39 protein-coding genes and 4 pseudogenes are annotated in these 44,732 nt (G+C 66.5%); 27 read left to right on the forward strand and 16 right to left on the reverse strand.

Annotation, left to right across the window (positions count from 1 at the left end):
- The 5 genes from DIE12_RS34960 to DIE12_RS34980 all read left to right on the forward strand — a co-directional run.
- The coding region (locus DIE12_RS34960; protein ID WP_148092731.1) for an amidohydrolase family protein at positions 1-642 on the forward strand (642 nt) is incomplete at its 5' end.
- A gap of 1 nt (position 643) precedes the next feature.
- The gene (locus tag DIE12_RS34965; protein WP_124523807.1) at positions 644-1,090 is read left to right on the forward strand and encodes a DoxX family protein; all 447 of its coding nucleotides are present in this window, start codon (positions 644-646) and stop codon (positions 1,088-1,090) included.
- Between the two features lie 383 nt (positions 1,091-1,473).
- On the forward strand, positions 1,474-2,493 hold the full coding sequence (locus DIE12_RS34970) for an aldo/keto reductase (protein WP_124523809.1): 1,020 nt from the start codon (positions 1,474-1,476) through the stop codon (positions 2,491-2,493).
- 17 nt (positions 2,494-2,510) lie between these two features.
- The gene (locus DIE12_RS34975; protein WP_044847134.1) at positions 2,511-2,924 is read left to right on the forward strand and encodes an SRPBCC family protein; all 414 of its coding nucleotides are present in this window, start codon (positions 2,511-2,513) and stop codon (positions 2,922-2,924) included.
- A 627-nt stretch (positions 2,925-3,551) separates the two neighbouring features.
- Complete coding sequence (locus DIE12_RS34980) at positions 3,552-5,135, forward strand: aldehyde dehydrogenase (NADP(+)) (protein ID WP_124523811.1); 1,584 nt, start codon at positions 3,552-3,554, stop codon at positions 5,133-5,135.
- A gap of 153 nt (positions 5,136-5,288) precedes the next feature.
- Here the strand turns inward: DIE12_RS34980 and DIE12_RS34985 are convergent, their stop codons facing one another.
- Entirely contained in the window at positions 5,289-6,197 is a 909-nt protein-coding gene (locus DIE12_RS34985) for a LysR family transcriptional regulator (RefSeq protein ID WP_044847137.1), read from the reverse strand.
- Positions 6,198-6,298: 101 nt separating this feature from the next.
- On the opposite strand from DIE12_RS34985, the gene DIE12_RS34990 reads away from it, so the two are divergent.
- Both DIE12_RS34990 and DIE12_RS38845 read left to right on the forward strand, forming a co-directional pair.
- A complete protein-coding gene (locus DIE12_RS34990) occupies positions 6,299-7,318 on the forward strand; it encodes an aldo/keto reductase (RefSeq protein WP_124523812.1) in 1,020 nt (339 codons plus the stop codon).
- A 242-nt stretch (positions 7,319-7,560) separates the two neighbouring features.
- Positions 7,561-7,756: pseudogene (locus tag DIE12_RS38845) on the forward strand (IS5/IS1182 family transposase); the annotation flags it as partial.
- Here the strand turns inward: DIE12_RS38845 and DIE12_RS34995 are convergent.
- Together DIE12_RS34995 and DIE12_RS35000 are read right to left on the reverse strand one after the other, a co-directional pair.
- Positions 7,743-8,189 (reverse strand): DUF6196 family protein, encoded by a 447-nt coding sequence (locus DIE12_RS34995; protein WP_124523814.1) that lies wholly within the window; start codon positions 8,187-8,189, stop codon positions 7,743-7,745. The pseudogene DIE12_RS38845 and the gene DIE12_RS34995 sit on opposite strands and share 14 nt — an antisense overlap.
- A 306-nt stretch (positions 8,190-8,495) precedes the next feature.
- Positions 8,496-9,284 carry a DMT family transporter gene (locus DIE12_RS35000; protein ID WP_260427905.1) on the reverse strand — a complete coding sequence of 263 codons (789 nt, stop codon included), beginning with the start codon at positions 9,282-9,284 and terminating at the stop codon, positions 8,496-8,498.
- Between the two features lie 244 nt (positions 9,285-9,528).
- Between DIE12_RS35000 and DIE12_RS35005 the strand changes: the two genes are divergently transcribed.
- On the forward strand, positions 9,529-10,428 hold the full coding sequence (locus DIE12_RS35005) for a LysR family transcriptional regulator (protein ID WP_124489418.1): 900 nt from the start codon (positions 9,529-9,531) through the stop codon (positions 10,426-10,428).
- Here the strand turns inward: DIE12_RS35005 and DIE12_RS39125 are convergent.
- From DIE12_RS39125 to DIE12_RS35025, 4 genes and pseudogenes are all read right to left on the reverse strand, one after another.
- A pseudogene (locus tag DIE12_RS39125) lies at positions 10,420-10,542 on the reverse strand (IS5/IS1182 family transposase); the annotation flags it as partial. The gene DIE12_RS35005 and the pseudogene DIE12_RS39125 sit on opposite strands and share 9 nt — an antisense overlap.
- Positions 10,536-10,640: pseudogene (locus DIE12_RS38850) on the reverse strand (IS5/IS1182 family transposase); the annotation flags it as partial. The pseudogenes DIE12_RS38850 and DIE12_RS39125, both read right to left, overlap by 7 nt.
- A 112-nt stretch (positions 10,641-10,752) precedes the next feature.
- Entirely contained in the window at positions 10,753-11,694 is a 942-nt protein-coding gene (locus tag DIE12_RS35015; RefSeq protein ID WP_124523820.1) for a LysR family transcriptional regulator, read from the reverse strand.
- 542 nt (positions 11,695-12,236) lie between these two features.
- Complete coding sequence (locus DIE12_RS35025) at positions 12,237-12,536, reverse strand: H-NS family nucleoid-associated regulatory protein (protein ID WP_124523822.1); 300 nt, start codon at positions 12,534-12,536, stop codon at positions 12,237-12,239.
- A 393-nt stretch (positions 12,537-12,929) separates the two neighbouring features.
- Between DIE12_RS35025 and DIE12_RS35030 the strand changes: the two genes are divergently transcribed.
- Complete coding sequence (locus DIE12_RS35030) at positions 12,930-13,325, forward strand: hypothetical protein (RefSeq protein ID WP_124523824.1); 396 nt, start codon at positions 12,930-12,932, stop codon at positions 13,323-13,325.
- 257 nt (positions 13,326-13,582) lie between these two features.
- Here DIE12_RS35030 and shc read toward each other — a convergent pair whose 3' ends face one another.
- A complete protein-coding gene (gene shc / locus DIE12_RS35035) occupies positions 13,583-15,643 on the reverse strand; it encodes a squalene--hopene cyclase (RefSeq protein WP_124523826.1) in 2,061 nt (686 codons plus the stop codon).
- Between the two features lie 52 nt (positions 15,644-15,695).
- Here shc and DIE12_RS35040 point away from each other — a divergent pair, with 52 nt between their 5' ends.
- From DIE12_RS35040 to DIE12_RS35055, 3 genes are all read left to right on the forward strand, one after another.
- Positions 15,696-16,430 (forward strand): TetR/AcrR family transcriptional regulator, encoded by a 735-nt coding sequence (locus DIE12_RS35040; protein ID WP_124523855.1) that lies wholly within the window; start codon positions 15,696-15,698, stop codon positions 16,428-16,430.
- Positions 16,431-17,142: 712 nt separating this feature from the next.
- Entirely contained in the window at positions 17,143-17,397 is a 255-nt protein-coding gene (locus DIE12_RS35050) for a hypothetical protein (RefSeq protein WP_124523828.1), read from the forward strand.
- 145 nt (positions 17,398-17,542) lie between these two features.
- Positions 17,543-18,715 (forward strand): 4-hydroxybenzoate 3-monooxygenase, encoded by a 1,173-nt coding sequence (locus tag DIE12_RS35055; RefSeq protein WP_124523830.1) that lies wholly within the window; start codon positions 17,543-17,545, stop codon positions 18,713-18,715.
- 78 nt (positions 18,716-18,793) lie between these two features.
- Here DIE12_RS35055 and DIE12_RS35060 read toward each other — a convergent pair whose 3' ends face one another.
- Positions 18,794-19,693, reverse strand: a complete 900-nt coding sequence (locus tag DIE12_RS35060; protein WP_124523832.1) for a helix-turn-helix domain-containing protein — start codon at positions 19,691-19,693, stop codon at positions 18,794-18,796.
- A gap of 183 nt (positions 19,694-19,876) precedes the next feature.
- On the opposite strand from DIE12_RS35060, the gene DIE12_RS35065 reads away from it, so the two are divergent.
- The 5 genes and pseudogenes from DIE12_RS35065 to DIE12_RS35080 all read left to right on the forward strand — a co-directional run bounded on the left by DIE12_RS35065 (position 19,877) and on the right by DIE12_RS35080 (position 24,578).
- Positions 19,877-20,713: an SDR family oxidoreductase gene (locus DIE12_RS35065; RefSeq protein WP_185641049.1), complete on the forward strand. Its 837-nt coding sequence runs from the start codon at positions 19,877-19,879 to the stop codon at positions 20,711-20,713.
- Positions 20,714-20,796: 83 nt separating this feature from the next.
- The gene (locus tag DIE12_RS35070) at positions 20,797-22,608 is read left to right on the forward strand and encodes an FAD-dependent oxidoreductase (RefSeq protein ID WP_260427906.1); all 1,812 of its coding nucleotides are present in this window, start codon (positions 20,797-20,799) and stop codon (positions 22,606-22,608) included.
- Between the two features lie 14 nt (positions 22,609-22,622).
- A complete protein-coding gene (locus DIE12_RS35075) occupies positions 22,623-22,964 on the forward strand; it encodes an NIPSNAP family protein (RefSeq protein WP_124523836.1) in 342 nt (113 codons plus the stop codon).
- A gap of 48 nt (positions 22,965-23,012) precedes the next feature.
- Positions 23,013-23,111: pseudogene (locus DIE12_RS39130) on the forward strand (SDR family NAD(P)-dependent oxidoreductase); the annotation flags it as partial.
- A gap of 93 nt (positions 23,112-23,204) precedes the next feature.
- Positions 23,205-24,578 (forward strand): MFS transporter, encoded by a 1,374-nt coding sequence (locus tag DIE12_RS35080; RefSeq protein WP_260427904.1) that lies wholly within the window; start codon positions 23,205-23,207, stop codon positions 24,576-24,578.
- Between the two features lie 125 nt (positions 24,579-24,703).
- Here the strand turns inward: DIE12_RS35080 and DIE12_RS35085 are convergent, their stop codons facing one another.
- On the reverse strand, positions 24,704-25,645 hold the full coding sequence (locus DIE12_RS35085; RefSeq protein ID WP_124523839.1) for a dihydrodipicolinate synthase family protein: 942 nt from the start codon (positions 25,643-25,645) through the stop codon (positions 24,704-24,706).
- A 589-nt stretch (positions 25,646-26,234) separates the two neighbouring features.
- On the opposite strand from DIE12_RS35085, the gene abaF reads away from it, so the two are divergent.
- Positions 26,235-27,614: a fosfomycin efflux MFS transporter AbaF gene (abaF, locus tag DIE12_RS35090; protein WP_124523841.1), complete on the forward strand. Its 1,380-nt coding sequence runs from the start codon at positions 26,235-26,237 to the stop codon at positions 27,612-27,614.
- A gap of 363 nt (positions 27,615-27,977) precedes the next feature.
- On the forward strand, positions 27,978-30,743 hold the full coding sequence (locus DIE12_RS35095) for a UPF0182 family protein (RefSeq protein ID WP_124523843.1): 2,766 nt from the start codon (positions 27,978-27,980) through the stop codon (positions 30,741-30,743).
- A gap of 157 nt (positions 30,744-30,900) precedes the next feature.
- On the opposite strand, the gene DIE12_RS35100 is transcribed toward DIE12_RS35095, so the two are convergent.
- Positions 30,901-32,271 (reverse strand): MFS transporter, encoded by a 1,371-nt coding sequence (locus DIE12_RS35100; RefSeq protein WP_124489394.1) that lies wholly within the window; start codon positions 32,269-32,271, stop codon positions 30,901-30,903.
- 460 nt (positions 32,272-32,731) lie between these two features.
- Here DIE12_RS35100 and DIE12_RS35110 point away from each other — a divergent pair, with 460 nt between their 5' ends.
- Complete coding sequence (locus DIE12_RS35110; protein ID WP_124489393.1) at positions 32,732-33,133, forward strand: hypothetical protein; 402 nt, start codon at positions 32,732-32,734, stop codon at positions 33,131-33,133.
- A gap of 191 nt (positions 33,134-33,324) precedes the next feature.
- Here the strand turns inward: DIE12_RS35110 and DIE12_RS35115 are convergent, their stop codons facing one another.
- Together DIE12_RS35115 and DIE12_RS35120 are read right to left on the reverse strand one after the other, a co-directional pair.
- The gene (locus DIE12_RS35115) at positions 33,325-34,248 is read right to left on the reverse strand and encodes a recombination-associated protein RdgC (protein ID WP_124523859.1); all 924 of its coding nucleotides are present in this window, start codon (positions 34,246-34,248) and stop codon (positions 33,325-33,327) included.
- A gap of 242 nt (positions 34,249-34,490) precedes the next feature.
- Positions 34,491-35,408 carry a LysR family transcriptional regulator gene (locus DIE12_RS35120; RefSeq protein ID WP_124523845.1) on the reverse strand — a complete coding sequence of 306 codons (918 nt, stop codon included), beginning with the start codon at positions 35,406-35,408 and terminating at the stop codon, positions 34,491-34,493.
- 138 nt (positions 35,409-35,546) lie between these two features.
- Here DIE12_RS35120 and DIE12_RS35125 point away from each other — a divergent pair, with 138 nt between their 5' ends.
- The 3 genes from DIE12_RS35125 to DIE12_RS35135 all read left to right on the forward strand — a co-directional run bounded on the left by DIE12_RS35125 (position 35,547) and on the right by DIE12_RS35135 (position 38,025).
- Positions 35,547-36,311, forward strand: coding sequence for an SDR family NAD(P)-dependent oxidoreductase (locus DIE12_RS35125; RefSeq protein ID WP_124489416.1), 765 nt, complete (start codon positions 35,547-35,549; stop codon positions 36,309-36,311).
- Between the two features lie 83 nt (positions 36,312-36,394).
- Complete coding sequence (locus tag DIE12_RS35130; RefSeq protein WP_124523847.1) at positions 36,395-37,102, forward strand: pirin family protein; 708 nt, start codon at positions 36,395-36,397, stop codon at positions 37,100-37,102.
- 242 nt (positions 37,103-37,344) lie between these two features.
- Positions 37,345-38,025, forward strand: a complete 681-nt coding sequence (locus DIE12_RS35135; RefSeq protein WP_044847167.1) for a GntR family transcriptional regulator — start codon at positions 37,345-37,347, stop codon at positions 38,023-38,025.
- A 142-nt stretch (positions 38,026-38,167) separates the two neighbouring features.
- On the opposite strand, the gene DIE12_RS35140 is transcribed toward DIE12_RS35135, so the two are convergent.
- Positions 38,168-38,362, reverse strand: a complete 195-nt coding sequence (locus tag DIE12_RS35140; RefSeq protein ID WP_124523848.1) for a hypothetical protein — start codon at positions 38,360-38,362, stop codon at positions 38,168-38,170.
- Positions 38,363-38,919: 557 nt separating this feature from the next.
- Here DIE12_RS35140 and DIE12_RS35145 point away from each other — a divergent pair.
- From DIE12_RS35145 to DIE12_RS35160, 4 genes are all read left to right on the forward strand, one after another.
- Positions 38,920-39,906 (forward strand): TRAP transporter substrate-binding protein, encoded by a 987-nt coding sequence (locus tag DIE12_RS35145; RefSeq protein WP_124523850.1) that lies wholly within the window; start codon positions 38,920-38,922, stop codon positions 39,904-39,906.
- The gene (locus tag DIE12_RS35150; protein ID WP_124523851.1) at positions 39,903-40,478 is read left to right on the forward strand and encodes a TRAP transporter small permease; all 576 of its coding nucleotides are present in this window, start codon (positions 39,903-39,905) and stop codon (positions 40,476-40,478) included. Before DIE12_RS35145 ends, DIE12_RS35150 begins: the two co-directional genes overlap by 4 nt.
- A 4-nt stretch (positions 40,479-40,482) precedes the next feature.
- A complete protein-coding gene (locus DIE12_RS35155; RefSeq protein ID WP_124523853.1) occupies positions 40,483-41,835 on the forward strand; it encodes a TRAP transporter large permease in 1,353 nt (450 codons plus the stop codon).
- 320 nt (positions 41,836-42,155) lie between these two features.
- The gene (locus DIE12_RS35160; RefSeq protein ID WP_124489385.1) at positions 42,156-42,980 is read left to right on the forward strand and encodes an alpha/beta fold hydrolase; all 825 of its coding nucleotides are present in this window, start codon (positions 42,156-42,158) and stop codon (positions 42,978-42,980) included.
- Positions 42,981-43,078: 98 nt separating this feature from the next.
- Here DIE12_RS35160 and DIE12_RS38855 read toward each other — a convergent pair whose 3' ends face one another.
- Together DIE12_RS38855 and DIE12_RS35165 are read right to left on the reverse strand one after the other, a co-directional pair.
- Complete coding sequence (locus tag DIE12_RS38855) at positions 43,079-43,207, reverse strand: hypothetical protein (protein WP_260427357.1); 129 nt, start codon at positions 43,205-43,207, stop codon at positions 43,079-43,081.
- Between the two features lie 140 nt (positions 43,208-43,347).
- Positions 43,348-44,415 (reverse strand): porin, encoded by a 1,068-nt coding sequence (locus tag DIE12_RS35165; RefSeq protein ID WP_124523854.1) that lies wholly within the window; start codon positions 44,413-44,415, stop codon positions 43,348-43,350.
- Positions 44,416-44,732 lie beyond the last annotated feature (317 nt).

Genomic DNA, 44,732 nt, shown 5'->3' on the forward strand with positions numbered 1-44,732 from the left:
CAGGCGGCCGAAGCGACGCCGCCCGTCGCGAAGATGCTGTCGAAGGGCCTCAAGGTGTCGGCCGGCACCGACGCGACACGCGTGGCGTCGTACAACCCGTGGGTGTCGTTGTCCTGGCTCGTGACAGGCAAGACGATCGGCGGCCTGCGCATGTACCCGCAGCGCAACCTGCTCGATCGCGAGACCGCGCTGCGCATGTGGACCGAATACGTGACGTGGTTCTCGAACGAGGTCGGCAAGAAAGGGCGCATCGCGGTCGGGCAACTGGCCGACGTGGTCGTCCCGGATCGCGATTTCTTCGCGTGCGCCGAGGACGACATCGCGGGCACGACCGCACTGCTGACCGTGGTGGGCGGCAAGATCGTGTGGGGCGCGGGCCCGTTCGCGTCGCACGATGCGCCGATTCCGCCCGCGATGCCGGACTGGTCGCCGGTGCGCGAGTACGGCGGCTACGGCGGTTGGGGCGCGACGCAGCGCAGCGGCGCACCGCTGCAACGCGCGGCGGCCGCGGCGATGTGCGGCTGCGCGAATGCATGCAACGTGCACCAGCATGCGCACGCGAGTGCGTGGGGCGGCGCATTGCCGACCTCGGACGCGAAGGGCTTCTGGGGCGCGTTCGGCTGTTCGTGCTGGGCGGTCTGACATGTCGACGACGATCGGCCGGTACAGCCCCGCGTGGATCCGTGTCCTGCTCGCGCAGCCGTGGGTTGGCGCGCTGGTCCGGCTTGCACTCGTTTCCGCCTTTCTGATCGGCGGCGTCGCGAAGGCGCTCGACTTCGACGGCGCGGTCGCGGAGCAGGCGCATTTCGGCCTGCATCCGCCTGCGCTATGGGCTGCACTGGCGATTGTCGTCGAGATCGGCGGTTCGCTGTGCGTGGTGTTTCGCCGCTTCACGTGGCTCGGCGCCGGCAGTCTCGGCATGCTGACGCTCGTCGCGATGCTGGTGGCGAACGACTTCTGGAACCAGACGGGCGCAGCGCGCTTCATGGCGCTCAACGGTTTCTTCGAGCACTTGGGCCTGATTGCAGCGCTCGTCCTCGTCACGATGCTGGGCGATGCCCGGGATACGCAAGGGGACGGTCGCGCCTGAGGGCATGAGCCGCGCATTGCGACGGAACGCAGATTCGATCACCAGGCGGCTTTTCCCCGTTGCGCCTTTGAAAGAGGCGCAACGGGGATTCCTTTGCGCGACGCGTTGCAGGCGTGCGGCAATTGGGGGCACGCGTGGCGTTGCCCATCGTGCTCACCGGCGAAATCACTTTTGATCTGAAATCACGAATCGGCGGCCGATTCCGTCGCCAGCCTTGTCGGGCGGGATCGCCGCGCGAACGGACCCTCCGGACGCGATATCCGCCCACCCCTTCAGACCACGTTTTAGACCTCCAGGGACTCAACTGTGTCGAATTCCGTCTTGGACAGACTTAACCCGTCTGCCTAGACTGAACTCGCTTTCCCTCACCCCTGGAGAAAATGATGAGTCTCAAAGACACGCTGCCCGGTAACAAGATCCTTGGTTTCGGTACTGCCCCGCTCGGCAACATGTTCCGCAACATCCCGGACGCGGAAGCGGCGGCCACCGTCGAAGCGGCATGGCAACACGGCATCCGTTATTTCGATTCGGCCCCGTTCTACGGCGCCGGCCTCGCGGAAATCCGCCTCGGCGACGCGCTGGCGAATCACCCGCGTGACGAATACGTACTGAGCACCAAGGTCGGCCGCGTGATCCTCGACGAAGTCGAGGACGTGTCGGCGCGCGATCTCGGCGAGAAGGGCGGCCTGTTCGAACACGGCCGGCCGAACCGCATCGTCAACGACTACACGGCCGATGCGACGCTGCGTTCGATCGAGGACAGCCTGAAGCGCCTGCGCACCGACCGCCTCGACATCGTCTGGGTGCACGACATCGCACAGGACTTCTACGGCGACGAATGGCTCGCGCAGTTCGAAGTCGCGCGCAAGGGCGCATTCCGCGTGCTGAGCAAGCTGCGTGAAGAAGGCGTGATCAAGGCGTGGGGCCTCGGCGTGAACCGCGTCGAGCCGATCGAGCTCGTGCTCGACCTGTCCGAGCCGCAACCGGACGGCATGCTGCTCGCCGGCCGCTACACGCTGCTCGATCACGAGCGCGCGCTGCAACGCGTGATGCCGGCGGCTGCCGCGCAGAACGTCGGGATCGTCGTCGGCGGCCCGTACAGCTCGGGCGTACTCGCGGGCGGCACGCACTTCGAATACCAGAAGGCTTCGCCGGAAATCCTCGCGAAGGTCGAGCGCATCAAGGCGATCGCCACACGCTACGACGTGCCGATCAAGGCCGCCGCGCTGCAGTTCTCGATGTCGCATCCTGCCACCGTCGCGGTGATTCCGGGCGCGAGCCGTCCGGAGCGGATCGCGGAAGACCAGGCTGCGCTGAACGTGGTGATTCCAGCCGACTTCTGGCGCGAAATGCGTGAACAAGGTCTGATTGCGGCCAATGCGCCGCTGCCGATCGATCGTTGATCCGCGAAGGTGATGACATGGCACAGGCCAATGCAAGCATCGAGATCGCGGCTTCGGCCGACACGGTCTGGACACTGATCGGCGGCTTCGGGTCGCTGCCCGACTGGCTGTCGTACATCCCGGCGAGCGAGCTGAGCGAAGGCGGTCGCGTGCGCAGCCTCGCGAACCCGGACGGCGACGCGATCGTCGAGCGGCTGGTCGCCTTCGACGACGCGGCACGCAGCTACACGTACGCGATCCTGGAAGCGCCGTTCCCGGTCGTGAACTATCGCTCCACGCTGCGCGTGCGCGAGAACGGCGCGAACGCCGCGACGGTCGAGTGGTCGGGCACGTTCACGCCGCACGGCGCGACCGACGACGAAGCGATCCGCCTCTTCCGCGGTATCTACGAGGACGGTCTTGCCGAGCTGGCGAAGCGGTTCGCGGCGTGACGGTGTCGTGGCGTAGCGGCGCGATCGCGTGACGGTGTGACGATGTCGCGCGCGGTGGCGCGGGTGCCGGTCGTGTCGGCACCCGCCGGCGCCGTGCGCCGTGGCGGGTTTTCATCCGTGACGACGCGCGGCACCCGCGCCACCGCGCGTGCATCGTCAATCGTCGTATGAACGTGCCGAGCCGTCGTCGGCGTTGCGGTCGCACCGTTCGTCGTCCGGCCGCCGCGGCGGCATGCGATGGACGCGGAACGCGCCCGCATGCGGCGGCGGGGCAACGACCGATAACGCGCGGTTATACCGGTATCACATCCTGTCAATTGTCGCGCGGGGGCGGACTCCGTATGCTGGCCCATTGCGCGGCTTTCCGGCGCATTTCGGACGTGCGCGTCAGTCGGTGCGCCGCCGGCACGCGCTGCGCGCACGGCAGCGCCGGCGCGCGAGCGTGCCGGCCGGCGCAGGCGGCGGCACCCGAGCCCGGCATCGAGCGCACCGCCGCACGGATTCGAACCGCCCGGCCCACTCACGGCGACGCGACAGGCGCGCCGGCACGACAAACAACACACAACACCTATGCGAGCCCGTGATCGCACGGCGTTCGCCCTCGATCCATCTACAGAGGAAACGAACATGACACTCGCAGGCAACCTGCTGATCGGCTCGCGCGCACGGCGCGGCACGAACGGCGACACATACGCGGTCAACGCATCCAGCGGCGAACGCATGGCGCCGGCCTTCGGCGGCGCGAGCAGCGTCGATCTCGAGGAAGCATGCGCGCTCGCCTGGGCCGCGTTCGACACGTATCGCGAAACGCAACCCGACGCGCGTGCGACGTTCCTCGAGACGATCGCGGCGAACATCCTCGCGCTCGGCGACGAGCTGGTCGAGCGCTGCGTCGCGGAAACGGGCCTGCCGCGCGCCCGCGTCGAAGGCGAGCGCGGCCGAACGGTCGGCCAGCTGCGGATGTTCGCCGACGTGGTGCGCGCGGGCGATTACCTCGACGCGCGCATCGATCCGGCGCAGCCGGCACGCCAACCGGCGCCGCGTCCCGACCTGCGCCTGCGTCATATCGGCCTGGGGCCGGTCGCGGTGTTCGGCGCGAGCAATTTCCCGCTGGCATTCTCGGTCGCGGGCGGCGATACGGCGTCCGCGCTCGCGGCCGGCTGCCCGGTGATCGTGAAGGCGCATCCGGCGCATCCGGGCACGTCGGAACTGGTCGGGATCGCCGTGCAGCGGGCGGTGAAGACCTGCGCGATGCCGGAAGGCACGTTCTCGCTGCTGTTCGACACCGGCCTCGAGATCGGGCAGGGGCTCGTGCGCGATCGGCGCATCAAGGCGGTCGGCTTCACCGGTTCGCGCCATGCCGGCACCGCGCTGATCGCGCTTGCGAACGCGCGGCCCGAGCCGATTCCCGTATACGCGGAGATGAGCAGCATCAATCCCGTGCTGCTGTTCCCGAACGCGCTCGACGCGCGCGGCGACGCGATCGCGCAGCAGTTCGTGCAGTCGCTGACGCTCGGCGCCGGGCAGTTCTGCACGAATCCGGGGTTGATCCTCGCCGTGGACGGGCCGGCGCTCGAGCGCTTTACCGCCGCGGCGGCGGAGCGGCTCGCCCAGGCCGCGGCGGCGACGATGCTCACGCCGGGCATTCATCAGGCCTTCGAGCGTTCGGTGGCCGCGCTCGCGCAGCATCCGCAGGTGCGCACCGTCGCGCGCGCGCATGCGCCGGCCGGCGCGAACCAGGGGCAGGGCGCGCTGTTCTCGACGAGCGCGGATGCGTTCCGCGAGTCGAAGGCGCTGCATGAGGAGATGTTCGGCGCGGCGTCGCTGATCGTCCGCTGTCCGGACCTCGAGACGATGCTCGATCTGATCGAGTCGCTGGAAGGGCAGCTGACGACGGCGCTCCATATCGACGAAGCCGACTACGCCGCCGCGCGCACGTTCCTGCCGGCGCTGGAGCGGCGCGCGGGCCGCGTGCTCGTCAACGGTTTCGGCACCGGCGTGGAAGTCGCGCATGCGATGGTGCACGGCGGCCCGTATCCGGCCACCGCGGACGGGCGTACGACGTCGGTCGGCAGTCTCGCGATCCGTCGTTTCCTGCGGCCGGTCTGCTATCAGGACATGCCGGAGGCGCTGCTGCCCGATGCGCTGAAGACCTCGAACCCGCTGGCGATCAACCGGCTGATGGACGGGAAGGTCACGCTCGCGAACTGACGCGCGAGCGGGGGGAAGCCGGCATCCGGTGTCGCGCATGCAATCGCATGCGGACCGCTGCCGGCGCGATCGATTTCAGCCGCATTCGTGTGCGGGGATGCGGACGGCACGATAGATTCTTTGTCTTTGCCGGCGATCGCGCCCCCCGTCACGTCACTTGACCGTCGCGACCACATCCTCGCCGGTCAGAATCTCGCGAAACACGCCGACCAGCGGCCGCAGGTTGACCTTGTGCCACGCGGCCCACAGCGGCGTGCGATAGCTGAACCACGGCAGCTCGCGCAGCACGACGCCTTCCGGCACCTGGTGACGCAGGCTCTGCTGGATCATCGTCACGCCGAGCCCGGCGGCGACGAGCCCGAGCGCCGCGAGCGGCTCGCTCGCCTCGACGGAAATATCCGGCGAGAAACCGGCCTTCGCGCACGCGGCGACGAACGCGCCGTGACGCGGCGCGCTTTCCTGCTGCGTGACCCCGATCCACGGCTGCGTCGCGAGATCGTCGGCCACAAGCGTCTTCTTCTTCGCGAGCGGATGGCCTTCGGGCAGCGCGAGCAGCATCGGGTCGTTCAGCACGCGCATCGATTCGAGTTCCGGATCGTCGGGCGCGGGCGGCTCGGTCACGAGCGCGATGTCGAGACTGCGCTCGCGCAGGCCTTCGAGCTGCGCGGCGGACGTGTAGTTGTACAGCGCGATGTGGACGGCCGGGCGGTCCGCGCGCAAAGTCTTCAGCGCGCGCGGCAGCACGCCCGAGTGCGTGGCCGTTTCCAGGTAGCCGATGCAGAGCCCGCCTTCGTCGCCGCGGCCGAGCCGGCGCGCGAGCGATTCCAGCCGGTGCGCATGGCGCAGGAACGCCTGCGTCTCGCTGAGGAACGTGCGGCCGTCGCGCGTCAGACGAATGCGCTGCTGGCTGCGTTCGAACAGCGTCAGCCCGAGCTTTTCCTCGAGCTGCGCGATCTGGCGACTGAGCGGCGACTGCGAAATGTGCAGCCGTTCGGCGGCGCGGCCGACGTGTTCTTCCTCCGCGACCGCGATGAAATATTGAAGCTGACGGATGTCGAGCATATAAGACCTCGGGGGACTCAACTTTGATGAATTATGTCTTGGACAGACATAACCATGCAACCTAGACTGGACGCACTTTTCCGTGACCTGTGGAGAAATGCATGCGTCTCAAAGCCACGCTGCCGGCCGACAACACGCTCGGTTTCGGCGCCGCCCCGCTCGGCAACATGTTCCGCGACATCCCCGACGACGAAGCCGCCGCGACCGTCGAAGCCGCGTGGGCGCGCGGGATCCGCTACTTCGACACCGCGCCGTCGTACGGCGCGGGGCTGGCCGAGTCGCGTCTGGGCGACGTGCTCGCAGGCCATCGGCGCGACGACTACGTGATCAGCACGAAGGTAGGCCGCGTCGTGCTCGACGAAATGGAAGGCGCGAGCGCGCGCGACTACGGCGAGAAGACCGGGATCTTCGCGCATGGCCGCGCGAACCGGCTCGTCAGCGACTACACGGCCGACGCGACGCTGCGCTCGATCGAGGGCAGCCTGAAGCGCTTGCGTACCGATCGCCTCGACATCGTATGGGTGCACGACATCGCGCAGGACATCTACGGCGACGAATGGCTCGCGCAGTTCGAAGTCGCGCGCAAGGGCGCGTTCCGCGTGCTGGGCAAGCTGCGTGAAGAAGGCGTGATCGGCGCGTGGGGGCTCGGCGTGAACCGCGTCGAGCCGATCGAGCTCGTGCTCGATCTCGACGAACCGCAGCCGGACGGCATGCTGCTGGCCGGCCGCTATACGTTGCTCGATCACGAGCGCGCGCTGCAGCGGGTGATGCCGGCGGCAGCCGCGCGAGGCGTCGGGATCGTCGTCGGCGGTCCGTACAGTTCGGGCGTGCTGGTCGGCGGCGCGCACTTCGAATACCAGAAGGCTGCGCCGGAAATCGTCGCGAAGGTCGAACGCATCAAGGCGATCGCCGCACGCTACGACGTGCCGGTCAAGGCGGCCGCGCTGCAGTTCGTGCTCGCGCATCCCGCGGTCGCGTCGGTGATTCCCGGTGCGAGCCGTCCGGCGCGCATCGCGGAAGATGTCGACGCGCTGAACGCGACGATTCCGGCCGACTTCTGGCGCGAGATGCGCGAGCAGGGGCTCGTCGCCGCGAACGCGCCGCTGCCGATCGATCGCTGATCGGGCCGGTCGACGCGAGTCGATAAAAAATGCCCGCGCAAGCGGGCATCGTCGGGACGGTGCGGTGCGGCGCGCCGTTCGGGCGCGCGCTTGGCCGTTCAATTAGAATCTCTAACAAAATGAACGGATGGGGCTGCCAACCTGTCGCCCGCTCTGCTCACCACTTCGTTGTTTCGCTGACGACGAGACCATGGCAAAACCGATACTCGATGGCGAAATGCGGTCACTGATCCAACCGCTGCGATATTTCGTGCGCGAATGACTGGTTTAGCGCTTGCGTGCCGTTGCGGTCATCGCCGACAAAGGTACGACTCGAACGCCTTTGTGGAGAGTATTCACTCTCCGCGTGCGAAGGCCGTCATCCCGCTTCGCTCGAACAGAAAAACCAAGCGTCGCTATAGCCGCGTGCTGTATCGGATGAGCTTTATCGATGATCGCTCTGCCCCTGAACAAGCCGCTTGACTTCCTCGATCACTTCGTCTGCCAGCGACTCGGGTACGCCCCAGTAATCGAAGATACCGCCATCCGCATGATTCTGTCCGCACGTCACAAATACGCCGGTGCCAAATCGATTCTTGAGATGGGTAGCCAGCCAGCCAACGAAGCCACTATTGTCTGCCCCTGCCGGGAAGTGGAATCGAAAGATGCCGAACTGTTCCTGGTGTGAACCGTCACTCGGCACAAGCTGACTCCACACGTTGTCGTCTCGCACCAAGGCAAGTGCGTCGGCCCGCACAGCGCTTGGGAATTGATCCAGCGGAAATTCAATGAACGTGTACGTGCCGGAGTAAATCCGTAGGCGTGCCTCGGTGATGACTCGTCGAAGGCGACGCTCAGTTTGTTCGACGGTCTCACGTGAAATATCAACCATGTCTACTCCGAGAATGAGGCGGTTACAGGTCAGATCATCAATGCAAGTAGAAACGAACTTCATCCTACCAGCATGTGACGCAATCACCGGCGAATAGTCGCCCGAACCGAGCGGACCGGATAACCCGACAACCCGCACAAATGTAAACAGACCCTGGAGCTGCCCGGAGCAGGCGTTTGGCGGACAGACAGGTCGCTCAACATCACCCTGCACTCGAATCGTCGATCGCGGCCAGCGCCTGCCCTGTCAGTCCGACTCCGATGGCGAGGCGACGAAGCGCATGCCAGCCAAGCCTTGTGGCGCCGGCTACTGCTGCATCACGGCGCCTGCGCTGGCACCGATGACAAACAACGTGCCGATACTTTGCAGCAGGGTCACGGGCTGCCCGAGTACCGCAAATCCGATTGCCGAGGCGATCGCAGGCTCGACGCTCATCAGGATGCCAAACGCCGACGCCGTCATGCGCCGTAACGCAATCATCTCCAGAACATAAGGCAGGAGCGGGACGAGCACGGCGAGACCGGCAGCGTCGATCAATTGCCCGGCCGGAAAATGCCCGCCGCTTTCCGCGAGGCCGAATGGCGCGGTCACGAGCGCCGCGACGATCAGCGACGTGGACAGGCCTTGCAAACCATCGAACAGCGACCCCACGCGCTTCATCATCAGGATGTAGGCGGCCCATCCGAGCGCCGAGCCGAGCGGGAATACGAGCGCCGAAACCGGCACGATCCACATGTCGTCCTGGCGCGCGAGCAGCACGATTCCTGCCAGGGCGAGCGCGGCCCACGCAAGCATCCGGATCTTGCGTACGCCGATGGTCGCGACGCACAGCGGCCCCAAGAAATTGATCGCGACCGCGAGCCCGAGTGGCACGCGCTTGACCGCCTCGAAGAAGCACAGTGTCATGCAGGCCATCGCGCAGCCGAGCGCGATGGCGGCGATCCAGCGCTGCCGGGAATAGCGCCGGACGGGCGGGCGCACGATCACGGCCAGCGCGAAGGCGGCGAAGCACAGGCGCAGCCAGGTCGTGCTGAACGTTCCGTACTCGATCATCGCGGGCCGCGACAGTGCAGCGCCGAGCTGGACGCTGCACATCGACACCACGGCGAACCCGGGCGCCAGAGCCGCTTGGAAGCGTCGTGTCCGCGACGCGCCAAACGACGCATTCGCCGTGAACGCGTCGCGCGCAACCGGTGTGGAAGCGGTCGTGTGCCGGCCGGCCCGGATGCTTCCGGTTTCTTCGTTCATGCAGTGCTCCATGATGGCGATGCGGCGATGGTAACCACGCATGTTCGTTTGGTATAAGCTCGAATTTTTTATGGGCGCTTCAAGAATATTTATGGCTCGGGATCTCGACAGCGGCTTGTTGCGCACCTTTCTGATCGTGGTCGAAACCGGTAGCGTGAGCGAGGCGGCGCAGGCGCTGCATCGCACGCAGGCCGCCGTCAGCATGGCATTGCGCCGGCTGGAAGAATCGGTCGGGCAGCGCCTGCTCGAACGTTCGCCACGCGGCATCAAGCCGACAGCGGCGGGCAGCGTGCTGCTGCCTTACGCGCAGCGCATGCTCGACATCGGTATCGCGGCGCGCGCTGCGCTGAATGCAGGTGAGATCTCAGGGACGGTCCGGCTCGGCCTCCTCGAGGACATCGCTGTTGGCCATCTGCCGCACACGCTGCGTGATTTTGGCGCGTCGTTCCCGAATGTCGCCGTGGAGATCGTCGTCGATTCGAGCAAGGCGCTGTCGCAGGATTTCATGAATGGCTCGCTCGATTTCGCGATCATCGACCCGACGTTCATCCATGCGGAACCGCTCGTGCGGTGGCAGCATCCGCTGTTCTGGGCGGCTGGCCTTGCGTATGACGGAGATGTCCGCCACGGTCCATTGCCGTTCGTCGCATTCGGCGGTGCGTGCCCGTGGCAAGACAGGCTGTATGCGTCATTGCGCGATGCTCGGGTCGCATGGAAAGTCATCTGCACGAGCACGAGCCTGGCCGCCATTCAATCCGCAGTCGAGGCAGGGCTGGGGGTCACGGTCCTGCTCGAATGGAACGTCCGGCGCGATTCGATGCGCGTGCTCGATCCGGCTGCCACCGGATTGCCGCACCCGCCATCTGCGGAATTCGGCTTGTTCAGCCGTGCGGATGGCAGCGATCGCATGTCGGCGGTACAGGCCTTGCAGCGCTTTCTCCTTCGCGAGTTGCGCGATGCCGCAACGCTCCAGGAAGCGCTCACACAATGAGTCTTGAAGCCGTCGCCGGCAGTTGATGCAAGCGGCGATCTTCATGAACGCTTCGTGGATCGCCGCGAGGCGCTCGAACCGGATGTGCAGTCGCCCGAAGTTGTGCAGCCAGGCTGTTGCCAGTCGCGCGGTCTGCGCCAGCAGCTGATGCCCGAGCCGCAGCCCGTTTCCTGCGGAAGCATCTTCCAGGAAATGCCGGACTGCGGCACGAACCCAACGGCATCGCGAACGCGGCGCTGCTGCGTTCGTGATCGACTTCAACCGCTCCGCGTGCCCGACGCTCTACCGCGACATGGCGGCGGCGTTCGGCCGCGTTCTCGCCGATCAAGTAGGCAGCGGCTGCTGTAGCGTCTCGACGAGCATGCGCGCACCGGGTGTCAGGTGCGCGAAGGTGCGGGCCACCACGCCGAACGGCTCGTCGAGCGCGGGGATCGCGACCGGCAGGCATGCGACGAGGCCGAAGCGTTCGCCGAACTCGGCGACTTCGCGCGGAATCACCGCGACCAGTTCCGGGTTCGCCTGCAGCAGCGTCAGTGTCGCGAACGTCGACGCCGTCTCGATCGGATAGCCCGGCACCTCGATGCCGGCATCCGCGAGCGCGCGTTCGAGCGCGAGCCGCATCGGCGTGTTGACCGGATACGCGACCCATTCCGCGTCGGCGAGATCGCGCAGCGTCAGCGCGTCGCGTTCGGCCAGCGCATGCGTGCGCGCGGTCACGACCGCGAGCGGTTCGGACTGCAGCGGGATATGGTCGTAGGCTCCCGGGCGCCGGTTGTTGCCGTTGCGGCAGATCGCGAGATCGATGCGGCCGTCGTCGATCAGGGTCAGCAGGCTCGCGCTGGTGCCTTCGACGATCTCGACCGACAGGTGCGGCTGGCGGCGGCGCAGGTCGGTCAGCGCGCGCGTGAGCAGCGGCACCGCGCCCATGACCACGCCGACGGCCAGATGGCCGCCATGCCCCTGCGTGATCGCGAGCACTTCGGTATGCAGGTGTTCGAGGTCGCTGTAGATGAGGCGCGCATAGCGCGTGACGCAGCGGCCGAGGTCGTTCGCGACGAGGCCTTTCGGTTGCCGCTCGAACAGCGGCATGCCGAGGATGTCCTCGATTTCGCGCAGCACCTTGGTCGCACCGGGTTGCGATATCGCGATTTCTTCGGCGGCCTTGTGCAGCGAGCCGTGGTTTTCGAGCGCGATAAGCAGCTTGAGCTGCTTCAGGCGAAGGCGCGACGCGATGTTCGCGAGAGAGGGAACGGCCAGCGGTTTCATGGCGTCGACCAAACCGAAAGCGGCGATTATAGCCCTGCCGGGCCGAAAACGATCTTGAGGATCGCCAATGCAGAACCGGTCAGCGCGCGTGCGGTGAAGCGGCCCCGCACGCGACGCGGCCCGTGATGTTCGTCGTCAATTACCGTACATGTCGAAGTCGAAGTATTTCGACTGGATCCGGTTGTACGTGCCGTCGCCGTGGATCTGCGGGAGGCATTTGCGCGGATGCGGGATCGGCGCGACGCATGAGCGGGGGAGCGGAGGAGCGGATCGCGATTGCGCCGCACCGATTGGCCGTTGCCCGTCGATCATGCTCGGCCCGTATCGCAATGCAGGCAGGTGTTTGCCCACACGTAGCGGAGTGTTCGGCGTGTTGCGGTTGCTCGGGCGAGCACACAAGCGAGCGTAGGGTGCCACTACGCTCGCTTCAGCGCTCCTTGCGAGCGGCTTCATCGACGCGATGACGTGCATTGCCGAAGCACATGATCGGCGCTCGATGAGCGTGTTGCCGCTGATCGAGCCGCGGCGTTATCCGGAATGGTTCATTCCTGAATCAGGAATCGATTCCGGTTCTTGGCATCCTTGATCCATGCGGGCGCGCGGCCACGGCCTGACCAGGTTGCGCCAGTCTTGGGATCGCGATACTTCGCATTCACGGTCGACGGCTTTTTTGCCGTCGCTCGATCCCGACGAACACCGAAGATGTCTTTTTCGGTAATTCCGTACTCCGCGACCTTGGTACGGATGTCTTCGATTACAGCCTGGAGCTCGGTGAGACGGGCGGTTTCCGCTTTCTCCGCCAGCGCGTCCATTTGAGCCTTCAGTTCCTTGTATGTAGCCATGCTTTCCTCCGCGGGTTGTACTGCAAACATGATATGCGGCTTTTTGCCGAAATGATAATGATTGGCTATGCCTAATTCGCCAAGTTTAAAGCAAATTGAACTTTGGATCTCCCTTGCCTTCGGCGCGAGGAACTGTCCGGCTATCGAATTCTATTTTCATATGATGTGAGTTTCGCTGCCGATCGCACCGCCTACGACTGGAAATCGGCGATGAATCCGTTTGCCATCGTGTTTGGCGAGCGATTCACGCCATCGTCGCGACAAGCAGGTCGATCCTGAGTGTCACCAAAAGCGGAGCGGGACCCGCAGGCTACAACATAGTTACCGAATGGCAACGGAAAGCCGGCAATAACGTCGCGAAACGAAAGATGATCTAAAGAGGACACCTGGTTTATGAACTCCGCCAAAGGCAGCGGGGCCGCTGCGCTTACTCGAACGGCGGACTTTCGTGCTCTGTTGGCGAAATTGCTTTACGAACGGGGCCCGAATTTCGCGCTCGAGGTTCTTGTGGTGACCACGACGCCGGGTTGGGAAGAAAACAGACGAGCGCAAATTTGCGACATCCTTTCAGATGAGGCGAGGCTTGCGGTTATTCAGCGTATGGCGGCAGCGCAGCAGCCTGAAATCGTAGACCAGACAGCGTCCACAACGGTGATTGACGAAATTGCGAGATTTGCTCTGGAATTCCGGATCGAGTCGAAGCGTTTAAGGCAGGGTGCGGCGAAAACGCTCCGTACGAGGATCTTATCTTCCGCCGGCGATCGATTACCTCGCTGTCAGACCGCGTGATCAACCGCTTTTCCCGTGCGTTTTCGCAGCCACGTTGCGGCCGATGATCGTCCGAGAGGGCGGGCATACCCTACATCAGGTAGCAGGACGGGCTCGGCGGAAAGCTTCCGCCGAGCCCGTCCTCGCCGTTCATGTACTCGGCGCGTCACGCGATCGAGCGCGAGGAACGCGCGGCACCTCCCGCGCGCGGGCGGGAAGATCGCGCGCGTTGCCGCTCGAGTTCGGACTCGTGCTTGCGCTCATGCACACGCTCAGGCTCAGGCGAGCGCGGCATCCGTGGTGCGGGAGGCCGACACGCCGGCCCCGCTGGACGAAGACGTACCGGCCAGCGCAGTGCCGGCCAGACGCCGATAGCGCGCAAGCGCCCACAGCGGGAAGTACGCGGTATAGCCGTGATACTTCAGGTAGAAGATGCGCGGAAAGCCCGGAGCATTGTGCGAGCGGTGCCACCAGAAGCCGTCGTCCTGCTGCACCGATTGCAGATACGCGATGCCGCGTTTCACCGAGTCGGATTCGCAGTCGCCGAACGCCATCTGCGCGAGCAGCGCCCACGCGGTGAAGTTCGACGTGCTTTCGCCCGCATTGGTGCCGGCGAGCGCCGGGTCGATGTAGCTGTCGTTCGTCTCGCCCCAGCCGCCGTCCGCGTGCTGACGCGCGCGCAGCCAGGCCAGCGCGCGGGCAATGTACGGCTGCGCGGGGTCTTCGCCCGCGAGCGCGAGCCCGGCCAGCACGCTCCACGTGCCGTAGATGTAGTTCGTGCCCCAGCGGCCCCACCAGCTGCCGTCGGGCTGCTGCGTGCGCTTCACGTAGTCGATCGCGCGCGCGAGCGACGCGCGGTCGGCCGCGCGCTTCGTGACACCGAAGCACAGCAGCACGCGGCCCGATACATCCTCGGTCGGCGGATCGAGCAGCGCGCCGTGATCGGCGAACGGGATCGCGTTCAGGTACATGCGGTCGCAGTCGGCGTCGAACGCCGCGAAGCCGCCGTTGCGCGATTGCAGCCCGCGCATCCAGTCGAGTGCGCGTGCGACGCGCGCCGCATACGGGTGCGAGCCATCCGCGTTGCGGTGCGTGCGGCCACGGCGGTCGAGCATCGCGGTGACGACCGCGGTGTCGTCGATGTCGGGGTAGTACGGGTTCGCATACTGGAACGCCCAGCCGCCCGGTTGCGTGTCGGCGGACGCGTTCTCGATCCAGTCGCCGCGCAGGTCGTTCACCTGGCGCTCGGCGAGCCAGTCGTATGCGCGGGCGATGCATGCGTCGAGTTCATTCTGTGAGCCTGACGGCGCGCCGGCGTCGGGCGCGGCCACGCCACGCGCCTGCTCGAGCGCCATCGTGCTCCACGCGGTGTCCCATACCGGCGACAGGCACGGCTGGCAGTACACGCTGCCGTCGGGCCGCGTGACCAGCAGCTTTTCGAGCGCGTTCTCGCAGTCGCGGCGCAGCGGATGATCGTCCGGGTAGCCGAGCACGTCCATCATCTGGTAGCTGTACACGATCGGCGGAAAGATCCCGCCGAGCCCGTCCTCGCCGTTCATGCGCTCCGCGCACCACGCTTCCGCATGCCGGATCGCACGTTGCCGCAGGCGTTTCGGCAGCAGCGGCTCCACGTGACGCACCACGCGATCGAGCGCGAGGAACGCGCGGCGCATCCCGCGCGCGGGCGGAAAGTATTGGCGTTCCTGGTCGGGCGGCGTGACGAACAGCTCGGGGATCGCGATGTTGCGCGGGTTGCGCGCACGCGCCTTCAGCGAGCACAGCACGAGCAGCGGCACCATCGTCGTACGTGCCCAGTACGCGACCTTGTACATCGAGATCGGCACCCACTTCGGGAACAGCACGAATTCGACCGGCATGAACGGCGCCGCGCGCCACGGCACCTGGCCGAAGGTCGCGAGCAGGATGCGCGTGAACACGTTCGCGCGTGCCGCGCCGCCGAGCTTCAGGATCGCGTCGCGCGCGCGGACCATGTGCGGCGCCTGCTCGCTGTCACCGGCGGCCTTGAGCGCGAAGTACGCCTTCACGCTGCACGACACGTCCGGATCGCCGTCGACGTACAGATCCCACCCGCCATGCGTGTCGAGCCGCTGGATCGCGCGCAGGTAGCGCGCCATCTGCTCCTGGCGCGCGTCGTCGATCTTGTCCATGAAATGCATCATCAGGATGTATTCCGCGGTGATCGTCGCGTCGGATTCGAGTTCGAAACACCAGCTGCCGTCGGGCTGCTGAAGACGCATCAGCGCGTCGCGGCCGCGGGCGATCGCGGTGTCGAGCGCGGACCAGGAGGAGGGGGCGGGTTTATTCATGCGGCGGATCATACCATCCAGCCGGAATGTTTATATCGAGACCACGGGTGCTAACATCGCCGCCATGAAGAAACGCCCCGAACCCGCTTTGCACGACATCCCCGCGCCCGTCGACACGGCCGAATCGGCCGCCCCGCAGGCGTCCGGCGCACCGGCTGTGCCCGGTTCTGAGGCTGATTCCGCGCCCGTCGCCGGCGTGCGGCGTAAAAAGGCGCCGGAACAGGTGCGCGCGCAACTGCTGAAAGCCGCGTCGGAAATCGCGACCCATCACGGCGTGGCCGCGTTGACGCTCGACGCGGTCGCCGAGCGCGCAGGCGTGACGAAAGGTGCGCTGCAGTATCACTTCGCGAACAAGCAGGGCTTGCTCGACGCGCTGTTCGGGCAGGCGACCGAGCGCTTCGCGACGCAGATGGCCGCACGCCGCGCGGCCGATTCGCACGGCGACGGCGCGGCGGCGCGCGCATATCTGCATGCGGTGCTCGACACCGCGCAGCCGGCCGCGAGCACCGACGTGCTGCGCGTGCTGGTCGCGTCGATGATCACCGAGCAGGAGACGCGTGCGCGCTGGTCGGTGCCGATGCGCGAGTGGACGCGGCCGGACCCGGTGCCGCTCGAACGGGCGGCGACGCTGATGATCTGCCGGCTCGCGGCCGACGGGCTGTGGATCTCGGAGCTGCTCGACAGCGTGGAGATTTCGGCGGAACTGCGCGCGGAGATCGTCCGGCAACTCGACCGGATGACCGCGGCCGAGCCCGCGGGCACCGGCACGATCAAGGGGGCGCGCGGCCGGCGCCGCTGAGTATTCGCTCGCCGAACGGCGCGACGAGATCGGCAATACGTCGCACACCCGTCTTCGCGAAGACTGCCTTGCTCTGGCTGCGCACGGTGCGAATCTGTACGCCGTTGCATGCCGCGTGCTCGGCCGGCGCCAGGCCGCCGGCTATGCCGGTCGCGACGGCCGGTTCCGCGCGGGTGAGCGAGAGCGGACGCCGGTGCCGGTGCGCGCGTCGCGCACGAAGCAGTTCGCCGCTCGCGCGTCGGCGAGCGCCATGAGGGCCTCGAGCGCGACGTCCGACTGTTCGGGATCGACGGCGGCCGTGCAGAGCGCCGCGATCGACTCGTCGGCAGCGCAAATCCTCGCGTCCCCGTTCCCCGTTTGCCGCACGCGCTACGTTGCGCGTGTTGCCGCATCGCGTTCGCCGGATCTGGCATGCCGGCGTGTCGCACGGATGCGGTGCGGTCGACTTCTGCAGGCATCCTCAATTTTGGGGATGCCATCGTGAGGCGGAGTGTCTACGATCGGCAACGAAGAGAGGGGCCGTGGACGTGACGCGTGCGGTACGACATCGATCCGACGATATGAAGAAAATCGTCGTGCTGCCGGGTGTTTTTCTGACATACGACGCGCGTACCGTGAAGCGAAACGAGGACGACGCGTCGAGCAAAAGGACCATGCGGCGACGCGCCGATGAAGACAGGCCAGGTGCTCTGTTTCGGGGAGTGGCAAGCACATGCTGACGAGAGACTATGTGGAGCGCGAGCTCTCTCATATCGAGAGAATGGTCGCGCTGCTGGAAAGCGATACCGATACCGGCGCGGCGGTGATGCCGGTTGCGATGCGCGTGAGTCACCCGAGTTACTGGCGCGAGCGGATCGAGGCGCTGCTGGCGATCCCCGGCATGCCGCGCCATCTGACGAAGCTCGGCAATGCGCTGCTCGCGAAGATCGACGGGATGGAGTCGCGGCCGGCGCCGGCGAAGCCCTGAACGGATGGACGCGCGCGGCCCGGGACGTGCCGCGCCCGCCCGCCTGTATCCATTATCGAGATAGTCCATATTCCGGATATCGCGTTGCGGGATAGCACTCGTCGCCGCCACACTTGCGCAAAATCAATCCCAACCGGAGACATTCATGCGTACGCAAGTCGGCATCATCGGCGCCGGGCCCGCGGGCCTGCTGCTTTCCCATCTCCTTCATCTGCGCGGTATCGAGTCGGTCGTGCTCGAGTCGCGCAGCCGCGAACAGATCGAATCCACCATCCGCGCCGGCGTGCTCGAACAGGGCACGATGGACGTGCTGACCGAATCGGGCGTCGGCGACCGGATGAAGGCGGAAGGCGCGCTGCATCACGGGTTCGAACTGGCATTCGAAGGCAAGCGCCGCCGCATCGATTTGACCGAACTGACCGGCAAGGCGATCACCGTCTATGCGCAGCACGAGGTGCTGAAGGATCTCGTGGCCGCGCGCGTGGCGGCCGGCGGCGCGCTGTACTTCAACGTGTCCGGGACGACGGTTGCCGGCATCGAGACCGATGCGCCGTCGATCCGCTTCGTGCACGACGGCGTCGAACAGACGCTCGACTGCGACTTCGTGATCGGCTGCGACGGCTCGCAGGGCGTGTCGCGCACGATGATCCCCGCCGCCTTGCGGCAGGACTACGAGCGCGTGTTTCCGTTCGGCTGGTTCGGCATTCTCGTGGAGGCGCCGCCGTCGTCGGACGAGCTGATCTATGCGCGCCACGAACGCGGCTTCGCGCTTGTCAGCACGCGCTCGCCGAACGTGCAGCGCATGTATTTCCAGTGCGACCCGAAGGATTCCGTCGACCAATGGTCCGACGATCGCATCTGGGCCGAGATGCACGCGCGTGTCGACTCCGCCGATGGCCGGCAGGTCGTGGAAGGGCGGATTTTCCAGAAGAACATCGTCGGCATGCGCAGCTTCGTGTCGACCACGATGCAGCACGGCCGCCTGTTCCTCGCCGGCGACGCGGCGCACATCGTGCCGCCGACCGGCGCGAAGGGTCTCAATCTCGCGGTGTCGGACGTGCGCATCCTGACGTCCGCGCTGCAGGCGTTCTACGACGAAGCGCGCACCGACCTGCTCGACGCCTACAGCGAAACCGCGCTGCGCCGGATCTGGCGCGCCGAACACTTCTCGTACTGGATGACGCGCATGATGCATCGTCTCGACGACGCGTCGCCGTTCGAGCAACGTTTGCAGGTGGCCGAACTCGAGCACGTGACGACATCGCGCACGGCGGCGATGGCGATGGCTGAAAACTACGTCGGCGCGGTCGCGGTCTGACGCGCGGCGATCGAGCGGGCTGTTGCGGTCGCGGCTTTCGGGAGCCGCGACCGCGCGCATCGCCCGCACCGCGCCCGCTTACGAGCGGCCCGGCATCAGGTCGCGATGGGCCGCTTCCCTGAACTCGCCCGGCGTCAGGCCGGTCTGCTTGCGGAAATAGCGGCTGAAATACGCGCTGTCCGCAAACCCCATCTCGTGCGCGATCTGCTTCACGCTCAGATTCGAATAAACCAGATCGCGCTGCGCTTCGCGAATCAGATGCGCGTTGACGACCGCCGTCGTCGAGATACCCAACTCCTCCCGGCACACGCGCGCAAGCTGCGCGGCCGTTACGCCGAGCCGGTCCGCGTAGAATTCCACCGGCCGATGCTCGCGAAAATGCGTGTCGATCAGTTCGCGAAACCGCCGCAGCAACGTGGCGCGCCGATCGGTGCCGGCATGCGACGGCGCGGCCGCGAGATCGCTCAGGCGCGCGACATGCACGATCAACGCCACCAGCAACGCCATCCCGGCCGCGCCGCGTCCGCGTGAGGCACTGCGGAATTCCTGTTCTAGCAACGCGAACAGCGGCATCAGCATCGACGCGCTCGCGTCCGGCTCCTTGACCGGAATCACCGCCGCGCGTTGCAGGATCGACAGCGCGCCCGGCGCGGCGGTCTTGACCAGCGTTTCGAGCGCGCGCTGCACGACCGTGATCACGAGGCCGTCGATCTGCGGCGAGAACTCGAACGCATGGACCGTCTGCGCGGGCAGCACCACGAGGCACGGCGGCGCGAACGTGTGCTTCCCGCTCTCGATCACGACATGCCCCTGCCCGCCGCGGATGTACAAAATCTGCAATAGCGCATCGTGACGGTGCGCGGCGATATGCCAGTCGTTCGGCTGGCTGCGCTCCGGTATCCATTCGAAGTTGAACGCGTCGTACCAGGGCGGACGCGCCGATTCGCCATACAGATCGTAGTTAGGGATTCTCCTCATGCCGCACGGCCTCCTGTGTACAAATTGTCCTGTTGCTTGCGGCGTTTGTCCAATTTTCGCGCGATGCGCGCTTCTATACTTTTCCCATCGACGTAGCGCTTGCCACTGACGCAGCGCGCGACGTTCGGGTAGCGTGTGCCGGATCGAGCCGGATCTCTCAAGCTCATTTCAAGAGGATACCTAATGATATCGCAAGCGAACAATAAACAGCAGGACTGGCTTCGTCTCGACGGGCAGGTGTGCGTCGTGACGGGGGCCGCGGGCGGCATCGGCGCGTCGATCGTCGAAACGTTCGTGGCGGCCGGCGCGCGGGTCGCGCTGCTCGACCGCGACGCGGACGGCACCATCGCGATCGCCGAGCGGCTGCGCGCGGCCGGCGGCAACGTCGTCGCGATCGGCTGCGATATCGGCGACGCCGCCAGCGTGACCCAGGCCGCCGAACGCGTGGAGCGCGACCTCGGTCCCGCCGACGTGCTCGTGAACAACGCCGGCCTGTTGCGTGCCGGCGGCATCGAGACCATCGACCTCGACGCATGGAACGCGATGCTGCAGGTCAATCTCACCGGCTACATGTTGTGTTCGCAAGCGTTCGGGCGCGCGATGCTCGCGCGCGGCTCGGGTGCGCTGGTGCATGTCGCGTCGATCGCGGCGCGCCACCCGCAGACGTACAGCGGCGCCTACAGCGCGAGCAAGGCGGCGGTCGCGATGCTCGCGCGGCAACTGGCGGCGGAGTGGGGGCCGCGCGGCATCCGCAGCAATACCGTGTGCCCGGGAATGATCCGCACGCCGCTGTCCGAGTCGTTCTATGCGAGCGGCGACATCGAGGCGCGCCGCAGCGCGATGACCGCGAACCGCCGCATCGGCCGGCCCGACGACATCGCGAACGTCGTCGCGTTCCTCGCGAGCCCGCGTGCGGCATACGTGAATGGCGCGGAACTGGTGGTCGACGGCGGCCTCGACGCGATGCTGATGGATCTCGTGCCGCGGCCCGGCTACGAGGCCGGTGCCGGCGCACGCTGATTCGCGGCCTTGCCGCGCTGCACGCACGGCGCGCAGCACGAGCTCGGCGACGCACATTTATTCAAGAGATGGAGGAAGACATGATGAACGACCAGCAGCGTTCGAAGCACGTCACGTGCGATCTGCTCGTGATCGGCTCGGGAGCGGGCGGCCTGTCCACCGCCATTACCGCGCGCAAGGCGGGGCTCGACGTGATCGTCGTCGAGAAGGAAGCGTGCTTCGGCGGCACGACCGCATTTTCCGGCGGCGTGCTGTGGATTCCCGGCAATCGCCATGCGCGCGCAAACGACGTGCAGGATACGCGCGAAGCGGCCCGCACGTATCTGCGCGGCGAGACGGGCCCGTTCTACGACGATGCGGCGATCGACGCGTTTCTCGAGCACGGCCCGCGCATGCTCGACTTCTTCGAGCGCGAGACGGACGTGAAATTCGTGCCGACGCTGTATCCCGACTATCACCCGGACATGCCCGGCGGCGTCGACATCGGCCGCTCGGTCGTCGCCGCGCCGTACGATGCGCGCGGGCTCGGGCGCGATCTCGAGCGCCTGCGTCCGCCGCTGAAGACGATCACGTTCATCGGGATGATGTTCAATTCGTCGAACGCAGACCTGAAGCACTTCTTCAACGCGACGCGCTCGCTTCGGTCGGCGTGGTACGTGACGAAGCGGCTTGCCGCGCATCTGAAGGATCTCGCGCTGTACCGGCGCGGCGTGCAGATCACGAGCGGCAACGCGCTCGCCGCGCGCCTCGCGAAGTCCGCGCTGGATCTCGGCATTCCGATCCTGACGAACACGCCCGCACGCGAACTCGTCGCGGACGGCGCGCGCATCGCCGGCGCAACGGTCGGGGCCGACGGCGCGACGTATCGCATCACCGCGCGCCGCGCAGTCGTGCTCGCGAGCGGCGGCTTCTCGCACGACGTCGCGCGCATCGCGCGTGCTTATCCGCACGTTGCGCGCGGCGGCGAACATGTATCGCCGGTGCCGGCCGGCAACACCGGCGACGGCGCGACGCTCGCCGAGCGCGCGGGCGGCCGCGTCGAGATCCGCTATCCGCAACCGGCCGCATGGATGCCCGTCTCGCGCGTGCCGCTCGGCGACGGCAGCTTCGGTGTGTTTCCGCATCTGCTCGATCGCTACAAGCCCGGCGTCATCGGCGTGACCCGGCGCGGCACGCGTTTCACGAACGAATCGAATTCGTATCACGACGTCGGCGCCGCGATGATCGCAGCATGCCAAGGCGAGACCGAGACGGCGATGTGGCTCGTGTGCGATCACGCGACGATCCGCAAATACGGGCTGGGCTTCGCGAAACCCGCACCCGTGCCGCTCGGGCCGCTGCTGCGCAACGGCTATCTCGTGCAGGGGCGCACGCTGGCCGAACTCGCGCAGCGCGCCGGCCTCGATGCGGCGAATCTGGAAGCGACCGTGCGACGCTACAACCGCGATGCCGCGCGCGGCGAGGATCCCGAATTCGGCCGCGGCACGACGTCGTTCAACCGTTATCTCGGCGACGCCGACCATCGTCCGAATCCGTGCGTGGCGCCGCTCGGCGACGGGCCGTATTACGCGCTGAAGGTCGTGATGGGTGACCTCGGCACCTTCGACGGCATCCGGACCAACGTGGTCGGCCAGGTGCTCGCCGCCGACGACCGGCCGATCGCCGGCCTGTATGCGGTCGGCAACGATCGCGCCAGCATCATGGGCGGCAACTATCCGGGCGCGGGGATCACGCTCGGGCCGATCATGACGTTCGGCTATCTGAGCGCACGCCATATCGCGGGGCTGGCCGATCTAGGCGACCAGACCGACCTTCGTGACCGACTCGATCTTGCCGAGCCGACACCATCCGCCGCCGAGCCGACACCACCCGCCGCCGCGCGCGCGACCGCCTGACCCCGGAGCCGACCATGACTACCGCTAAATCCTTCATCGACCATCGCATCTATACGATCCGCCCGCGCGGCATGGCGGAGTTCATCGAGATCTTCGACCGGCTCGCGATGCAGATCCAGGTCAAGTATCTCGGCGCGCCCGTCGGCTTCTACATGAGCGACATCGGCGCGTTGAACCAGGTCGTCCATCTGTGGGGCTACGACAGCATCGCCGACTACGACGCGCGGCGCACCGCGCGCGATGCCGATCCGGACTGGCCCGCGTATCTGCAGGCGTCCGGCCACCTGATCGTCGCGCAGGAGAGCCGCATCATCCGCCGCGTCGAGTTCCCGAGCCTCGCGTACCTGACGCGCTGAGCCGATGACGATGAAACCCGGACCCGACACGGACGACACCCCGCGCGCGTGGCGATCGTCACGGGCGGCGCGGACGGCATCGGCCGGGCATGCGCGATGCGGTTAGCCGCCACGGGCTGCCGCGTCGCGATCGCCGGCCTGCAAGGGCGCCGGGTTCACGACGAAACCATGACCATGAACAGGTCCGCGCGCGGGCGGTGCATCGGCACCGTCGTGCGACCGGACCGAAGGAGACATACGATGAAAACCCCCCAGCGTACGCTCGACGTGCAGTCGTTCATCGACGCCGAGCGCTTTTCCCCCTGTCAGTGGCTGATCCTGATCCTGTGCTTCCTGGTCGTGGCCGCCGACGGCTACGACACGGCCGCGATCGGCTTCATCGCGCCCGCGCTGACGCACGACTGGGGCATCGCGCGCAGCGCGCTCGGCCCGGTGATGAGCGCGGCGCTGGCCGGGCTCGGCATCGGCGCACTCGCCGCCGGCCCGTGCGCGGACCGGCTCGGCCGCAAGACCGTGCTCGTGCTGTCGGTTGTGTGCTTCGGCGCGTGGAGCATGGTGTCCGCGCATGCGCAGTCGATCGAAGCGCTGACCGCATTCCGCTTCCTGACCGGGCTCGGCCTCGGTGCGGCGATGCCGAACGCCGTTACGCTGATGGCGGAATATGCGCCCGCCCGGATCCGCGGCGTGGTCGTCAACGCGATGTTCTGCGGTTTCTCGTGCGGGCTCGCGGCGGGCGGCATCACGTCGGCATGGCTGATTCCCCATTTCGGCTGGCAAAGCGTGCTGACCGCGGGCGGCATCGGGCCGCTCGCGCTGGCGGTCGCGCTCGTGATGCTGCTGCCCGAGTCCGCGCAGTATCTCGCGGTGCGAGCGGGCACGCATGCGCGCATCGCGCGCATCCTCGCGCGGATCGCACCGCGCGAGCGCTTCGACGACTGCACGTTCGTGGCCGCCGGCGCGCGAGCGCAAACGGGCGGGGCGTCCGCGCTCGCGCAGGTGGTATCCGCACAGTTCCGTTCGCGCACGCTGATGCTGTGGGCGGCCTACTTCATGGGGCTGCTGATCTACTACCTGCTGACCAACTGGATGCCGACGCTGCTGCGCGACGCAGGCTTCAGCGCCGAAGGCGGCGCGCTGATGACGTCGCTGTTTCCGCTGGGCGGCGTGCTCGGCAACCTCGGTGCCGGGTGGCTGATGGATCGCTTCAACCCGAACCGGACGATCGTGTGCGCGTATGCGCTGGCGGCCCTGCTGGTGCTCGCCGCGAGCCGCACGATCGGGCATGCCGCGTGGCTCGGCACGTTGATCTTCCTGTGCGGCACCGTGGTGACGAGCGCGGTGACGTCGATGTCGGCCTATGCGGCGAGCCTGTATCCGACGCGCTGCCGTGCGACGGGCGTGGCCTGGATGCTCGGCATCGGCCGGATCGGCGGCGTGGCCGGCGCGTTCGCCGGCGCGATGCTGATGGGGCTCGGCTGGCACTTCGGCGACGTGTTCAGCCTGCTTGCGGTGCCGGCGCTCTGCGCGGCCGGGGCGGTGTACGCGATCGGCCGTTGCCGCATGGAAATCACGGAACAGGAGCGCGCGAGCGGCGCGGCCGCGCAGCAGCACTGATTCGGCAGGTGCGCGATTGCAGCGCACAGCGCGAATGAAAAAAGCCACGGAGGGTTCCGTGGCTTTTTGTTTTCGTCACGCAGCCGTTTCATGGCTGCGTATCGAACGGTTTCGTGCGAACGCGCTTACGCGATGCTCTTCGACCAGTTCGCATACCAGTTGCGGAACAGCGTGTACTGCGCTTCCGCGTAGTTGCGCTGCGCGTCGCTCAGGGCGTCGGTTTCGTTGAAGTGCAGCGTGTATTCCTTGTCGCCGTTCAGCACCATCAGGTGCTTGTAGAACAGGACCAGGTCGCAGCCTTCGTCGAACGACGACAGCACGGCCAGCGCCGCTTCCAGTTCCTTCGCCCGCACGCGCGCCACTGCGTCGCCTTGCGCGGCCTTCTTGCACAGGTCGACCAGTTGCAGCACTTCACGCGGCAGCGCGTTGCCGATACCGGTGATCGCGCCTGCGGCGCCGCAGTTCACGAAGCCGTGGAAGACCTGCGTGTCGACGCCGGCCATCAGCGTGACGCTGTCGTCCTGCGACGTGATGTTCTCGGCTGCGTAGCGCATGTCGGCGGCGCCGCCGAATTCCTTGAAGCCGATCAGGTTCGGGTGCTGGCGACGCAGTTCGAAGAACAGGTCGGCGCGGGTCGCGAAGCCGTAGTACGGGCTGTTGTAGATCACGGCCGGCAGGTTCGGCGCGGCGTTCAGGATCGCGGCGAAGTGCGCCTTCTGGGCCGCCGGCGATGCGCCGCGCGACAGCACGCGCGGGATCACCATCAGGCCGTGCGCGCCGACCTTCGCGGCATGCGCGGCGTGCGACACGGCTTCCTTCGAGTTCACCGCGCCGGTGCCGACGATCGTCGGGACGCCGGCTTCGACCAGGCGCGCGACGCCTTCCTGGCGCTGCGCTTCGGTCAGCAGCGGCCAGTCGCCCATCGAGCCGCAGTACACCACCGCGCGCATGCCGAGTGCAATCAGTTCCTTGCCCTTCTTCACCAGCGCGTCGAAATCCGGCTGACGGTCAGCGGTGCACGGCGTCATCAGGGCCGGAATGGTGCCGGTAAAAATGTTGTCGCTCATCTCGTTTCCTCACATTCAGATAGGGTCAACTGCCATTGCTGGCAACCTGGGCTGTACGCGCGCTCGCCGTCTCGTCGGTGCTGCATGCGATCCGGACGGCGGCTGGCCGCCTCTTGTTTGCCTCGGTGCCGAAACGTTGCCTCCGGTTTCGCCCGAGAGTCAGCCATCGACGGAAGTCATTCTAGCCAGTTCGAATATTTTATACAATATAAAATAAAAAGGGCGTGACGAAGGTCGTCGTGCCGGAGCCGCGGGGAGGGTGGCGAACCGCGCCGCAGCGGCTTTGGGCGGGGGCGACGGACGATCCCGTCGACGCCGGAAAATTCACGCCACGCCCCGTCCGTCGGCCCGCGAGCCGCGGTCGGCGTCCCATAGACGGGTCCTGCCGTACTTTCCTCTGATCAGAACCATCGCGCTCGCAGGCTCGGAACCTGACGGCCAGATGCCGCCCCGCATGTCGCATTTCTGCCGAAACCTTTTTTGAGATTGCGTGGATTGTGTATTGGATATTGTATAAAATCTTTCGACGTGCTTACGCGCGAACCCGGCCCGCCAAGGGAAATGGAAGACAACGAGAGGAGATACGGAGATGACAAGTCAGGTCGGCGAGGCAGTCTCGCCTGGTAGTGCAGCAGCCGTGCGGGACACGGCGTCGAAGCGGGAATTGAAGCGGGTCGTCGCGGCGTCGATGGTCGGCTCGGTGGCGGAGTGGTACGAGTTCTTCCTGTATGGAACGGCGTCGGCGCTGGTGTTCGGCACGCACTTCTTCAAGAAGACCGGCAACCCGATCGACGGCCTGCTCGCCGCGTTCGCGCTGTATGCGGTGGGATTCGCCGCGCGCCCGATCGGCGGGCTGGTGTTCGGCTACTACGGCGACAAGTTCGGCCGCAAGTATCTGCTGCAGGTGAGCCTGATCGTGGTCGGCGTCACGACCTTCCTGATGGGGTGCCTGCCGACCTTCGATGCGATCGGCTACTGGGCGCCGGTGCTGCTGGTGTCGCTGCGGCTGATCCAGGGCTTCGCGTTCGGCGGCGAGTGGGGCGGCGCGATCCTGCTGGTCAGCGAACACAGCCCGGACAACCGCCGCGGCTTCTGGGCCAGCTGGCCGCAGGCCGGCGTGCCGGCCGGCAACCTCGTCGCGACCATCATCCTGCTGGTGCTGTCGAGCTCGCTGTCCGAGGCCGACTTCCTGGCGTGGGGCTGGCGCGCGGCGTTCTGGTTCTCGGCGGTGGTCGTGCTGATCGGTTTCTGGATTCGCCGCAAGGTCGACGATGCGCCGATCTTCAAGGAAGCGCAGGCGCGCCGCGCGCAGAAGCAGGAAAAGCAGCTCGGCGTGGGCCACGTGCTCAAGTATCACTGGCGGCAGGTGCTGATCGGCATCGGCGCGCGGTTCGCCGAGAACATCCTGTATTACATGGTCGTCACGTTCTCGCTGACTTACCTGAAGCTGGTCGTCGGCTTCGACACCACGCGGATCCTGAAGCTGATGTTCGCCGCCAACGCGATTCACTTCTTCTTCATCCCGCTGATGGGGCTGATGTCGGATCTCGTCGGGCGCAAGCCCGTGTATCTGACGGGCGCCGTGCTGACCGCCGGCTGGGGCTTCGTCGCGTTCCCGATGATGGATACCGGTAACGACTGGATCATCATGGCCGCGATCGTGCTCGGCCTGTTCATCGAATCGATGACGTACTCGCCGTATTCGGCGCTGATGACCGAGATGTTCCCGACCAACGTGCGCTATACCGCGCTGTCGCTGTGCTACCAGGTCGCGCCGCTGATGGCCGGCTCGCTTGCGCCGCTGATCGGGCTGTCGCTGCTCGAGCGCTATCACTCGTCGACGCCGATCGCGTTGTATCTGGTTGCGGCTGCGGTGATCTCAATCGTGTGCGTCGGGCTTGCGAAGGAAACGCGCGGCAAGTCGCTGCGCGAGGTCGATGCGGAGGCGAGTCGGCGCACGCACGTGTGAGGCGGGTGATCGACGACTGATTGCGCGCACGGAAGCCACCCGTGAGGGTGGCTTTTTTGTGCTTCATCGAGGATGTCCGGGGAGCGCGGGGAAGACGGCCGGCGTTCGGTTCACTACGGTCGTCACTGATTGCGCCCGGCAGCGGCCATCGACGGGTGCTTGTCGAGGGGGGATCGAATCTGCCGCGGTGCACTGCACTGCGTTCGTTCCCGGGTGATGTCGCGCATGCCGTCGGATGGCGACGCGTCGGCAACGGGCGTAGCATTCAGACATGCGGCCGGCCGCGATGCTCGCTGCCGGATCGGCGGCACGCCAGGTCCGGCCGCGGCCGGCCACCCATGACGGCCCGGCAAAGGAGCCTCGATGCGCTCGCAAGCAACGTCCGTCCCACGCCTGAGACGCTACGGGATCGCGGCTGCGATCGTCATCGCCTGCCTGATCGTCGTCGGGCGCGTCACCGGTCTCCTGGTCGACTGGCTCTGGTTCGCGTCGATCGGCTATGCCGGCGTCTTCTGGACGATCCTGTCCGCGAGGGTGCTGCTGTTCGCCGCGGTGTTCGCCGTGTCGGCGGCCGCGATCGGCGCGTCGGGGTGGCTCGCGCATCGTCATGCCAGGCCCGTCGATGTCTGGCAGGTAGCGGACGCTTCGTCGACGCGTGCGGAGGATGTCCTGCGCGCGCTGGCGGGGGAGGTCGCGTCGCGCATTCCCTGGCGCGCGGTCATTGCCGCGGGTGCCGTCATTCTCGGGCTTGCGATCGCCGCCGGTGCGATGTCGAGCTGGGATGTCGCGCTTCGCTTCCTGCATCGGGTGCCGTTCGGCGGGCGCGATCCGATCTTCGGCAAGGACATCGGTTTCTATCTGTTCGCGCTGCCCGTCTGGATCGTGCTGAAGAACCTGCTGCTGCAAGTGGTCGTGTGCTGCGCGATCGTCGCGGGCGGCGTCTACTGGCTGCGTGGCGACATCATGCTCCGCCCGCCGAAGGGGCTTTCGTCGGCCGCCGCGGTTCACGGGTCGGCGCTACTGGCACTGTTCTTCCTGCTGAAAGCCTGGTCCTGGTGGCTCGAACGCTTTCTGCTGCTCTACGACAACAACGGGGTCGTGGTCGGCGCCGGTTATACGGATGTCCACGTGATGCTGCCGGTGCTGTGGCTGCTCGTCGGCCTCGCCGTTGCGTCGGCCGTTGCGATGCTGGTCAACCTGCGCCGGCCCGGCTATCGGTTGCCGGCCGCCGCGATGCTGCTCGTGTTCGGCACGTCGTTCGCGCTCGGCATCGTCTATCCCGCGCTGTTCCAGCGCTTCTACGTCAAGCCGAGCGAACTGCAGCTCGAGACGCCCTATATCCAGCACAACATCGCGTTGACGAGGCAGGCTTACGGTCTCGCGCAGATCGAGGTCAAGCCGTTCGCGGCCGAGCAGGGCCTGAACATCGCGTCGCTGCAGGCCAATCGCGCGACCGTCGACAATATCCGCCTGTGGGATGTGCAGCCGCTGATGGATACCTACGCGCAGTTGCAGGAGATCAGGACTTACTACAAGTTCTTTTCCGTGGATATCGATCGCTACCGTCTCGACTCCGGCTACCGGCAGGTCATGCTGTCGGCGCGCGAACTGGAGCAGTCGATGCTGCCGGAGAACGCCCGAACCTGGGTGAACCTGCATCTGCTGTTCACCCACGGCAACGGCATCGTGATGTCGCCGGTCACGGAGAAATCGACAGAAGGCTTGCCGTCGCTCTATCTGCGCGACATTCCGCCCGTCGCCGATGGCGGACCGGCGATCGACGAACCGCGCATCTACTTCGGCGAAGGCGGGCAGGGCTATGTGATCGTGAAGGGCAGCGTGCCCGAATTCGACTACCCGAAGGGGGACAGCAACGTCTACACGTCGTACAGCGGGCGCGATGGTGTCGCGATCGGCGGCGCGGTGCGGCGCAGCCTGTTCGCATGGCAGTTCGGCGATCCCAACATCCTGCTGACGCACTACATCACGAACGAGAGCAGGATCCTCTTTCACCGCAACATCCGGGACCGGATCCGCACGATTGCACCGTTTCTCGCGCTCGACCACGACCCCTATGTCGTGGCAAGCAACGGACGCCTGTTCTGGATGCAGGACGCCTATACGACCAGCCAGTGGTTTCCGTATGCGCCGCCCGGCACTGGCGATGGTGCCAACTACATTCGCAACGCGGTCAAGGTGGTGGTCGACGCGTACAACGGCACGGTCGACTTCTACGTCAGCGATCCTTCCGATCCGCTGGTGCGGACTTACGCGCGCATCTTCCCGGGCATGTTCAAGCCGCTCGACGCGATGCCGCAGGATCTTCAACGGCACATCCGCTACCCCGAGGATCTGTTCCTGATCCAGGCGAACCTCTACCGCGCTTATCACATGGATGCACCGGAAGTGTTCTATAACCGCGAGGACCTCTGGCAGTTTCCTCGTGCGCTCGGCGACATCGACGGGGGCGACGCCGCGAACCGGCAGATGGCGCCGTACTACACGATCATGCGGCTGCCCGGCGATGCGCAGGCCGGCTTCGTGCTCATGCTGCCGATGGTGCCGAGCCAGCGCGAGAACATGATCGCGTGGCTGGCCGCACGTTGCGATCCGCCCGGGTACGGCAAGCTGATCGTCTACGCGTTCCCCAAGGAAAAGCTGATCTACGGGCCGTACCAGATCGAGGCGCGCATCCAGCAGAGCACGGAAATCTCGCAGCAGATCTCGCTGTGGAACCAGATGGGCTCGCGCGTCATCCGCGGACATCTCGTGGTCGTTCCGATCGAGCACTCGATTCTCTACGTGTCGCCGCTCTATCTGCGCGCGTCGTCCGGCCAGTTGCCCGAGCTGAAACGGGTGATCGCGGCCTATGGCGATCGCGTCGTGATGGAGGAAAACCTGAGCGAGGCGCTCGCGGCGCTCTTCAAGGAGACGAGGCCAGGGCCGGGGCCGGTGGCGACGCCGGCCGGCGCCGCCGCGGATACGCGCGCCCGCGACGCGCTGGCCCATTACGATCGTGCGATCGAGCGGCTGAAGGCGGGGGATTGGGCCGGCTTCGGCGCGGAACTCGATGCGCTTCGACCGTTGCTCGAAGCGCTGGGCGCCGCTCGCGCGGATCACAAACAGTGAGTGAGGCGCGGCTGAGAGGGCGTGGGCGTAATTGACCGCAATCAAGCAGTTGTCGTGTCGTTCCGGGCGCACACGTTGGCTTGAATCGGGACCGGGCGCGGAAAGCGGGCCGGCAGCCGGCTCGTCGTCCCATGCATCGAGCGAACCGGCCAACCCGTCAGGTCAGCGGCGGCGCGTGCCCATGATCCTCCAGACTTCGCGCGTCGTCGTATTCCCGCGAAATATCCTTGTTCGTGTAGTCGCCGAGCTTCGATGCGGCGACCAGGCTCAGCACCGCACATATCAGCACGTACACCGCGATCGCATACCCCGAATGGTAGTAGGCAAACAGCGCGGTCGCGATCAGCGGTGCCGGGCCGCCCGCAATGACCGAAGCGAGCTGATAACCCATCGACGCACCGCTATACCGCAACCGCCCGGTAAACGATTCGGCGATCAATGCCGCCTGCGGTCCGTACATCATCGAATGCGGGACCAGCGACAGCACGATGGCCGCGAAGATCCACGCCGGATTCCGGCTGTCGACCATCGCGAAGTAGAGGAATCCGAATACACCGACGGAAACCGCACCGATCATGTACATCCGCCGCCGCCCGATCAGATCCGACACGTGGCCGAACAGCGGAATGGTGACGAATTCGACCACGGACGCCACCAGCACCGCCGTCAGCAGCAGCTCTCGCGTGACGCCCAGCGCCGTGATCCCGTAAGTGAACACGAACGCCGTGAAGATATAGAACGGCGCCTGTTCGGCCATCCGCGCGAACGCCGACAGCACGATATCCCTCGGCTGCTTGCGCAGCACTTCGAGCATCGGCGCCTTCTCGATCCGGCGCTCGGCCAGCAGTTTCGCGAAGATCGGCGTCTCGAGAATGTTCAGGCGGATATAAAGCCCGATCGCGACCAGCAGGATGCTGAGGACAAACGGCACGCGCCAGCCCCACGTGAGAAAACTGCTGCCGGACAACCAGCTCATGGCCAGCACGGCGAGGTTGGCGAGGAACAATCCTGCCGGCACGCCGAACTGCGGCCACGACGCGACGAAGCCGCGATGCGCATTGGTGCGCGCCCACTCCATCGACATCAGGACCGAGCCGCCCCATTCGCCGCCGACGCCGACGCCCTGGATGAAGCGCAGCACCGTGAGGAGAACGGCGCCCCAGATGCCGATCGTCGCGTAGGTCGGAACGAAGGCCACGGCGAACGTCGCGAGCCCCATCAGCAACAGGGTCACGATCAGCGTGGCCTTGCGGCCGATGCGATCGCCGTAGTGGCCGAAGATCGCCGCGCCGACCGGCCGCGCGACGAAGCCGACGGCATAGATCAGGAACGCCTGAAGCGTGCCGACGAGTGGATGGGATTGGGGGAAATACAGCTTTGCGAAGACCAGGCCGGTGACCGTGCTGTAGAGGAAAAAGTCATACCATTCGATCGTGGTGCCAATCGTGCTGGCGATGACGGCGCGGCGCAACTGGCGCCGGGCTTCCTCGTCGGAGAGGGGCGTGGCCGCGGATTGCATGGCAGCCATTTTGGTATCTCCCGGAAAAGGGCGATAGAGAAATAAACCATACGCCCGGCGACAGGTTTCAGCAAGCGCAGGCCACGAATGGACTGCAGGGCGCTCAAGACTTTCAATAAGAAGTCCTGATATATAGCCAGATCAACCGCCCGCGCGCGCATGCATGTCGATGAACGCGCGGTTGCACGATGGCTCGGTGATTTCCGTCCATTGAAGATGCGCGTATTTGCAGTACGCGATCCGCAGCGATTCCCGGTTTCGTGAGAAGGCACCGGCGCGGTGCCGGTCGAAACGGCGGCCGTGGAATCGTGGAGTAGTATTCCCAATGTCCAGGTTATGGCTCGGCCTCCACGGCGCATAGCCAACCCGTCCGCGACGAGGGCGGCCGCCTCGTCAAAGGATTTGGAAGCTGCTTCAACGATACGTATGGTGGCGTCGGCCGTGACGACGGCATTGAGGGGAGTGCGTCATGTCAACCGAGTGGAAGCAGCGCGTCAGACTGTTCATCCAGCGCTTCTGGCAGCCGACCAGTGCGTGCATGACCTGCATGCCGGGGAGCTGGGGCAACATCATGAGCCTCGCTCACTGGTCGATTGCATTTCATACCGGTCTGTTTACCGGACTCCTGGCTGTACTGCTGACTTTCACGCCCGCGGCGAAACTCTACGCGCATCGATACGGCAATGCGGTGATCGTCGGCGTCCTGACGACGTTGGGCGACGCCTACTCGCACACGAGTCACTACCGTATCCCCTATGTCGAGCACATCGTGACGGGTGCGATTTCAGGTCTCTTGACGCTGGCAGCCTCATATCTGTTCGAAGACCGCGCGCGACGCCTTCGGGCGGTATGGGCCCGGGTGTTCGGATAGCTCGTCCGCTGACTTTTCGAACCCGCCGGGCCGAACGGCAAGAGGCTCCACGGTGCGGCGGCGCTTCGTCGGCGCGCAGCCGCACCCCGCCCGCCGCCAGAGCGGCGACGGTCCTCCCCGACAGGTCGCGTCAGCGCGAAGCCGCGCCGTAGCGCCGTAGCGCGGCGACGATCCTCGACAGCCGACGAGGTTCAGGCTGCCGCCGCGATTTGAACCGAGTCTTGCCGCTCGCCACCCAGGATATCGACGAGATCGGTCAACATCCGCGCCAATTCACCCGTCATCAGCGTGACATCCGAGTCGAAGCGTTCGTCGTCGTTCTGCGCGGTAGGATCCGACGCCTCCTTGATCACGTCGAGCGGCGTGACACGCTTGATCGTCAGCGACGGCGTCAGCACGAAGGAGATGCGGTCATTCCAGGTCATCGCGAGGCGCATGCATTGTTTGCCGGCCTCGATGTGCCGGCGCATGTCGTTCGCCTCCAGCGCGTGGCCGACGTATCGCACCGTGGCGCCACCTTCGCCGCTCGAGCGCAGCTCGGCGTCCTGATCCACGGTGAATCCGCCCGGCGCCTCGCCGGACAGCAGCCAGTCCGTCATCGCGGCGACCGGCGACAGCGCCACCTGGACGCCGGTGAGCGGCAATTGATCGATCGATTTGACGAGCAGGCCGCGAACGTCGTCGGCAAGTGCCTGTGCGGCCGCATCGATGACGAGCCAGCCGTTCACCGTATCGATCCACACGCGGGTATCGCGGCGAATGGTGAACGCGCGCGGCAGCAGTTCGTCGGTCACCTGCTCCTTGAGTTCGCGCAGTTGTTTTCGCCCGACCTTGAAACCCTGCTGCTCCTCGACCTCGAGCGCCCGGGCCTTGGTCACCTGATTGACGACCGACGCCGGGAGCAGCTTCTTTTCGGCGCGAAACGTCAGCAGCATCTGCCGGTTGATCGAATACACGAGCGCGCCGTCGTCACGCGGCGACGCCCATCCCGAGCGCTGCATCTCGACGCTGGTGCCCGGCTGAAACGCGTGGGGCGCCAGCCATGCTTCCATCTGATCGGGGGTAACGGCCCACGGTGCCGGAAGACGGTGAAGCTGAAGATTCTTGAACCACATAGGCGTGCGGGCAAAGCGCGTCATTCTATATGACGGTGACGTCTACCGGCCAGAAGCGCCGGTCGGGATGCAACATCGGCAGGCCGCTTCGATAGCTCGAGCGGCCGTTCGTCGTCGTGTCGTCAAGCGGGTTGCGCCGCCGAGAATGCGTGTGCCGCGGCCATCGTATCCGGTGCTTCGCGCCACACCGTCATTGCATGAATGCAATGACGAAACGCCGGCTGATCGACCGTGCCGACGCATCATTTCGGCCATCGCCAGGTCGGCTCGGAAAGGTGCTCGGCGAGATAATCCGACAGCGCCGCGACTTTCGCGGGCCGCGCGCGCGCCGAGGGCGTGACGAAGTAAATGCCGCCCTTCGTCAGCGACCAGTCGGTCAGGATCGCTTCGAGACGACCGTCGGCCAGGTAATCGCCGGCGATGAACTCGGGCAGTTCGGCAATCGCCAGTCCGGCGAGCAGCGTGGGCAACAGCGCATCGGCGTTCGTCACGCGCAGCGGGCCCGTCGGCATCACCGGCTCTTCTTCGCCTGCGTCGTTCGTGAAGCGCCATACGGCGCTACGCGCGCGGTATGCGTACGAGAGACAAGGACGATCCGCGAGTTCGCGCGGATGGGCGGGCCGTCCTTCACGCATCAGATATTCCGGCGACGCCACCACGAATTGCGTCACCGCGCACAGCCGCCGCGCGACCAGCGACGAGTCCGGAAGCGCGGCGATCCGCAGCGCGGCGTCGAACCCGTCGGCGACCAGATCGACCGACGCATCCGACAGATGCAGGTCGATCGACACTTCCGGATACGCGCGAAAGAAGCCCGGCAGCAGCGGCGCGACCCAGCGCAGGCCGTACGACATCGGCACGGCCAGACGTACCAGCCCGCGTGGCCGCACCGACATTTCGCGTGCCGAGCTTTCCGCCTCCTCGGCCTGGCGATAGATCTCGCCGGCTTTCTCGCTGATCGTGCGGCCGAACTCGGTGAGCGAGAGCTGACGCGACGTGCGATTGAACAGCCGCGCGCCCAGCCGGTCCTCCAGGCGGGCCACGCCGCGCGAGACGGTCGCGACCGACACGCCGGTCGCGCGCGCCGCGGCGGCAAACGAACCGTGCTCGGCCACCTTCGCGAACATCGCGAGCCCCTCGAAATCGGGTAGTTGAGCCATCTTCCCTCATCTTTTCATTTCTGCAACGTTTGTTTGCAATCAATTCTATTTCGAAAAGATGAGGCCGTCGATATTCTCCTCACATCGCAGTACGCGATGCAACGAAACCCCCACCGACCCAACGAAAGGAGCAATACCATGGCACGCAAACTCGACAACAAGATCGCACTCGTCACCGGCGCAACCAGCGGCATCGGTCTCGCCACCGCCCAGCGCTTCGCGGCCGAAGGTGCGCACGTCTATCTCACCGGCCGCCGACAGGCCGAACTCGATGCCGCCGTGAAGGGCATTCGCGAAGCCGGCGGCAAGGCGACCGGCGTACGTTCGGATTCCACCAAGCTCGATGAGCTCGACGCGCTGTATGCGCAGATCAAGGAAGAACAGGGCCGCCTCGACGTGCTGTTCGTGAACGCCGGCGGCGGCTCGATGCTGCCGCTTGGCAGCATCACCGAAGCACACTACGACGACACCTTCGAGCGCAACGTGAAGGGCGTGCTGTTCACGGTACAAAAAGCGCTGCCGCTGCTTGCCGAGCGTGCCTCGGTGATTCTCACCGGCTCGACGGCGGGCAGCGCGGGCACCGCGGCGTTCAGCGTGTATTCGGCTTCGAAGGCAGCGGTGCGGGCCTTTGCACGCAGCTGGATTCTCGATCTCAAGGAACGCGGCATCCGCGTGAACACGATCAGCCCGGGCGCGACCCGCACGCCTGGCCTGCTCGATCTCGCCGGCGACGATGCCGCGCAGCGCCAGGGTCTCGCCGATTATCTGGCTGCCCAGATCCCGATGGGGCGCCTCGGCGAGCCTGGCGAGATCGCGAGCGCGGCGCTGTTCCTGGCCTCGGACGACGCGAGCTTCGTGAACGGCATCGAATTGTTCGTCGATGGCGGCCAGCAGCAGATCTGAGCGCAGCCACGGCGCGCGGGTGCGGAAGACGCCGTCTGCGACGATCGCGATCCGCGCCCGGCGTACTCGAACCGGGCTCCGTCATGATTGAACATCGGCCATTTCTTGCGCTTGGCGCAATCCGGCGCGGCCGTGTCGACATTCGCCAGCATTTCCGCATCGGCGAATCCGGGCGCGCCGACGATGCGCCGCTCGGTCCGCTCTACATGTGGAGCGACGTCGAATTCGCGCCGCGCTCGGGCCTCGGCCCGCATGCCCACCGCGACGTCGAGATCGTCACGTGGGTGCGGTCGGGCGCCATCACGCATGAAGACGACGCAGGCAATCGCGTGCGTCTGGTCGCCGATTCCGTCCACGTGACGAGTGCCGGCACGGCGATCCATCACGCCGAGCGCAACGACGAGAATATGCCCGCGCGGCACTTCCAGATCCGGCTGCGGCCGCGCACACCTGCCGGTACACCGCGCTGTGCGACGCGAGTCTGTTCGCCCGGATGTCGCGAGGGCCGATTCGTGACGCTGGCGAGCGGCGATCCGGAGGATGTCCGCGCCGGCGCGTTGCCCGTTCATGCCGATGCACGCGTGCGTATCGCGACACTGCGTGAAGGCACTGCGTTGCGGCACGCGTTGCCGATGCCCGGTTCCGCTTATCTGGTTGTCGATCATGGCCGGCTGGACGTAGGGCCGATCAGGCTGGCACGACGCGATGGCGTTGCCGTTCGCGATGAAACGTGGCTCATGTTGCGGGCGCGGGACGACACGGACGTCATGATCGTCGAGCGCTTATGCTAGGGCGCATGCTCGATCAGCGCGCGGCCGCAGCCTGGTTCATTGCCGTGCCGACTTCGAGAAAGCGCGCCGGTGAGCGTCCGGTGCCGTATTGCGGGAACACCGGACGTCGATGCCGACGTCGCCTGTGGTGGCGACCGCCGACGCTCGGCCGCAAGGCCGCTCTGCTAATATCGTAGAAAGTATGCAATATCCAGCGCCGCGTCGGCGCTTGCCTGACCGCCATCCCCAGTCCGAACCGCAACATGAACGAGAAACGCCCCGCTCTTGTCTACGCCACGCGCGCCGAAGCCGCAGCGAATGAACTGCGCCGCCGCATCCTGACGGGGGAATACGTCGACGGCTACCAGCTTCGCCAGGATGCGCTGGCGACCGAACTCGGCATCAGCCGGATCCCGCTGCGCGAAGCGCTCGTGCAGCTCGAGAGTGAAGGGCTCGTGAAGATCCTGCCGCACAAGGGCGCGATCGTGTCGGAGCTGTCGCCGGAGGACATCACCGAACTGTTCGAATTGCGCGCGCTGCTGGAGCCCGTGCTGCTGAAAAAGTCGATTCCGAAGCTGACCGCCGAGGATTTCGCGCGGCTCGATGCGATCCTCGACGAATACAGCGCGGTGCTGCACGCGAGCCAGTCCGGCCGCTGGGGCGAACTGAACACCGAGCTTCATCATCTGCTGCTGTCGCGCGCCGACCAGCCGAAGACGGCGGCGATCGTCGCGTCGCTGCTGCAGCAGACCGACCGCTACACGCGCGTGCAGCTGTCGCTGTCCGAGGCTGCGCGCGACGTGGCCGAATCCGAGCACGCGGAGCTCGTCGCGCTGTGCCGCAAGGGCGATGCGCGCGCGGCGGCGTCGCTGCTCAAGCGCCACATCGAGCATGCGGGCGGCGAGTTGAATGCGTTTCTGCGGGACCGGCGGCTCGGGCGTTGAGGTCTTTCACGCGCCGCGCGCCGCGCGGATACCCGATTCCGGTCGATCGCGGCGTTGCAGCGCGGTCGCATGCGATCCGTGGCCCGTCCGGGCGCCGCACGGCGCCGAAGGCGGCCTGCACGCATCGCTTCCGTTTGACCGTCTAGCCGCCGCCGATCCCCTGCAGTACCTTACCCGTCCCTCCGCACACCGCGCATGGCTGTCCTTCGACCATCCCGGTGCCGCGACACACGCCGCATAGATCCTCGCCGACGGCCGGCGCATCGGGCGGCCCTTCGTCGCCCGGATTCAACGGCGTGTCCTGACGCTGTCCCGCCGGCGTTCTGGTCGTCTGCATCGCACACCTCCTTGCGTGTTTCCGATGTCGCGGCAAGCGCGCATCGCGCGTGCCTGCCGCGACGGCATGCGCCGTGGCCGACGCGCGGTGCCGCCAGCACGCGTGAGCAGGCACGCCGGCAACGATGACGCGACGCACCGCATGACTGCGGGGCATCGTCGTCGTCACGTCCTCATTACAACGACGGCGGCCACGTCGAACCGGCCATCGCCGACGGCAGTCAGTCATCCTACGACTGTAGAAATAGAAACGAAAGAGAGTATCCGGCTCCGGAAAACGACACGGCACCGCGCCGGCTCAAATGCAGCCCCATTTCCGGAAAACGTTTCGCCGGCTACGTGCTGAACTGAGAAGGCTTTTCCCTTCGCCTCGCCGAAAACCCGCTACAGAAGCGCCTATAGGGTATGCACCAAGTGAGTTAAACGATTAACCGACGTACATTCGCTTCCACACGTCATACAACGTATGACTGCGATTCAGTGGAGGCCGTGCCCCGACTGATGCGCAAGCCGCCCGGATCGCCGCCAGACGACGAACAACCATCAAGGAGACTGACGATGAAGCACCGATTCACCCGCTCCCGTACCGCCCTGGCCGTCGCGCTCATGGCCGGCTTCGCGGTGTCCGCGCAGGCCCGCGTGTTCCGCTCGGCGGACGTGCACGGCGACAGCTTCCCGACCAACATGGCGGTCAAGTACATGGGCGACGAGCTGTCGAAGCTGACGGGCGGCAAGGACTCGATCAAGGTGTTCGGCAACAGCGCGCTCGGCTCCGAGAAGGACACGGTCGACCAGGTGCGGATCGGCGCGATCGACATGGCGCGCGTGAACGGCGCGTCGTTCAACGAGATCGTGCCGGAGTCGCTGATCCCGTCGTTCCCGTTCCTGTTCCGCGACGTCGACCATTTCCGCAAGGCGATGTACGGCCCGGCCGGCCAGAAGATCCTCGACGCGTTCGCGGCGAAGGGGATGATCGCGCTGACGTTCTACGAGAGCGGCGCGCGCTCGATCTACGCGAAGCGCCCGGTACGCACGCCGGCCGACATGAAGGGGCTGAAGGTGCGCGTGCAACCATCGGACCTGATGGTCGACGAGATCAAGGCGATGGGCGGCACGCCGACGCCGATGCCGTTCGCCGAGGTCTACACGGGCCTGAAGACGGGCCTCGTCGATGCGGCGGAAAACAACCTGCCGTCGTACGAGGAAACCAAGCACTTCGAGGTGGCGCCCGACTACTCGGAGACGCAGCACGCGATGACGCCGGAAGTGCTGGTGTTCTCGAAGAAGATCTGGGACACGCTGTCGCCGCAGGAACAGGCCGCGATCAGGAAGGCAGCATCCGATTCGGTGCCGTACTACCAGAAGCTGTGGACCGCGCGCGAGGCATCGGCGCAGCAGACGGTGACGAAGGGCGGCGCGAAGATCCTGCCGGCCGCGCAGGTCGACCGCGCGGCATTCGTGAAGGCGATGCAGCCGCTGTGGGCGAAGTACGAGAAGACGCCGCAGATGAAGCAGATCGTCGACGAGATCGAGGCCACCAAGTGACCCGTCGCACTTCCCTGAACGGCGCGGCGGCCGTGGGCGCATCGGACGCGGCCGCGGACGGTGCGGCGCCGTGCCGGCCGCATGCGGCGGCGCCGCGCCTGCGCTGCATGAACGACCTGTTGTTCCGCGCGCTGGCCGTGGTCGCGTCGCTGTGTCTCGCCGCGCTCACGGTGCTGGTGTTCTACGCGGTCGTGATGCGCTACGCGTTCGAGAACGCGCCCGACTTCGTCGAGCCGATCGCGCTGCTGCTGGTGATCGTGATCGCGATGTTCGGCGCGGCGATGAAGGTGCGCGACGGCGGCCACATCGGCCTCGACTCCCTCGTGCGGCGCCTGTCGCCGGGCCCGCGTACCGTGGTGATCGCGATCCAGCACCTGAGCCTGATCGCGTTCGCGATCGCGATCATGGTCGGCTGCGGCAGCATGGCCGCGGAGACGATGGGCGACCGCATTCCGATCATCGGATTGCCCGAAGGCGTGCGCTACCTGATCACGATTCCCGCGGCGATCGCCATCATCCTCTTCTCGCTCGAGCACCTGCTCGCGCTTCGTCGTTCTTCGTCGGGACAATAACGCCATGGAACTCGCGATCCTGTCCGTCAGTTTTCTGGTTTTCCTCGTGCTCGGCGTACCGGTCTCGTTCGCGCTCGGCATTTCCTGCGTGCTGACCTACCTGGTCGAAGGGCTGCCGATCGCGACCGCGATGCAGGCGATGATCTCGGGGATGAACGCGTTCTCGTTCCTCGCGGTGCCGTTCTTCATCTTCTCCGGCGAGCTGATGCTGCACGGCGGCATCGCGGACCGGATCCTGCGCTTCGCGCAGGCCACCGTCGGCCATTTCCGCGGCGGCCTCGGGATGGCCAACGTCGTCGCGTGCACGCTGTTCGGCGGCGTGTCGGGTTCGCCGACGGCCGATACCTCCGCGATGGGCGGCGTGGTGATTCCGCTGATGAAGCGCGAAGGCTACAGCGCGGCTTACGCGGTCAACGTGACGACCCACGCGTCGCTCGCCGGCGCGCTGATGCCGACGTCGACCAACATGATCATCTACGCGTTCGCCGCGCAGGGGATCACGGGCATGCTGCACGGCCAGCCGGTGAGCGGCGTGTCGATCGGCGACCTGCTGTTCTCCGGCCTCCTGCCGGTGCTGTGGGTGATGGGCTTCGTGCTCGCGGCCGCATACTGGCAGGCCGTGCGCCACGGCTATCCGCGCCGCGAGGACGGTTCGTCGGCGCTGCCGTCGTTCCCGGGCTGGTATGCGGTGCTGCGCAGCTTCGTCGGCGCGGTGCCGGGCCTGATGGTGATCGCGATCATCCTCGTGTGTGTCGCGAAGGGGATCGCGACCGCGACCGAAGCCGCCGCGATCGCCGTCGTGTACTCGCTCGTGCTGACCGCGCTCGTCTACCGGACGCTGACGGCCGGGAAGCTGCGGCGCGCGCTGTCGCATGCGGCGCGCACGACGGGCGTCGTGCTGCTGCTGATCGCCGTGTCCAACATGCTGCGCTTCCAGATGTCGTACCTGGAGATTCCGGATGCGATCGAAGGGCTGCTCAAGCAGTCGACCGCCGCGCCGTGGCTGATGCTGCTGTACATCAACATCATCCAGGTGTTCCTCGGCACGTTCGTCGACATGGCCGCGCACATCCTGATCACGACGCCGCTGTTCCTGCCGATCGCGATGGCATGCGGCGTCGGGCCGGTGCAGTTCGGGATCATGCTGCTGCTGAACTGCTCGCTCGGCCTCGTGCACCCGCCGATCGGCTCGGTGCAGTTCGTCGGCTGCGCGATCGGCAACGTGTCGATCGGCGAGACGACGAAGATGGCGTGGCCGTATTACCTCGCGATCTTCAGTGCGATCAACATCGTCACGTACATGCCGTTCTTCTCCACCTGGCTGCCGAGCCTCATCAGCGGGCACGCGGTGTTCTGAGCGCGCGTTTCGCCCGTCGCGGCGCCGGACGATCCGAGGTCGTCCGGCGCCGCAGTCACGTCGGCGGTTGCTTCACGCGCGGCGTGGCGCGCCATCGCGGCGGCCGCACCTGCGCCGGTCGCGTCGCGCGATCGGTGTCGTCCCGGCCGCACGGCGCAAGTGCGCGATGCGATGCGTCGCGGCACGCGCGGCAGTCACCCGCAACGGCGGCAACCTGTGCGATGATTCGCCGCTTCGCGTTCGTCGCAGAACGCCGCGGATCGCGACGCCCGTTGCCGGGCCGCCGCTCACCGCCCACCGCATTGACATCCGGAGACGACATGCCCGCACACATCGTTCATGGCAGCACCCTGCATTACCAGGATCACGGCACCGGATTTCCGGTGCTGTTCGGGCACAGCTATCTGTGGGATGCCGCGATGTGGGCGCCGCAGATCGACGCATTGTCGAGCCGGTATCGCGTGATCGTGCCGGACCTGTGGGGACATGGCGCGTCGGGCCCGCTGCCTGCCGGCACGCAGACGCTCGACGATCTCGCCGCGCACGCGAGCGCGTTGCTCGATGCGCTGGAGATCGGGCAGTGCGCGGTCGTGGGGCTGAGCGTCGGCGGGATGTGGGGCGCGCGGCTCGCGTTGCGCGAACCGCAGCGCGTGCGCTCGCTCGTGCTGATGGATGCGTCGCTCGAGGCCGAACCCGACGCGACGCGGCTGCGCTACTTCGGGATGCTCGATGCGATCGCCGCCGCCGGCTGCATCGCGCCGCCGCTGCTCGATGCGATCGTGCCGCTGTTCTTCCGGCCGGACGTGAACCTGGCCGACCCGGTGCCGCGCGCCTTTCGCGCGGCGCTCGCGAACCTGCCGGCCGACCGGCTGCGGGAATCGATCGTCCCGCTCGGCCGGCTGATCTTCGGGCGGCCGGATACGCTCGCCGCACTCGCCGGGCTGGATGCCGAACGCACGCTGCTGATGTGCGGCGCGGGCGACATGGCGCGCCCGCCGTCGGAGACGGTGAAGATGGCGAGCGTGATCGGCTGCCGCCATGCGCTGGTGCCGGACGCCGGCCATATCTCGAACCTGGAGAACCCCGCGTTCGTCACGCGGATGCTGCTCGACTGGTTCGACGAGCAGCAGCTCGCGGCGGGCTGAACGCCGCACGCGATGCCGGCGGCGGGCGCCGCGCGGCATCGCGTGACGACGCAACGACTTGCGTTGCGACGTGGCCGCGGCAATGCGACGTTACCGCGTCATGCGCGTTCGCCGACCGGCGTGAACTGGCGGTCGCGCACGCGGCCCGCGTCGGCACCGCGGCGGATCAGGTCCTGCGCCTCCGCACGGCTCGCGACGCACGGTGACGGGCGGGTGGAGCTTCGCATGTGCATCCGCATGTGCATCCGCCCGCAACGGAAGTCGCGCCGAAACCGGATGCATCGCTGCAGGCCGGCTTCGGCGAAAAACGATTCGGAGTGCGAATGCATCGGGGCGGTGGTTCGATGCAGCCTCCACCGCCCGTGCATCAGAACATGTGGCGGATCCCGAGGTTCGCGCCGACGGTCGTGCCGGTGACCGCGTAAAGCGCGTTGGTGATCCCCAGCCCGGTGTTCATCGCACCGTGGTTGTTGACCATTGCGACCTGCGCGTACAGCGCGGTCGCCTTCGACAGGCTGTAGGTCGTGCCGATCGCCGCGAGCAGCGAGTGATTGGCCGTGTCGTTGCGATCGCTGGTGAACCAGACGCCGCCGTTCAGGTCGACGGCCGGCGTCGCCTGATAGTCGAGGCCGCCGCCGTACACGTTGTTGCTGAACGAGCCGCCGACCTTGTAGCTCGTGAACGACGCCTTCGCGGTGACCGGGCCGAAGCGGTAGGCGGCGCCGATCGTGCGCCCGACGAACGCGACGGTGCTCGGCGTCGGCGTCGGGTTGGTGCCGTCGTTGCCGTCGTAGAACGCGGCGTCGATCATGAAGCCGTCGCGCTCGTACTTGAGGCTCGCCGAATACTGGCGGCCGGCCTGGAAGTCGCCGGCCTTGCCGCCGAACGCGAACATCGCGCTGCCGGTGAGGCCGGCGATCGTCGGGCTCGTGTACGACACGGCGTTCGGGTTGAACAGGCCCGTCACCAGCACGTTGTCGACGTAGTTGATCAGCCCGCTGCCGAAGTGCGAGAAGCTGCGCGGATCCGAATCGAAGATCGCGAGCAGGAACGGCGAATACTGCACGCCGGCCTTGACCGTGCCGAACCCGCCGTCGAGCCCGACCCACGCCTGGCGGCCGAAGAAGTTGCCGTTCGAATGCGCGAACGCGCCGTTGGTGACGGCGAAGCCGCTCTCGAGCTGGAATTTCGCCTTGAGGCCGCCGCCGAGATCCTCGGTGCCGGTCATCCCGAACGTCGTCGGCGTCATGCCGGTGTCGGTCATCGCGAACTGATGGCCGGCGTTCGCGCCGGTGGCGGCGTCGCGTGTCTTGCTGGTGTACAGCAACGCGGCGTCGAGGTTGCCGTACAGCGTCACGCTGCTCTGCGCGAAGCCGCTGCTGCTGGCCAGCGTGCCTGCCAGCGCCGCGCAACCGATCACGATTCTGCTTTTCATTGAGGTGTCTCCAGTGTTGTTGTACGTCGATGCATCGAACAAGGGGATGCGGCGGATGCCCGCGTGGCGGTGTCCGTCGCATGAGCCGCGCACGCAGGGTGGGGCGCGGCGGGACGCACGTGCGCGGCCGGGTGGCGGCCGCGTGCGACGCGTTCAGGGCGGGGATGGGCGCCCGAACGCGCGTGTGTCGACAGTGTCGGGTGCGGCCGGTGCCGGCCGCGTCATTCAGAGAGACCGGTTGAGCTGCTCGAGGATCGCCGGGTTCTCGAGCGTGGACGTGTCCTGCGTGATCGCCTCGCCCTTCGCGAGCGAGCGCA

The organism is Burkholderia sp. Bp9015 (assembly GCF_003853505.1).
Lineage (GTDB): Bacteria > Pseudomonadota > Gammaproteobacteria > Burkholderiales > Burkholderiaceae > Burkholderia.

Excerpts from the sequence above, each read along its gene's own strand:
- DIE12_RS34965 (WP_124523807.1), top strand. The coding sequence starts at position 644 with ATGTCGACGACGATCGGCCGGTACAGCCCCGCGTGGATCCGTGTCCTG.
- DIE12_RS34970 (WP_124523809.1), top strand. The coding sequence starts at position 1,474 with ATGAGTCTCAAAGACACGCTGCCCGGTAACAAGATCCTTGGTTTCGGT.
- DIE12_RS34975 (WP_044847134.1), top strand. The coding sequence starts at position 2,511 with ATGGCACAGGCCAATGCAAGCATCGAGATCGCGGCTTCGGCCGACACG.
- DIE12_RS34980 (WP_124523811.1), top strand. The coding sequence starts at position 3,552 with ATGACACTCGCAGGCAACCTGCTGATCGGCTCGCGCGCACGGCGCGGC.
- DIE12_RS34985 (WP_044847137.1), bottom strand. The coding sequence starts at position 6,197 with ATGCTCGACATCCGTCAGCTTCAATATTTCATCGCGGTCGCGGAGGAA.
- DIE12_RS34990 (WP_124523812.1), top strand. The coding sequence starts at position 6,299 with ATGCGTCTCAAAGCCACGCTGCCGGCCGACAACACGCTCGGTTTCGGC.
- DIE12_RS34995 (WP_124523814.1), bottom strand. The coding sequence starts at position 8,189 with ATGGTTGATATTTCACGTGAGACCGTCGAACAAACTGAGCGTCGCCTT.
- DIE12_RS35000 (WP_260427905.1), bottom strand. The coding sequence starts at position 9,284 with ATGTGCAGCGTCCAGCTCGGCGCTGCACTGTCGCGGCCCGCGATGATC.
- DIE12_RS35005 (WP_124489418.1), top strand. The coding sequence starts at position 9,529 with ATGGCTCGGGATCTCGACAGCGGCTTGTTGCGCACCTTTCTGATCGTG.
- DIE12_RS35015 (WP_124523820.1), bottom strand. The coding sequence starts at position 11,694 with ATGAAACCGCTGGCCGTTCCCTCTCTCGCGAACATCGCGTCGCGCCTT.
- DIE12_RS35025 (WP_124523822.1), bottom strand. The coding sequence starts at position 12,536 with ATGGCTACATACAAGGAACTGAAGGCTCAAATGGACGCGCTGGCGGAG.
- DIE12_RS35030 (WP_124523824.1), top strand. The coding sequence starts at position 12,930 with ATGAACTCCGCCAAAGGCAGCGGGGCCGCTGCGCTTACTCGAACGGCG.
- shc (WP_124523826.1), bottom strand. The coding sequence starts at position 15,643 with ATGATCCGCCGCATGAATAAACCCGCCCCCTCCTCCTGGTCCGCGCTC.
- DIE12_RS35040 (WP_124523855.1), top strand. The coding sequence starts at position 15,696 with ATGAAGAAACGCCCCGAACCCGCTTTGCACGACATCCCCGCGCCCGTC.
- DIE12_RS35050 (WP_124523828.1), top strand. The coding sequence starts at position 17,143 with ATGCTGACGAGAGACTATGTGGAGCGCGAGCTCTCTCATATCGAGAGA.
- DIE12_RS35055 (WP_124523830.1), top strand. The coding sequence starts at position 17,543 with ATGCGTACGCAAGTCGGCATCATCGGCGCCGGGCCCGCGGGCCTGCTG.
- DIE12_RS35060 (WP_124523832.1), bottom strand. The coding sequence starts at position 19,693 with ATGAGGAGAATCCCTAACTACGATCTGTATGGCGAATCGGCGCGTCCG.
- DIE12_RS35065 (WP_185641049.1), top strand. The coding sequence starts at position 19,877 with ATGATATCGCAAGCGAACAATAAACAGCAGGACTGGCTTCGTCTCGAC.
- DIE12_RS35070 (WP_260427906.1), top strand. The coding sequence starts at position 20,797 with ATGAACGACCAGCAGCGTTCGAAGCACGTCACGTGCGATCTGCTCGTG.
- DIE12_RS35075 (WP_124523836.1), top strand. The coding sequence starts at position 22,623 with ATGACTACCGCTAAATCCTTCATCGACCATCGCATCTATACGATCCGC.
- DIE12_RS35080 (WP_260427904.1), top strand. The coding sequence starts at position 23,205 with ATGAAAACCCCCCAGCGTACGCTCGACGTGCAGTCGTTCATCGACGCC.
- DIE12_RS35085 (WP_124523839.1), bottom strand. The coding sequence starts at position 25,645 with ATGAGCGACAACATTTTTACCGGCACCATTCCGGCCCTGATGACGCCG.
- abaF (WP_124523841.1), top strand. The coding sequence starts at position 26,235 with ATGACAAGTCAGGTCGGCGAGGCAGTCTCGCCTGGTAGTGCAGCAGCC.
- DIE12_RS35095 (WP_124523843.1), top strand. The coding sequence starts at position 27,978 with ATGCGCTCGCAAGCAACGTCCGTCCCACGCCTGAGACGCTACGGGATC.
- DIE12_RS35100 (WP_124489394.1), bottom strand. The coding sequence starts at position 32,271 with ATGGCTGCCATGCAATCCGCGGCCACGCCCCTCTCCGACGAGGAAGCC.
- DIE12_RS35110 (WP_124489393.1), top strand. The coding sequence starts at position 32,732 with ATGTCAACCGAGTGGAAGCAGCGCGTCAGACTGTTCATCCAGCGCTTC.
- DIE12_RS35115 (WP_124523859.1), bottom strand. The coding sequence starts at position 34,248 with ATGTGGTTCAAGAATCTTCAGCTTCACCGTCTTCCGGCACCGTGGGCC.
- DIE12_RS35120 (WP_124523845.1), bottom strand. The coding sequence starts at position 35,408 with ATGGCTCAACTACCCGATTTCGAGGGGCTCGCGATGTTCGCGAAGGTG.
- DIE12_RS35125 (WP_124489416.1), top strand. The coding sequence starts at position 35,547 with ATGGCACGCAAACTCGACAACAAGATCGCACTCGTCACCGGCGCAACC.
- DIE12_RS35130 (WP_124523847.1), top strand. The coding sequence starts at position 36,395 with ATGATTGAACATCGGCCATTTCTTGCGCTTGGCGCAATCCGGCGCGGC.
- DIE12_RS35135 (WP_044847167.1), top strand. The coding sequence starts at position 37,345 with ATGAACGAGAAACGCCCCGCTCTTGTCTACGCCACGCGCGCCGAAGCC.
- DIE12_RS35140 (WP_124523848.1), bottom strand. The coding sequence starts at position 38,362 with ATGCAGACGACCAGAACGCCGGCGGGACAGCGTCAGGACACGCCGTTG.
- DIE12_RS35145 (WP_124523850.1), top strand. The coding sequence starts at position 38,920 with ATGAAGCACCGATTCACCCGCTCCCGTACCGCCCTGGCCGTCGCGCTC.
- DIE12_RS35155 (WP_124523853.1), top strand. The coding sequence starts at position 40,483 with ATGGAACTCGCGATCCTGTCCGTCAGTTTTCTGGTTTTCCTCGTGCTC.
- DIE12_RS35160 (WP_124489385.1), top strand. The coding sequence starts at position 42,156 with ATGCCCGCACACATCGTTCATGGCAGCACCCTGCATTACCAGGATCAC.
- DIE12_RS38855 (WP_260427357.1), bottom strand. The coding sequence starts at position 43,207 with ATGCGAAGCTCCACCCGCCCGTCACCGTGCGTCGCGAGCCGTGCGGAG.
- DIE12_RS35165 (WP_124523854.1), bottom strand. The coding sequence starts at position 44,415 with ATGAAAAGCAGAATCGTGATCGGTTGCGCGGCGCTGGCAGGCACGCTG.